We start from the raw sequence: 57,671 nt of genomic DNA, 5'->3' as shown, positions 1-57,671 counted from the left end.
CAGTCGGACGTGCGGATGGTGTCCTCGTCGTGCTCGACGACGATGAGCGTGTTTCCGAGGTCGCGGAGACGCGTCAGGGTTTCGATGAGTCGCCGGTTGTCGCGCTGGTGCAGACCGATGGACGGCTCGTCGAGCACGTACAGGACACCGACGAGGCCGGAACCGATCTGCGTCGCCAACCGGATGCGCTGGGCCTCGCCGCCCGACAACGTCCCGGCCGCGCGGGCCAGCGACAGGTACTCGAGTCCGACGTCGAGCAGGAATCCGAGCCGCGCCTGGACCTCCTTGAGGACCTGACCGGCGATGGCCTCCTCGCGGGAACCGAGGGTGAGGCTGTTCAGGAAGGCGGCGCAGTCCGCGATCGACAGCTCGCAGACCTGCGCGATCGACTTCTTGCCGTACGTCGCTGACGCGATCGTGACGGAGAGGATCTCCGGCCGCAGGCGGGCGCCGTTGCACGCGGGACACGGGATGTCGCGCATGTAGCCGTCGTAGCGCTCCTTCATCTGCTCCGACTCGGTCTGTTCGAGCCGACGGTGCAGGAACGGCATGACGCCCTCGAACTCGGCGTAGTACGAGCGGGTGCGGCCGTAGCGGTTCTTGTACTTGACGTGGACCTGCTCGGTGCTCCCCTCGAGGATCGCCTTGCGCGCCTTGGCCGGGAGTTTGTTCCACGGCGTGGTCATGTCGAAGCCCATGATGTCGCCGAGCCCGGACAGCAGGCGCCCGAAGTACTCGGCACTCTGCCCCATCGACCACGGCGCGATGGCGCCGTCCTCGAGCGAGAGCTCGGGATCCGGGACCACCAGGTCGGGGTCGACCTCCTTGCGGATCCCGAGTCCCGTGCACTCCGGGCAAGCGCCGTACGGCGAGTTGAAGGAGAACGAGCGCGGCTCGAGGTCGTCGATCGCCAGCGGGTGGCCGTTGGGGCACGCGAGCTTCTCCGAGAACCGCCGTTCGCGATCGGACGCATTCTCGTCGCGATCGACGAAGTCGAGCACGACGATGCCCTCGGCCAGGCGCAGCGCCGTCTCGACCGAGTCGGTGAGCCGCTGCTTGGAGCTCGCCTTGACGGTCAGGCGGTCGACGACCACCTCGATGTCGTGCTTCTCCTGCTTCTTCAGCTTCGGAGGATCGGTCAGGGGATGAACCACACCATCGACCCGCACCCGCGAGTAGCCCTGCGAGTTGAGCTGCTCGAACAGGTCGACGAACTCGCCCTTACGGGTACGGACCACCGGTGCGAGCACCTGGAAGCGGGTACCCTCCTCCATCTCGAGGACTTGGTCGACGATCTGCTGCGGCGTCTGCCGCGCAATCTGCTCGCCACAGACCGGGCAGTGCGCGGAACCCGCGCGCGCATACAGCAGGCGCAGGTAGTCGTACACCTCCGTGATGGTGCCGACGGTCGACCGCGGGTTGCGGTTGGTCGACTTCTGATCGATCGACACCGCGGGCGACAGGCCCTCGATGAAGTCGACGTCGGGCTTGTCCATCTGGCCGAGGAACTGACGCGCGTACGCGGACAGCGATTCGACGTAGCGTCGCTGCCCCTCGGCGAAGATCGTGTCGAACGCGAGGCTGGACTTGCCGGAGCCCGACAGACCCGTGAAGACGATGAGGCTGTCCCGGGGCAGATCGAGATTGATCCCTCGCAGATTGTGCTCACGCGCACCTTGCACGATCAGGCGATCCGCCACACGTAGTCCCTTCTCGGTTTCGACCTTGGCGCGGACACACTCGTCCGGGCGCAGCCCATGGTAGGCGTGGGCACCGACAAACTCCCCGACCAGCAGATTTCCCGGTGATCGGCGGCGGCGATCCGCAACGCCCCGATTCGACGGTAGCCTCCCGATCATGGAGCAGCAGCGCATCATCATCGACGACGACTACACCGGCGACCTGTCCGCGGCCTCGGGCGCCCAGCGTCGTACCGTGCCCGGCGCGACGATCGTCAAGATGTCGGTGGGCCCGATGGACAACAACACGTACCTCGTCACGTGTTCCGAGACCGGAAAGTCGCTGCTCATCGACGCGGCGAACGACGCCGAGCGGATCGCCGCGCTCATCGCGCAGCAGGCGCCCCAGCTCGAGCTGATCGTCACGACCCACCAGCACCACGACCACTGGTTCGCGCTCGCCGAGGTCGCCGGCAGCACTGGTGTTCCCACCGCGGCGCACCCGCTGGACTCGGAGATCCTCTCCGTCACCCCCTCGCGTGCGCTGAACGACGGCGACCTCGTGACGGTGGGCGATCTCACGCTCGAGGTGATCCATCTGGCCGGGCACACGCCGGGTGGGATCACGCTCGCCCTGACCGAGAAGAACGACGGCGGCCGCGTCCACCTGTTCACCGGAGACTCGCTGTTCCCGGGCGGCGTCGGCAAGACCCCGGACGCCGAGCGGTTCACGTCGCTGATGGACGACGTCGAGACCAAGCTGTTCGCCCGTTTCCCCGACGACACCGTCTTCTACCCCGGCCACGGCAAGGACTCCACCCTCGGCGCCGAGCGCCCGCATCTCGACGAGTGGCGCGAACGCGGCTGGTAGCCAGGAGCAGGTGGGCGCTGCGCCGGTCAGCCCTCTGTACCGTCTTGCGTGCCCGCACGCAGAAACTCGTCCAGGACCCGGAAGAACCGGTCGGGCTCGTCCAGATGCGGGAAGTGACCGGCGTCGGGGAAGATCTCGATCCGGCTGTTCGGCACTTCCTGTCGAACATTCTCCGTGTGGTGCGCTGGAATCATCGTGTCCTTGCCGCCCCAGACGAGCATGGCAGGCAGAGTTTCGAACCGCGGAAAGTGCTGCTTCGCGCTGACGGTTTGGCCGCGCGGACCCACGACCGCACGGACGGACGCCAGAAACGCTTCCCGGGTGGCCTTGTCGGCAACGGTGCCCAGCGAGCGCCATGTCTCGACGGCACTGGGGCTCGGCTGCACGGGCAGACCCAGGCGACCCAAGTGCCGGAGCGCGGACTCGGTGTTTCGGCGCACCCAGCCGGACGCGAGAATCGGCAGTACCAACTCACTGCCCGGCAATGTCGCCGCCTTGAGATACGTGCTCACCTCGGGGCCGAGTCCACCGCTGCTCACCAGGCACAATCGCTCTACCCGCTCGGGAAAGAGGTACGCCATCTGCATGACGATTCCACCGCCGAGCGAGTGGCCCACCAGTGGCGCCGATGCGATCTTCAGGTATTCCATGAGATCACGCACTGTCGCGGCGTGAGAGCTGAGCGAGTAGTCACCGCGCGGCTTGTCCGAGTCGCCATGCCCGAACAGGTCAGGCGCAACGACACGGTACTTCTCGGCGAGCATGTCGATCTGCGGACCCCACGACTTGTGCGAGCCGAGCAGTCCATGTACGAGGATCACAGGCGGGCCCTCGCCGAGGTCGACGTATGCGAGAACGTCCTTGTGGAAAACTACGGACTCGAACTCGTAGTGCGGCATTGTCGCCCTTCCGTAGCTGGGTCAGCCGACGCATCCCAACCTACAAGCGGATCGGACGCGACGACCAGGGCCGCCACGAAACCGGTCGGGCCCCGGGTGCTCGGGGACCGGCTGCCGGTCGATCCGAAGTTCGGCAAGAACACCGTCGGGCGGATGCGAACGGCGTAGGTTTGGTTCATCGACGAGACGCCCTCGACAGTGGGCGCCGGCGATCGGGGAGCAGACGGCCATGGACACGTCACGAGAGCCCAGTCGGCGATGACGCGCTTCGAGATCGACCCGCGTCGTATCGACGCGGTGATCGTCGATTTCGACGGCGTCACACCGCCACGGCGTGAGTCCGCTGTCGGCACGGACCAGACCACAGCGCTCGAATCCACCGTTGCCCTTGTCCGAGGGCTACAAGCCATCGGAGTCGGCACTGCGGTGGTTTCGTCCGGGCCCCGCTGGGCGCAGGTCCTGGATTCCGGCGGGCTCGGCGACCTGGTCTCGGTCGGGACCGACACCGCGACCACCGGCGGGGCCACGCCGCCCGCGCCGGCCGCGGCAGCCCGCCGACTCGGCAGCCCTCCCGCCCGCGCCGCGGTGATCGTCGGCTCCGCGGCGAGTGCCAGCGCCGCACGCAGCGCTGGATTCGCACTGGTGATTGGAGTGGCTCCCGACAGCCGCTCTGCAGAGTTGCACCGTGCCGGCGCGAATGTGGTGGTGGCAGAGACGGACCAGATCGGCATCCGCACCCACGACCGCCGTATGTCGGAGATCCCCAATGCTCTGACCTCACGGCACCAGGCGTCCGCCATCCTGCGGACCCGGCGCCCAGCAGTGTTTCTCGACTTCGACGGCACCCTGGCACCCATCGTGAATGATCCCGCGGCGGCTGTCCCGGTCGCGGGGATGACGACGGAACTCACCAGGTTGGCACGCTATTGCCCGCTTGCAGTGATCAGCGGCCGCGACCTGTCCGACATCCAGGCGCGGGTCGGTGTGCCGGGAATCTGGTACGCGGGCAGCCACGGGTTCGAGCTCACCGGACCAGATGGACAGTACTACCGGAACGAGGCGGCCTCGGCAGCTGTCGCCGACCTCGAGCGGGTCGCCGAAGCTCTGCGGAAACGCATCGGTGCCGTTCCCGGAATTCTTGTGGAACACAAACGTTTCGGTGTGGCGGTGCACCACCGAAACGTCGAGTCCGACCGGGTAGAAGAGGTCGTCGCCGCGGTACACGAGGTCGCGGCCAGCGAAAGCCGCCTCCGAATCTCGAACGGACGCATGGTGACCGAGCTCCAGCCCGATGTCGACTGGGACAAGGGGCAGGCCCTCCTCTGGGTGCTCGAGCACATCGAGGGCGCAACGGAGCTGCTACCGGTGTTCGTCGGCGACGACCTCACCGACGAAGACGCATTCGACGCCGTAGCCGATACCGGGGTCGGGATCGTGGTCCGCCACGGCGAGCACGGGGATCGGCGGTCGGCGGCGCAGTTCTCGGTGGACAGCCCGGAGGAGGTACGCGAACTACTGCAACGACTGGCGGACCTGCTGGGCAGCGATCCATCGACGACGCCGCCACCAGGAGACCCGTGGACGGTGTTCTTCGAGGGTTACGACCCATCCACCGAGAAGCTGCGCGAGGTCATGTGCGCCGTCGGCAACGGATACTTCGCGACCCGAGGGTGTGCACCCGAAACCGCCGCCGGCGTCGTGCACTATCCGGGCACCTACGCTGCGGGAGTCTTCAACCGTCTGCGGGACGACATCGGGGGAAACCTGATCGAGAACGAGAGCATGGTGAACCTGCCGAACTGGCTCCCCGTGACGTTCCGGATCGAGGATGGGCAGTGGTTCGACATCGACACGTCCGACCTGCTCGAGTTTCGCCAGTACCTCGATCTGCGCCGTGCGGTTCTGACCCGGAGGTTCCGATTCCGGGACGAGGCCGGCCGGGTCACGTCCGTCGTCCAGCGGCGATTCGTCGCCATGCACTTCCCGCACGCGTGTGCGCTCGAGACGACGATCGTGCCCGAGAACTGGTCCGGCCGAATCGAATTCCGATCGGCTCTGGACGGAGCAGTCCAGAACACTCTCGTCGAGCGCTATCGGCGTCTCGACGGCAAGCACCTGACACCGATGCACGCCACCGCCGTCTCGGACGACACGGTGCTGTTGGTGGTGCAGACCAATAAATCGCGGATACCGGTGGCGATGGCGGCCAGGAGCACGGTGTGGCGCGATCACGAGCGCGTCGAGTCCGTGTCGCGCCGCCTCGACGTCGACGGTCGAATCGGGCACGACATCGCCGTCGAAACCGCATCGGGTGAGCCGGTGACGCTGGAGAAGATGGTGACGGTCTTCACCGGCCACGATCATGCGACGTCCGAACCGGGGGACGCCGCCATCCGCTGGCTCGACCGTCTCCCCCGATTCGACGCAGTGCTCGACGGCCACGTCATGGCCTGGGCGCACCTGTGGGACAGCGTGGGTATCGAGCTCGAGGGCCACGGTCACGCTCTGCGGATCGTCCGGCTTCACCTTCTCCAGATGCTGCAGACAGTCTCCCCCAACACTGCAGACCTGGACGCCGGCGTGCCTGCGCGCGGGCTCCATGGAGAGGCGTACCGGGGTCACATCTTCTGGGATGAACTTTTCGTTTTTCCGGTGCTCAACCTGCGCCTACCGACTTTGACCCGGTCGCTGCTCCGCTACCGCCACCGGCGTCTGAGGGAGGCAAGGAGGGCGGCGATCGAGGCAGGCCGAACAGGCGCCATGTTCCCGTGGCAGTCGGGCAGCGACGGCCGTGAGGAGAGTCAGCAGCTACACCTCAACCCGATCTCCGGTCGCTGGATCCCAGACCCGAGCCGACGCCAGCACCACGTCGGAATCGCCATTGCCTACAACGTGTGGCAGTACTACCAAGTCACCGGCGACCTGGAGTTCCTCATCGCTTTCGGCGCCGAGATGCTGATGGAGATCGCCCGCTTCTACGCAGGGCTCGCATCGTACGACGGGGCACGCGGCCGGTACACGATCCGCGGCGTCATCGGCCCCGACGAGTTCCACTCCGGCTACCCGGGGGCGCCCTTCGACGGTGTGGACAACAACGCGTACACCAACGTCATGTCGGTCTGGGTACTTCTGCGAGCTATCGAGGCACTCGAGTTGCTCCCGTTGCAGATCCGGTCGGATCTGATGCAAGCCCTTGGACTGCACACACAGGAGATCGCCCGTTGGAAGGAGATCAGTCGCAGAATGTTCGTCCCCTTCCACGACGGAGTCATCAGCCAGTTCGAGGGGTACGGCCAGCTGGCCGAACTGGATTGGGAACGCTACCGCCGGCGCTACCCTGACATCCAGCGCCTCGACCGCATCCTCGAGGCGGAGGGCGACGACGTCAACTGCTATCGCGCTTCCAAGCAGGCCGACGTCCTCATGCTGTTCTACCTGCTGTCCGCCGACGAGCTACGCGAGCTGCTCGAAGGACTCGGATACGAGTTTCCCGGCGAGAACATCCCCCGGACCATCGACTACTACCTGACGCGCACGACGCACGGCTCGACGCTGAGCAGCGTCGTCCACTCGTGGGTGTTGGCTCGAGCGAATCGGAGCCAGGCAATGGAGTTCTTCGACCGAGTACTCAAATCGGATATCGCGGACATCCAGGGTGGTACTACGTCGGAGGGTATCCACCTCGCCGCGATGGCCGGCAGCGTCGATCTGGTCCAACGCTGCTTCTCCGGGCTGGAGACCCGCGGTGATCGACTCGTGTTCTCCCCGCTCTGGCCCGAATCCCTCGGCACACTGGAGTTTCCCGTCTTCTACCGCGGGCACCGTCTGCTGGTGCAAATCAGTGGGCGACGGGTGCAGGTCAGCGCTGGGGCCGGCACCCAGCCTGCGATCGAGATCGAGTGCCGCGGCCGGGTGGCGGAACTTCATCCAGGATCCACTGTCACATTGAGTTGAGCCCGCACGCTGGAGAACCCGGTAAACAGGTGCTCGGCGACAACCGAACCCGCCCGGCGGCCCGCCGACTTTCCATGCCGGATGGGAGCAGTCTGGCTACGGTGGAAGTCGAACCTAGGTTGGGAGGCCGTCCATGATCGTTCGCCGAATTGCCCGCCCGTTGCTGTCCACCGTGTTCATCGCCGGTGGAATCGATTCCCTGCGAAGCCCGGCACCGAAAGCGCAGGCCGCCGGCCCGTTTCTGGAGAAGAGTGTCGAGACGTTGCCGGCCGCGGTGACCCAGCGGGTCCCGTCCGACCCCGAAACCCTCGTGAAGATCAACGCCGCGGTCCAGATCGGTGCCGGCGCGATGCTGGCGCTCGGCAAGGCGCCACGGGCGTCGTCGCTCGTCCTCGCCGGAACACTGGTCCCGACGACGCTCGCCGGACACGACTTCTGGAACGTCGACGATCCGCAGCAGCGCGCGATGCAACGCATGCAGTTCTTCAAGAACATGACGATGCTCGGTGGGCTCCTGATCGCGGCCGTCGACACCGAGGGCAAACCGTCGCTCGGGTGGCGCGGACGTCGGGCGGCCCGAAAGGCGCAGGCCAAGGTCGCTGACGCCGTCTCGACCAACGGCGACGACCACGCCCTGGCCGTCGTGTCGGACCGAGCCCGGACCGCGGCAGAACAGGCCGGCGAACGCAGCGGTGAACTGCTCGACGCCGCCCGTCAGCGCGGCGCGGTGCTTGCACACCTCGCCAAGGAGCGTGGCACCGAACTCACCGAGGTCGCCCGTGAACGGGGGCCCGTGCTCGCCGAGTTGGCCAAGGAGCGCGGCACCGAGCTCGCCCAGCTTGCCCGCGAGCGCGGCACCGAGTGGGCCGCGACGGCCAGCGAGCAGGGTGAGGTTCTGAGCCGGCGGGCACGGAAGCAGGCCGAGCGGGCACTTGCCACCGCGCGGGCGAAGGCCGCCGAACTCCAGGACTGACCCAGCACACCGGCTCGGAAACTCACACCGTCAAGCGAGGTGATGACTATGCCCACGAATCGCGCGAACGATTCGGACCCGCATCTGAAGGACCAGGAGCTGTACGAAAAGCTCAGGGACGAAGGCGAATCCAAGGAGAAGGCAGCGCGGATCTCCAACGCCGCCGCGAACGAGGGCAGGTCCTCGGTGGGCCACAAAGGTGGCAAGGCCGAGAACTACGAGGACCGCACCGTCGACGAGTTGCGGGAGCGTGCCAAGGAACTCGGGATCACCGGATACTCGTCGATGAACAAGCCCGAACTGATCTCCGAGCTCCGCAACCACTGACGCCCGCAAGTAGCGGGAAGCGAACTCACGTCGGATGGGCGGCGAGAAGGTCGTCGCGCAGGTCCTTGTCCAACGTGACACGGACGAGCGCCGACGCCGGCGGCGCCGTCTCACCGCCCGGCGCGAGCTCGCCCAGCCGCGCCACATCCGCGGGTTCGACGGCCTCCCGATCCGAGCCGGTCACCCGCGCGGGCCGTTCTCCGCCGGCGCCGTGCGGATCAGCTTCCGATTTGCGAACTCGAACAATCCGAGGTCGCCCAACTCCCGCCCGAATCCGGAACTCTTGACGCCGCCGAACGGCAGTTCCGGTTCGGTCGAAGTGGGGCGGTTGATCCACACCATGCCGCTGCCGATCCGGTCCGCGACCGCGCGGGCGCGATCAGGATCCGATCCGAAGACGGCGCCACCGAGCCCGTATCGGGTCGAGTTGGCGAGTTCGACGGCCTCGTCCTCGTCGGCCACGCGATAGACCACTGCGACCGGACCGAACAACTCCTCCTCGAAGGCACGCATTCCGCGCGTCACATCTGTGAGCACCGTCGCCTCGACGAAGGCTCCCTGTCCGTCCGGTCCACGGTTCTCGGGGCGGCCGCCACCCGCCGCGACGGTGGCCCCCTTGTCCAGGGCGTCGTCGATCTGCTCGAGCAGTGTCTGTGCCGCGTCCTCCGACGACAGCGGCGCCAGCGTGGTCCCCGGGTCCGACGGATCCCCGACCACGAGGTCATCGAAACGCCGGGCCAGTCCGGCCACGAAATCGTCGCAGATCGCGTCCGGGACGATGAACCGCTTCGCCGAGACACAGCTCTGACCGGCGTTGAGGATCCGGGCGGCCGCCGCGGCGTCCAAGGTGCCGCCGAGGTCGTCGGCGTCGAGGACGACGAACGGGTCGCTGCCACCGAGTTCGAGGACACACTTCTTGAGGTGCCGTCCGGCGATCTCCCCCAGCGACGCCCCCGCAGCCTCGCTGCCAGTGAGCGAAGCACCCTGCACCGCCGGGTGCGCGATCACACGTTCCACGTCCGAGACGTTCAGGTAGAGGTTGGTGTAGACGCCCTCGGGTGCACCGGCGTCGGAGAACAACCGCTCGAGTTCGTGAGCGGTCTGCGCGCACGAACTGGCGTGCTTGAGCAGCACCACGTTGCCGAGGAGCAGATTGGGGGCCGCGAACCGCGCGACCTGGTAGAGCGGAAAGTTCCAGGGCTCGATTCCGAGGAGCACCCCGATCGGCTCGTTCACCACCTCCGCCGTGCCGTCCGCGACGTCGATGCTGCGCGACCGGAGGAAGCCCGGACCACGCTGCGCGTAGTAGTCGACGATGTCCGCCGCGATGTCCACCTCGGCACGGCTTTCTTCGATCAGTTTGCCCATCTCCCGGGTGACGAGTCCGGCCAGTTCGTCCTTTCGTTCGCGCATCAGCTCGGCGGCACGGGTCAGGACCTGCGCTCGTCGTTCGACCGGCAGCGCGCGCCACCCGTCGAAGGCGTCGGCCGCCCGGTCGACGACCGCGTCCACCTGTTCACCGGCCAGATACGGGTACTCGGCAATCGTCCGGCCGGTGTACGGGTCGACGGTGTGGAACGGCCCTGCACCGGGCCCGGATGTGCCGGTGTGCTGCGTGCTCGTCGAGGTCATGGCCTCTCCTTCTGTTCGACAGCTACGACAGCAGTACCCCCGAACGCGGTCCGCTAAGCCTCGAGCACAGACGGGCGCGACACCGGCCCGATCTCACCTGGGATTCTGCGGCGGACGAGCGGGCGCACTAGACTGCTTGGGCGCTTTTCTGCCGTTCCCGAACCTAGGAGACCTCTTGTCGGACGAGGCCCGTGTGCACCCCGAACTCGAACACGAGCAGGGGTACGTGACGATGCTCTACGAACGTCTCGACGGTCTCCGCGAATACGCGTCGAACCGCCTCGGCCGGGTTCTCCTCGAGACCGGCGGGACACCGCAGGCTCGCAGCGAACGCGAATCGTTCACCCAGATGTACACCGAGGACATCGCCCGCTACGACGCCGCCGAGAACGGTCTGTGTTTCGGTCGCATCGACGTCGACGACGAGCCGCGGTATGTGGGTCGCGTCGGCATCCTCGACGAGGCCGACGACTACGAGACCCTGCTGCTCGACTGGCGTGCTCCCCTCGCGCGTCCCTTCTATCTCGCCACTCCGGCGGCGCCCGAGGGGGTGACGCGGCGACGGCACATCCGCAGCCGCAGCCGGACCGTCACCTCCATCAACGACGAGTACCTCGACCTCGCCGCTGCCGAGGCGAACGGTGACGGCGCGGGGGCCGGTGGTGTCGCCGGCGAGAGCGCGCTGTTGTCCGCGCTCAACGCCGCGCGGACCGGCCAGATGCACGACATCGTCGAGACCATCCAGAGCGAGCAGGACGCCATCATCCGGTCGACCCACAAGAGTGTGCTCGTGGTTCAGGGTGGTCCGGGAACCGGCAAGACCGCGGTGGCGCTGCACCGGGCCGCGTACCTGCTCTACACCTATCGGCAGCAACTCGAGAAGGCCGGTGTCCTCATCATCGGTCCCAACGCCACGTTCCTCGACTACATCAGCCAGGTGCTGCCGTCGCTCGGCGAAACCGGCGTACTGCTCTCGACGATCGGCGACCTGTACCCCGGCGTCCGGGCCACCCGAGAGGATTCGCTCGATGCGGGCACGCTCAAGGGCTCGCTCGCGATGATCGACGTGCTGAAGAAGGCGGTCCGCGACCGCCAGGAGGTTCCGACGGCGCCGATCGAACTGCGCTTCGACACCTACCCGATCACGCTGGACCGCAAGATCGTCACCCGCGCCCGCGGACGGGCCCGGTCGTCGAGGCGCCCGCACAACCTGGCGCGTCCGATCTTCGTGTCCGCGGCCATCGAGGCACTCGCCGATCAGCTCGCGGCCACCCTCGGCGCCAACATCGTCGACGGCGGCAACCTGCTCAGTCGCGACGACATCGCCGACATGCGGGACGAGATGCGTGAGGACCCGTCGATCATGTCGGCGCTCGACGGACTGTGGCCCGACCTGACGCCGCAACAGGTGCTGACGGACCTGCTCCGCTCCCCCGAGCGGTTGGCGTCGGCGGCACCCGAGCTCACCGACGACGAGCGGGCGGTCCTCCTCCGCACCGAGGGCATCGGGTTCAGCGACGCAGACGCTCCGCTTCTCGACGAGCTGGCCGAACTGCTCGGTGTCGACGACGCCGCGGAACGCGAACGCGCGCAGCGACGCTGGCGGGCGCAGATCGCCGATGCACAGGGTGCGCTGGACATCCTCACCGGCTCCGCGCCGCAGGACCTCGAGGATGATCTGGACCCCGAGATCCTCATGGCCTACGACCTCATCGACGCCAGCCAGCTCGCGGAACGCCAGGATCGCGGCCATCACCAGACCACGGCCGAGCGCGCCGCCGGCGACCGGACCTGGACGTACGGACACGTCATCATCGACGAGGCGCAGGAATTGTCGGAGATGGCGTGGCGAATGCTCATGCGGCGCATCCCGAATCGGTGGATGACACTCGTCGGAGACACCGCACAGACCGGCGATCCGGCGGGCAGCTCGTCGTGGCAGGACGTCCTGGGCCCCTATGTGGCGCAGCGCTGGAAACTGACCGAACTCACCGTCAACTACCGCACGCCCGCCGAGATCATGGAACTGGCCCACCGGGTACTCGAGGAGATCGACCCGAGCCAGACCGTGCCGCGGTCGGTGCGCGAATCGGGGTTCGCCCCGTGGGCCGAACAGGTTGACGAATCCGATCTCGTCGATGCGGTGCGACGCCGTGTCGCCGAGGAGACCGGACCCGGACTGACGGCGGTCCTCGCCGGACACCGCTTGGTCGAGGAGCTCGCCGACCTGCGGTCGGATTCGGTCAGCGTCCTCACGGTCAAGGACGCGAAGGGGCTCGAGTTCGACGCGGTCCTCATCGTCGAGCCCGAGGATCTGCTGGACGAATCGCCGCGCGGACTGAACGACCTCTACGTCGCACTGACGCGTGCGACGCAACGACTCGGCATCGTGCACGCACGGCCTCTGCCGGCCGTCCTGGGCCCCCTCGACGCGTCGATCGTCATCTCCGGAAGCTGATCGTCGAACCGGCTCTCCCCGACAGAACCGAAGCGGTACGGTGCCTAGGGCGCCGAGCCGCTCGGCGCCGTCGATGCAACGGCGGATCCCATCAGACGGCCCAGTAGACGGGAAGAATCGTGTCCACTCCGACCTCGCTCCGACGCGGTCTGCGCTCGGTGACGGCAGGTGTGATCGGAGCCGTCGGGATCGTATCCTCGGTCACCGCGTGTGGGGCGCCGGCGGCCTCCGACAGCGCAGCGGCGGCAACGGAAACGGTCACGACCACACCGGCGTCGGAACCCGCGACGACCGCTTCCGACGCCCGCACGGCCCGCTATGCGCGAGCGGTCCTCGCCGGCGGGTTTCCGCCGGTGGTCCCGGATCCGACGCTGTTCGCCGTCGGCGAGGGGGTGTGCCGGCAGCTGGCCGCCGGCACACCCGACGCGGTGGTCCTCGAACAGCTCCGCCCGGTGAGCGACTATGCCGCCAGCCTCTCCGGCGGTGCGCTGACCGGCGAGAGCGCCGCGCAACTGCTGCTGAGCGCCGCTCGCACCGACTTCTGCTGAACGCGGCCGATCAGCGCACGGTGTGCACGATCAGGACGTCCGACGTCGACTTGCGTGCGGCGTCGGACGGCACCGATCCGAGCAGGCGACCGGTGATGGTGTTGAGTCCGCGGTTGCCGACCACGAGCAGGTCTGCCTCGACCTCGTCGACGAGCGCGAGCAACGAATCGACCGGCGCACCGACGACCGCGCGTTCGACGATCTTCTTCGCGCCGGCCGCGACGGCCCGCTCGCGCGCGGTTCGCAGAATCTCGTAGGTGGGCGCCGATCCAGTCACCTGGTAGGCGTCCTCACGCAACGTGTCCTGCGCCGCCTCCGTGTCCTTCGGATCAGCCGGGTAGTACGCGCACGCGATCACCAACTCCGCATCGGCAGCGCCCGCGAGAGCCGCAGCCTTGTCGACAGCACGAAACGACGAATCCGATCCATCGGTTCCGACGACGACGGTCCGGTAGGCGGTCATTCATTCCTCCATGTGTGCAGTTGATCGAGGACGGTGGCTGCAGTGCCCTGTTCGACCGAGATCACCGTTCGCTGCGCTGACACTAGCCGTATCGACGCAGAACCAGGTGGAATTGCGGCACAACATGCTTCATCCCCCGGTGGACGATCCACCCCTGGAACTCATTTCACCACGGGCGCCGTCGAGCACGCGCCATCCGGTCAGCGCGGCTCGCCGTAGCGCGGACCGAACAGGGTGTCCGGGAAGAGCCCGGACTCTCGGACGGTTCGTCGCCACGGCGCCGCGAGCTCGGCCAGCCGTGCCGCGCCGTCCTCGCCCAGGTGGGTCCACGGCGCCGAGGCCAGTTCGTCGGTGAGGTCCTCGACCACCTCACGTAGTTCTCGCCCGTCTTCCGTCAATCCGCCACGCTCGTCGAGCAGTTCGCGATCGCGCAGGCTCGACGCGGCGGCGTCCCACTGGCCTTGCGACCATCCGCGCCGGTTCTGGGCGAACTTCTTCTGGAATCCGATGCCGGCGGCGGTGTGCGTGATCAGCGCGTCGAGGCCCCCGAGTCCGGCGGTCTGCAGTGCCGCCACGTGGCCGTCGCCACGGTACTCGCGTAGCAACGTCAGTGCGTGCCACAGGACGAGGTGGGGCGTGTCGGGCCATTCGAGGGCCGCGTAGCCCGCGTACAGGGGCCGCCCGTCGACGCCCGGGATCCCCTGCGCCGCAATGGCCGCCAGCTGGGCCGCCTCCGACATCTCCGGGGATGCGGTGACCGCTTCTCCGAAGATCCTCCGGTAGGCGGCATCGACGCCGCGGTACCGCGCGTCGGTAATCTCCTCCGGGGCGGCGAGAGTCCAGGCCCGGGGGACGGCGTCACCGATGAGTTCGGGGTTGAAGTTGTAGAAGGTCGCGGCCACGACTCCGGCACCCACCGCCCCCATCGGTGCCGCGCGGCCCGCGAAGTAGGTCATTCGGCCGGATTCGAGCCCGACTCCGACGAGTTCCTGCTCCACCTCGGGGGCGAAGTAGGCGAGCGAGTGCAGCAGTTCGAGTGAGCGGGCGGTGCGTCCGGCGGCATGTGCGTCCATGACCGAGAACGTTAGCGGGCGTTATTTCAGGCCGGCCGCGTCCATCCCCCGCAGTTCCTTCTTGAGGTCGGCAATCTCGTCGCGCAGGCGTCCCGCGAGTTCGAACTGCAGGTCCCGCGCCGCATTCATCATCTGGTCCGTCAATTCCTTGACCAGGTCGGCCAGCTCGGCCCGCGGCATCGACTTCACGTCCCGGCCCTCGTACACCCCGGCGCTGACCGCGCGGCCCGCCTCACCCTGAGCGCGTCGGCCACGGCTGACGTTGCGGCCCGAACCACCGATCTCGACCTCGGTGTCCTCGGCCTCCTCGTAGACCTGGTCGAGGATGTCCGCGATCTTCTTGCGGAGCGGCTGCGGGTCGACGCCCTTCTCGAGGTTGTAGGCGACCTGCTTCTCGCGGCGGCGTTCGGTCTCCTCGATGGCCCGCTGCATCGAATCGGTGATCTTGTCCGCGTACATGTGAACCTGGCCGGACACGTTGCGCGCGGCACGGCCGATGGTCTGGATGAGGCTCGTGGTGCTGCGCAGGAACCCTTCCTTGTCGGCGTCGAGGATCGCGACGAGCGAGACCTCGGGCAGATCGAGACCCTCACGTAGGAGGTTGATGCCGACCAGGACGTCGTACTCTCCGAGCCGCAGTTGCCGCAGCAACTCGACCCGCCGCAACGTGTCGATGTCCGAGTGCAGGTACCGCACCCGGATGCCGAGCTCGAGCAGATAGTCGGTCAGGTCCTCGGCCATCTTCTTGGTCAGCGTCGTGACCAGCACCCGCTCGTCCCGCTCGGTGCGTTCCCGGATCTCGTGGACGAGGTCGTCGATCTGTCCCTTCGTCGGCTTCACGACCACCTCGGGATCAACAAGGCCGGTGGGCCGGATCACCTGTTCGACGAATTCGCCGCCCGCTCGACCCAGCTCGTACGGTCCGGGGGTGGCCGACAGGTACACCGTCTGGCCGATCCGATCCGCAAACTCCTCCCAGGTGAGGGGCCGGTTGTCGACGGCGGACGGGAGGCGGAAGCCGAACTCGACCAGGTTGCGCTTGCGGGACATGTCGCCCTCGTACATCGCGCCGATCTGCGGGACCGTCACGTGCGACTCGTCGATGACGAGGAGGAAGTCCTCCGGGAAGTAGTCGATCAGTGTCGCGGGCGCGGAGCCCGCGGGCCGGTTGTCGATGTGCCGCGAGTAGTTCTCGATGCCGGAGCAGAATCCGACCTGCTTGATCATCTCCAGGTCGTACTGGGTCCGCATCCGGAGCCGCTGCGCCTCGAGCAGCTTGCCGCGGTTCTCCAGGTCCGCGAGCCGCTCCTCGAGCTCGGCCTCGATGCTCTGGACGGCATGCTCCATCCGCTCCGGACCGGCCACGTAGTGCGTTGCCGGGAAGATGCGCACGGTGTCGACCTGCCGCACGACGTCACCGGTGAGTGGGTGCAGGTAGTAGAGCGCCTCCACCTCGTCGCCGAAGAACTCGATCCGCACCGCCAGTTCCTCGTAGGACGGGATGATCTCGACGGTGTCGCCCCGCACCCGGAAGGATCCGCGGGTGAACGCCATGTCGTTGCGGTTGTACTGGACATCGACCAACAGGCGCAGCAGGGCGTCGCGGTCGACCTCGACGCCGACCTCGAGCTCGATCGACCGATCGAGGTACGACTGCGGGGTGCCGAGGCCGTAGATGCACGACACCGACGCCACCACCACGACGTCGCGCCGGGACAGCAGGCTGGACGTGGCGGAGTGGCGCAGCCGTTCGACGTCGTCGTTGATGGACGAGTCCTTCTCGATGTAGGTGTCCGTCTGCGCGATGTACGCCTCGGGCTGGTAGTAGTCGTAGTACGAGACGAAGTACTCGACCGCGTTGTTGGGCAGCATTTCCCGCAGTTCGTTGGCGAGCTGCGCCGCTAGCGTCTTGTTGGGCGCCATCAGCAGGGTGGGGCGCTGCAGCTTCTCGATCAACCACGCCGTGGTGGCCGACTTGCCGGTGCCTGTGGCGCCGAGCAGCACCACATCCTTCTCCCCCGCGCGCAGTCTGCGCTCGAGTTCCGCGATGGCCTCCGGCTGGTCACCGGCCGGCTCGTACTCGCTGACTACCTCGAACCGCGCGTCGGATCGTTCTATCTCGCTGACCGGCCGAAACTCGGAATGCGCGACGACGGGGTGCTCGGATGCAAACGCCATGCGTCCAGGGTATGCGCCGCTTCCGACAAGTTCTGATAACGCCTCGGCGCTCCCCCACCGATCGCCGCTGCCGGACCACCCGATTGCCTGTAATTTCTTGCTGTATGGAGAACGTCGAACAGCACGCGGCCCGAGCCACCTCGGCCGCCCCCGCCGCACCGTCAGGTCCCGTGTTCGTACCGGCGCTCGACATGGTTCCCGCACACCGCCCGAAGATCGAGCACTTCAACATCGCCGAGCGCACCAACACCGACCCCAAGGGATACGTCCGCCCCGTCGAGCACTACCGACTCGAGCCCTGGGGGCTCTACATGGCGCGGACGGCGGATCACCCCACCTTCCACTACCTGGAGTCATGGCTGATTCCGGATCTGGGGATCAGGGCGTCGATCTTCCATTTCCACCCATATCACCAGCGTGATCAGGACCGCTACATCGACATCGGCGATTTCACGTCCGGCCCGGACGTGTGGAAGTCGGAGGACCACTATCTGGATCTCGTCGTCCGCACCGGCCGGGAAACCGAACTCCTCGACGTCGACGAACTGATCTCGGCCACCGCGCACGGGCTGATCTCGACCGGCACCGCCGACCGCGCCGTCCAGAAGGCCATGCGCGCGGTCGACGGGATCGCCGCCCACGGGCACGACACGGATGCGTGGCTCGCATCGAAAGGGATGCCGGTCAGCTGGCGGTGAAACGCGGCCGCGTTCAGCCGGCGGGCGACCACCCGGTGCGCTCGGCCCACTCGCAGGCCCGCTGGTAGCCGAGATCGAACCACGGCGCGAGCGCCGCGGCATAGGTCACGGTGGCCTCGCCCGTGTGCGCGTCGGCGGCGGCCCAGCGGACCGCAACCCTCTTGACCTCGAGGAATTCGGCCCGAGCAGCGGCGTCGGCGCGCAGCCAGTCGCGCAGCAGGAGCGCGAAGCGCTGGCCCGGCCAGCCGTCGACGCGCAGGCTGATCTCCACGGGCCTGCCGGGATCGGCGCCGCCGTGGGTGCGCTTGTCCCACAGCGCCGGGTCGGCCTCGCCACCGACGCCGTACGCCGGCTTCGGCTCGTCGCGGTTCGCATCGACGATGGGCGGAAAACCGGCCGCAGCGAGTGGTTCGGCCAGCGCATCCGCGGTGGCGAGATCGGGAACGGTGATCTGCACGTCGATCAGATCGCGCGCATCCAGACCCGGGACCGCGGTGGAGCCCACATGGTCGATGCGCACCGCACGATCGCCGCACACCGCTCGCAGTCGCGCGACCAGGCGCTCGCCCTGCGCCGCCCACTCCGGATCGGCCGGCCGCACGATCGGCGGCACCGCCACCACCGTCCGCGTGCGCACGTTCGCCTCGAACGGCACCAGCCTGTCCGCGTACAGGGCACGGGCCTGTGCCTCGATCAGTTCCGGTGCGCCGCTGTTGTCGAGCCAGACATCGGCGGCCGCACGACGCTGATCGTCCGACGCCTGCGCCGCGATCCGCGCCCGCGCGTCGACCTCGGGCATCCCTCGCAGCTCGACGAGGCGCCGCACCCGCTCCTCCTCGTCGACGTACACGATGACGACCAGGTTGAACGCCGGTCCCATCCGCCCCTCGACGAGCAGCGGGATGTCCTGCACGACGATGCCGTCGGCGGGCGCGCCGTCGACGAGTTCCGCGGTGCGGGTACCGATACGAGGATGCAGGATCGAGTTCAAGAGCAGTCGCGACTCGTCACTGCCGAACGCCCGCTCAGCCAACGCCGGGCGGTTCAGCGAGCCGTCGGGATGCAGGACGCCGTCACCGAAGGCGTCGACGAGGGCCGCGAGCCCCGGGGTTCCCGGTTCGACGACCTCCCGCGCGATCAGGTCCGCGTCGACGATTACCGCACCCAACTCCGCGAGGACCTTCGACACGGTCGATTTACCGGCTCCGATGCCTCCGGTGAGGCCCACTCTCAACACGCCGACCAGTGTCGCACTAAACACGCCGAAGATCATCAAGCGGCCAAATGTCGTGGTTCCACGACCTGGTCGGATAGCCTTCAATAAGCCGTCCGACCAGCCGATTCGCGATCCGAGTAGGAGAAGCTCATGCGCAGCAATCCCACCCGTCCCGGTCGGCACCGTCTCGGCATGGACAACGGCGTCCACGCCATCCTCATCCCCGAGGTGGCCACTGCACTCGCGGAACACCGCCGCAACTGGTTCACCAGTGTGCTCACGCCCGCCCGCCACAGCTTCGCCTCGATCCGGAAGCGCACGGCGACCATGCCGACCCGATGGGTGCCTGCCGCGGCGAACTGACCGCCCGCGTACGACACACCGCGTACGACACACACTGTGGCCCGATCCGACTCGGATCGGGCCACAGTCGTATGCCCGGACGCACCCAGCGCGGGAACACCGCATACACGAAAGACCCCGGCCCTGTGGGGCCGGGGTCTTTCGGTAGATCAAGCCTGAGTGATCAGGCCGCTGTCATCAGGCGTTGCCCGACAGCTTCTCGCGCAGCGCGGCGAGCTGTGCATCGCTGGCCAGCGAGCCACCAGCGGACTCGGTGGACGCAGCAGCACCCTCGTCGGAGCCCGACTCGGAGGAGTAGTTGGTGCCGGAAGCGCCGGCAGCAGCCTCGGCAGCCTCGTCGGCAGCCATCTTCTCCATCTGAGCGGTGTGCATCTTGTGGCGACGCTCAGCCTCGGCGTAGCGGGACTCCCACTCCTCACGCTGCTTGTCGAAGCCCTCGAGCCATTCGTTGGTCTCGGGATCGAAGCCCTCGGGGAAGATGTAGTTGCCCTGCTCGTCGTACGAGTCGGCCATGCCGTACTTGGACGGATCGAACTCGGCGTTGTAATCCTCGTTCGCCTGCTTCAGCGACAGCGAGATGCGGCGACGCTCCAGGTCGATGTCGATGACCTTGACGAGCGCATCGTCGCCGACGCCGACAACCTGGTCCGGAACCTCCACGTGGCGCTCGGCCAGCTCGGAGATGTGCACCAGGCCCTCGATGCCCTCCTCGACGCGAACGAACGCGCCGAACGGAACCAGCTTGGTGACCTTGCCAGGCACGATCTGGCCGATGGCGTGGGTGCGGGCGAACTGACGCCACGGATCTTCCTGGGTCGCCTTCAGCGACAGGGAGACGCGCTCGCGGTCCAGGTCGACGTCGAGAACCTCGACGGTGACCTCGTTGCCGACCTCGACAACCTCGGACGGGTGGTCGATGTGCTTCCAGGACAGCTCGGAGACGTGAACCAGGCCGTCGACGCCACCCAGGTCCACGAAGGCACCGAAGTTGACGATGGAGGACACGACGCCCTTGCGGACCTGGCCCTTCTGGAGCTGGTGCAGGAACTCGCTGCGGACCTCGGACTGGGTCTGCTCGAGCCATGCGCGACGCGACAGGACCACGTTGTTGCGGTTCTTGTCGAGCTCGATGATCTTGGCCTCGATCTCCTTGCCGACGTACGGCTGCAGATCGCGGACACGACGCATCTCGACGAGCGACGCGGGCAGGAAGCCACGGAGACCGATGTCGAGGATGAGGCCACCCTTGACGACCTCGATGACGGTGCCCTTGACGGCCTCGTCCTTCTCCTTGAGCTCCTCGATGGTGCCCCAGGCACGCTCGTACTGAGCGCGCTTCTTCGACAGGATCAGTCGACCTTCCTTGTCCTCCTTGGTGAGGACCAGGGCTTCGACCTCATCGCCCACGGAGACGACCTCATTGGGGTCGACGTCGTGCTTGATGGAGAGCTCGCGGGAAGGGATGACACCTTCGGTCTTGTAACCGATGTCGAGCAGGACCTCGTCGCGGTCGACCTTGACGATGGTGCCTTCGACGATGTCGCCATCGTTGAAGTACTTGATCGTTGCGTCGATGGCGGCGAGGAAGTCCTCGGCGGAGCCGATGTCGTTGACGGCTACCTGCGGCGAGGTCACGGTGTTGGAGGGCATGTGTTGAGTTGCTCCGGACGGGTTGATAGTCGGTTGATGGTGTTCTGTCAGACAGGTGGACCGGCATGCCGTAGATTCCGGCGAGCGCCGAAATCGACCCGACTTCCAGTCCCCCACGAGGCTCCTGCGCCAACCCGTCCCGTCAATCCTGCAACCGGCCGGGCGTGCGCCGAAGACACTCGCGAGCAACAGGGTACGCGACCTCGAGCTAGCTGGGCAAACTCTCAGATCACCCGGCCGATTCACCTGGCGGTTCGGCGCGGAGAGCCGGTCTCTACCCTTGATACCCATGTCCGACGATCGCCATGCCGCCGCAATTTCCACTCTCGGTACCAGCGGAGTGAGCCGCACCCGGATCGGCACCGAGGCCAGTGAACGCGCGAGCCGCGCGTGGTGGGACGCCGACGCCGACGACTACCACCGCACCCACGGCGAGTTCCTCGGTGTCGACTCCGCTGCCGGTGAGTTCATGTGGTGTCCGGAGGGCCTGCACGAAGGCGATGTGCACCTGCTCGGCGACGTGGCCGGCAAGCGGATCCTCGAGGTCGGCTGCGGCTCGGCGCCGTGCTCGCGTTGGCTGGCCGGCCAGGGCGCGGACGTCGTCGGGCTCGACATCTCGATGGGCATGCTCGCGCGCGGCGTCGCCGCGATGGAACAGGGTGGCCCGTCCGTTCCGCTGATCCAGGCGGGCGCCGAGTCCCTGCCGTTCCGTGACGCCACTTTCGACATCGCGTGCTCTGCGTTCGGTGCGGTGCCGTTCGTCGCGGACTCGGCGCGGGTGATGTCCGAGGTGGCGCGGGTGTTGCGTCCGGGCGGTCTGTGGGTGTTCGCGGTGAACCACCCGATCCGCTGGATCTTCCCCGACGATCCGGGTCCGCGCGGGCTCACCGCCGCGCTCCCCTACTTCGATCGCACTCCGTATGTGGAGGTCGACGACGAGGGCGTGCCCACGTACGTCGAGCATCACCGCACGATCGGCGACCGGGTCCGCGAGGCCGTGGCCGCCGGACTCGAGGTGCGCGACATCGTCGAACCCGAGTGGCCCGAGTGGCTCGACCGGGAGTGGGGCCAGTGGAGCCCCCTGCGCGGCCAACTGTTCCCCGGCACGGCGATCTTCGTCACCCGCAAACCGAACTGAGGGCCCCGCTCACAGCAGCTTGGACAGGAACGCCTTGGTCCGTTCCTGTTGCGGGTTCGCCAGCAGCCGCCTCGGATCGCCCGCCTCGACCACCACCCCGCCGTCCATGAACACCAACTGGTCGGCGACCTCGCGGGCGAACCCCATCTCGTGGGTGACGACGACCATCGTCATGCCGTCGTTCGCGAGCTGCTTCATGACCCCGAGCACCTCACCTACGAGTTCGGGATCGAGGGCCGACGTGGGCTCGTCGAACAGCATGAGCTTGGGGTCCATCGCGAGCGCCCGCGCGATGGCGACGCGCTGCTGCTGCCCGCCCGACAGCTGCGCCGGGTACGCGTCCGCCTTCTCCGCGAGCCCCACCTGGTCGAGCAGGTCGCGAGCGCGTTGGATCGCCTTGGCCCGAGGCACCCTCTTCACCTGCATGGGCGCCTCGATGATGTTCTCGAGGGCGGTGCGGTGCGGAAACAGGTTGAAGTGCTGGAACACCATCCCGATGTCACGGCGCTGGCGGGAGGCCGCACGGGCGCTCAGTTCGTACAGTTTGTCGCCGCGTTCGGAGTACCCGACCAGCTCGCCGTCGACGTACAGCCGGCCGGCGTTGACCCGTTCGAGGTGGTTGATACAGCGCAGGAACGTGGACTTGCCGGATCCCGACGGGCCGATCAGACACAGGACCTGACCCCGTTCGATCTCGAGCGAGACACCGCGCAGCACCTGGAGGGCGCCGAAGTTCTTGCAGACACGGTCGGCCCGCACCATCGGAGTGGTCGATGTCATTTGCGCTCGCCTCCCGGGGTGTCCGGCAGCGTGTCCGCGTCCGGCGTGACCGTCACCGGGCGCCCCTGCGCGTCGGCGAGAGCCTGCAACTGCCCAGCGGTGAGGGTTCGCGAGGCGCCCTTCGAGTAGTACCGCTCGAGATAGAACTGCCCGACCATGAGGATGCTCGTGATCGCCAGGTACCACGTGGACGCGACCAGCAAGAGTGGCACCGGGTAGAAGTTAGCGCCGGAGATGTCCCGGGCACGGCCGTACAGTTCACCGCTGTAGGGCACGGCCACGACGAGCGACGTGGTCTTGAGCATGCTGATCAGCTCGTTCCCCGTCGGCGGGATGATGACGCGCATCGCCTGCGGCAGCACGGTGCGGCGCATGGTCTGCGCCCACGACATGCCGAGCGCAGTCGATGCCTCGGTCTGGCCTTCACTCACCGACCCGACACCCGCCCGGACGATCTCGGCCATGTACGCGGCCTCGTTGAGGGCCAGGCCGATCACCGCGAACGTGAAGGCCGCTTCGAGCGTCTTGATGTCGATGTGCACGAACTGGGGCCCGAACGGGACGCCGAGATCGATCGTCTGGTAGATGACCGGGAACAACCCCCACAGCACCAACTGGACATAGACGGGCGTTCCGCGGAACACCCACAGATACACCCAGGCCGCGGATCGTAGGACGGGGTTGGGCGACAGCCGCATCACGGCGAGGAGGACGCCGAGCACGATCGCGATCGCCATCGCCAGCACCGTGAGCTGAATCGTCTTCCATGCGGCTGCGGTGATCCTCTTGTCGAAGAGGTACTGGCCGTAGACGTCCCAGTGGAATGCTTCGTTGGTGGCGGCGCCGTAGACGAACAGCCCGAGCAGCCCCAGCACCACGATCGCCCCGACCCAGCGCCAGGGATGCCGCAGCGGGACCGCCTTGATCGGCTCCGGTTCGGAGGCCGCCACGTCCGGTGGCCGGCTCTCGTTGGCTGGCATGGCTGTTCCCTCTCCCGTGCTCACTGCGTTGCGCCGTTGATGACCGACGTTTCGATGATTCCCGCTTCGACTCCCCACGCTTCGGCGATCGCGCGGTACTGGCCACCATCGATGAGGTACTGCACTGCCTGCTGCAGCACGGGCCCGAGGGGCGACCCCTTCGCGATCACCCACCCGTAGGGGCTCGCGTCGTATATGCCACCGGCAGTCACGAGGCGCCCGTTGCTGCGCTTGATCGCGTACGCGGTCACCGGCGAGTCGGCCGACAGGGCATCGACGCGGCCGAGGATCAACGCATTCGCGGCATCGTCCTGGCTGTCGTACTTGATCTTCCGGATCGGCGGTTTGCCGGCGGCGACACACGCCTCGCTCTTGGCCGGAACTTCCTCGATGTCCTCGATGGTGGTCGTCTGCACGCCCACACGCAGCCCGCAGGCATTGTCGGGGTCGACGTCGTCGCCCGCCCGTCGCACCCACTGCACGCCGGCGCTGTAGTAGGTGACGAAGTCCACGGACTTCTCGCGTTCGAGGGTGTCGGTGAACGACGACATGCCGACGTCCAGAGTTCCGGCCTGCACGGCGGGGATGATCTTGTCGAAGTCGGTCTCCTTGACGTCGAGGGTCAGTCCGAGAACCGCTCCGACAGCCTCGAGGAGATCAACGTCGAATCCGACGATCGTCCCGTTCTCGTCCTTGAACTCGTTGGGCGCGTACGGCGGATTGCTACCGACCCGGAGGCGCCCGGACGCGGCGATCGCGGGAGGCAACTGATCGGCGATCGCGTCGACACGCTGGACCTCGATCGGCGGCAGCACCGGAACGAGCCCCTCGTTGTTCGTCACGCAGCCCGTGGCCGTCATCGCGATCGACACCAGCAACGCCCCGACGACAATCCGGAACGACCGTGTTCGCCGACCGCCGGTCGCGGCGGCCACTCGTCCGAACATCGGTCATTCCTCCCATCTCCGGCCGTTGGACCCCGAAACCCTACTGGCTCGATACCCCCGGGCGGAAGTTGATCATGGTCATCGCCGAATCACCCGAGCGATCACCGATTCCGTGAACTCACTCGTCGACGCCAGCCCACCCATATCCGCCGTGGCCACGCCCGCTTCCACGGTGCGTTCGACGGCGTTGCGGATCCTCGCCGACGCGGCGGACAAGCCCTTGTCGTGTCCGGTGGATGCCAGCCAGTCGAGGAGCATCGCCGCGGACAGGAACAAGGCGGTCGGGTTCGCACGGTTGCGGCCGGCGATGTCCGGGGCGGCTCCGTGTGCGGCCTGCGCCATGGCCTTCGATCCGGACGCGTTGATCGACGCCGCTGTACCGAGCGATCCCGCCAACTCCGCGGCCAGGTCCGACAGGATGTCCCCGAACATGTTCTCGGTGACGATGACGTCGTACTCCTCGCCGCAGCGCACCAGATACGCGGCCATCGCGTCGACGTGCTCGTCGTCTACCCGGACGTCCGGATAGTGCTCGCCCACCTCCCGGCAGACGTCCCGGAACAGGCCGGTGGTGGTCGAGAGCACGTTGGCCTTGTGTACCACCGTGACTCGCTTGCGTCGGCGGCGCGCGAGATCGAAGGCGGCGTGCGCGATCCGTTCGCACGCCTGCCGGGTGACCACCGCGACCGCCATCGCGACGTCCGGGGTGGGCATGAACTCGCCGCTGCCGGCGAACATGTTCCGGTCGGCGTAGAAGCCTTCGGTGTTCTCCCGGACGATGACGAGATCCATGTGTGGCGACACCGCTCGCACACCTGGCAGTGCGCGCGACGGTCGGATGTTCGCGTAGAGGTCGAACCGTTTGCGGATCATCCCGCCGGGGGTCAACTGCATCTGGAACGGATCGGGATACGACGCGCTGTCGTGCGGGCCGAGGATCCACGAATCGAGGTCGGCGAGCGCGACGAGGGTGCTCTCGGGTGTCGGCGACCCGTGGGTGGCGATCGCGTCGTGGCCGATCGGGAGCGGCACCCACTCCACCTCGGCAAGCCCCACCGCAGCCACTGCAGCGTCGACGACGTCCCGGGTGGCCGGCACGATTTCGCGTCCGATTCCGTCGCCCTGCAACAGACCGATCCGCGGTTTCGGCAAATCTCCTGTACTCGCGCTCCCCATCAGGCAATCATTACTCACGATGGTCCAGTCCGTGGAGTTGCTTCTCGACCGGGATATCGACGCGACCGTACGAGCCGAATGGCGTCGACTGTCGTCGGCACGTCTGCCGAGCCAGGACCGCATCACCGCCGAATCCAATCGGCCGCACGTCACGCTCGGCGTCGCGCACCATGTTCCCCCCGACGTCGAGGTCGCACTGGTTCGCGAGCTGCCGTCGGCCCCGCTGTCCCTGCGCCTGGGCGGTGTCGTGGTGTTCGGTGGGCGCCGGCTCACCCTCGCCCGACTGGTGGTGCCCACCACCGAGCTACTGACCCTTCAGCGGATCGTCTACGAACTGATGGTCGACTGCGAGGGCGTGCCGTCGCACATCGTTCCGGGCGAGTGGACCCCGCACGTGACGCTGTCGCGCCGGATCCAGGCCACGGATCTCGGCACTGCGATCGTGGTGACGAGGGCCGGAGCCCGTGACGTCGTCGGCCGGTCGGACGGCATCAGGCGGTGGGATTCGGATGCCAAACGTGAGTGGCTGATCACACGGCGCCCCTGATGCGACGCCGCATCCGATCTCGCGCTTTCCGCATACGGAAGAATTCGCGGGACGGGAGCGTTGAACGGGCCAACGGACCGATCATCCTGACGACTCCCCGACGACTTCCCCGAAAGGACCCCTGTGGCTACCCAGACTCTGACTCAGCAGAACTTCAAGCAGATCGTCGACGACAACGACATCGTCCTCGTCGACTTCTGGGCTTCGTGGTGCGGACCGTGCCGCTCCTTCGCCCCCACCTTCGAGGCCTCCTCGGAGCAGCACGCGGACGTCGTCCACGGCAAGGTCGACACCGAGGCGGAGCAGGAATTCGCTGCTGGTGCGGGGATCCGTTCGATCCCGACCATCATGGCGTTCCGCGAGGGTGTGCTGGTGTTCAACCAGGCAGGCGCGCTGCCCCCGGCCGCGCTCGAAGACCTGATCACCCAGGTCAAGGCCCTCGATATGGACGAGGTCCGCAAGCAGATCGCCGCTCAGGCGCCGTCCGGTAACTGACCGACGCCTGACGCAGCAACCTCTGGGACGCCGACCGGCTCACGTCAGTGCGCCGCGGCGTCCCAGCTTCGTCCGGTGCCGACCGACACCTCGAGCGGCACAGACAGTTCGATGGCCGAGGCCATCTTCTCCCGCACCAACTGCTCCACGCGCTCGCGCTCGCCCGTGGCGACCTCGAGGACGAGTTCGTCGTGCACCTGCAGCAGCATCCGCGACGCGAGCCCGGCGTCCTGCAGCGAACGCTGGACGTCGATCATCGCGACCTTGATGATGTCGGCGGCCGTGCCCTGGATTGGCGCGTTGAGTGCGGCCCGCTCGGCCACCTCACGGCGCTGACGGTTGTCGCTGTTGAGATCGGGCAGGTAACGCCGACGCCCGAACAGGGTCTCGGTGTAGCCGACCTTGCGGGCCTGCTCGACCACCTCGTGCAGGTAGTCGCGCACGCCACCGAACCGCGCGAAGTACGCGTCCATCTGCTGCTTGGCCTCGTCGGTGGAGATCTTGAGCTGCGCGGCGAGGCCGAAGGCGCTCAAACCGTACGCCAGCCCGTACGACATCGCCTTGACCCGTCGACGCAGTTCCGGCGTGACCTCCTCGATGGGCACACCGAACGCCCGGGAGCCGACGAAACTGTGCAGGTCCTCCCCCGTGTTGAATGCCTCGATCAGGCCCTCGTCGCGCGACAGGTGCGCCATGATGCGCATCTCGATCTGGCTGTAGTCGGCGGTGAGCAGTGTCTCGAAGCCGTCGCCGACGACGAAGCCGTCGCGGATCTGCCGTCCCGCGTCGGTCCGGACGGGGATGTTCTGCAGGTTGGGTTCCGTCGACGACAGTCGCCCGGTCGCGGCCACGGTCTGGTTGAACGTGGTGTGGATCCGACCGTCGTCCGCGACCGTCTTGAGCAGTCCGTCGACGGTGACCTTGAGTCGCGTCGCGTCCCGGTGCGCGAGCAGGTGCTCGAGGAACGGGTGCTGGGTCTTCTCGAACAGCGACTGCAGCGCGTCGGCGTCGGTGGTGTAACCGGTCTTGGTCTTCTTGGTCTTCGGCATCTCGAGCTCGTCGAAGAGCACCACCTGAAGCTGCTTGGGCGAGCCCAGGTTGATCTGCTTGCCGATCACCTCGTACGCCGCGTCGGCTGCCTCCGCGACCCGGGCCGCGAACGTGCTCTGCAGGTCGTGCAGGTGACCGGAGTCGACGGCGATGCCCGTCGCCTCCAGCTGCGCCAGCACCGCGAGCAGCGGCAGCTCCATGTCGGCCAGCAGTCCCGTGCCCTCGATGTCCGCGAGTTCGGTGTCCAACGCCGCGGCCAGGTCGACCACCGCGCGAGCACGGAGAATCTCGCCTTCGGCCTGTTCGGCATCCGCTGCCTCTTCGTCGTCGAGCAGCGAAAGCTGTTGCTGCCCCGACTCTTCCACGCGAAGCTCCCGCTTGAGGTAGCGCAGGGACAGGTCGTCGAGGTTGAAGCTGCGCTGCCCGGGACGAACCAGGTAGGCGGCGAGCGCGGTGTCACTGGTCAGTCCGGCAAGGGTCCAGCCGCGCCCCCACAGGGCGTGCATCGCCCGCTTCGCCTCGTGCAGCGCCTTGGGCTGCGCCGGGTCCGCCAGCCATGCCACGAGCGCCGCCTCGTCCTCGGGCGTCACCGTGGCGGCCGGGATGTAGGCGCCCTCACCGTCGGACGCCGCGATCGCGATCGCGGTGACGTCTCCGCCGTAGGGGGTTCCCGCGCCGACGACGGACAGCCCGTGCCGCTCGCCGGTCGACGCGTGGTCCGCGATCCAGCCGGCCACCTCACCGGGTGTCAGGGCACGCCCGCGCACCTCGAAGCCCTCCTCGGCCTCCGGTTCCGCGGACGACAGGGTCGCGAACAGTCGGTCGCGCAACACCTTGAACTCGAGGTCGTCGAACAGCGCATGGATGCGTTCGCGGTCCCACGGCGCCAGCGCCAACTGGTCCGGCGTGTACGGCAGCGCCACGTCGCGCACCATCTCGGTGAGCTGGCGGTTGAGGACGACGCTGGGCAGGTTCGCCCGCAGCGACTCGCCCACCTTGCCCTTCACCTGGTCCACCTGGTTGACGAGGTTCTCGAACGATCCGTACTCGCGGATCCACTTGGCGGCGGTCTTCTCGCCTACCCCGGGGATACCGGGGAGGTTGTCACTCGGGTCGCCGCGCAGCGCCGCGTAGTCCGGGTACTGCTGCGGTGTGAGCCCGTACTTGTCCTCGACCGCCTCGGGGGTGAAGCGGGTGAGGTCCGAGACGCCCTTGCGCGGGTAGAGGACGGTGACGTCGTCGGTCACCAACTGCAGCGCATCCCGGTCGCCGGTCACGACCAGCACCCGGTAGCCGAGCGCGGTGGCCTGCGTCGTGAGCGTCGCGATGATGTCGTCGGCCTCGTAGCCCTCGATCGCCATCACGGGAATGCCCATCGCGCCGAGGACGTCCTTGGTGACCTCGACCTGGCCCTTGAACTCGTCCGGGGTCTTGCTGCGGTTCGCCTTGTACTCGGGGAACGCCTCCGCGCGGAAGGTCTGCCGGGAGACGTCGAATGCGGTCGCAACGTGCGTCGGCTGCTCGTCGCGCAGCAGATTGATCAGCATCGACGTGAACCCGTAGACCGCGTTGGTGGTCTGGCCGCTCTGCGTCTTGAAGTTCTCGGCGGGTAGCGCGAAGAAGGCGCGGTAGGCGAGCGAGTGCCCGTCGAGCAACAGCAGCGTCGGCCGCTCCGAGCCGGACGCGTCAGGAGTAGCGGAGACGGTGGACGAGGACGTGGATGCGGGGCTCACGGTTGACCAGTCTAGGGAGCCGGACCGACAGCCACGCCCTTCCTCCCCGCGCGTCGCCCGATGCGCGGGGTCACAGCGGGCTCAATCGCCCGCGGCGTCGGCTCCCAGCGTGTCGACGACCACCTCGGCCACGGCCTTCATCGTCGTCCGACGATCCATGGCCGCGCGCTGGATCCATTTGAATGCCTCGGGCTCGGAGAGCCCCTGTGACTGCATCAGCATGCCCTTGGCGCGCTCGATGACCTTGCGGGTCTCGAGCCGGTCCGAGAGGTTGGCAACCTCGCGTTCGAGCAACGAGATCTCCGTGAATCGGCTCGCCGCCAACTCGACCGCCGGCACCAGGTCCGCCTTCGAGAACGGCTTGACGAGGTACGCCATCGCGCCCGCATCGCGCGCCCGCTCGACCAACTCCCGCTGACTGAATGCGGTCAGGATCACAACGGGGGCAATTCGTTTGGCGGCGATCTCCGATGCCGCATCGATCCCGTCGCGGCGCGGCATCTTCACGTCCATGATCACCAGATCCGGCCGCAACTCCTCTGCCAACTCGACTGCACGCTGACCGTCGCCGGCCTCACCGACGACGTCGTAGCCCTCTTCGCGAAGCATCTCGACCAGGTCGAGCCTGATCAACGCCTCGTCTTCCGCCACCACCACACGCCGCGGCTGTCGTTCGGTGGCCTGCGTGGCGGGAGCGTTCATAGTCACCAATCTCCTCCAGTCGGCGCCCACGGATCGGGGCGCGAACGATTCGAGGGTACCGGTGGTTTGACTGGGGCCCGTGATCTTCTAGAGTAGGAACCCGCAAGACGCCCTCGTATCCCAATTGGCAGAGGAAACGGATTCAAAACCCGTGCAGTGTGAGTTCGAGTCTCACCGAGGGCACCAAGATCGAGCGCTGCGAGTGCTGCGCACCAGCTTCACATCCCGGACCCGGTCATCGACCGGCCCGGGGCCAACCAGACCGGTATGTCGTTCGGTCATCGTCGCGGAATGCCGAGGGGCGCAAGGACCGACGTGATGTCCGTGCAGAGGGTGCTCGACGGCGACTCAGAACAGTGAACCGGGGCGAGAGAACTCGGCGTTCGTACGCAGGCCTTCGGCATGCTGCCCGGGCGAGGCACCGAACAGTCGGCGGTACTCACGATTGAACTGCGAGGGGCTGTCGTAGCCGACGACATGCCCGACTCCTGCGACGTCACCGGGGTGCGCGACAAGCATCGAGCGGGCCTGCTGCAGCCGAATCCGTTTCTGGAACTGCAAGGGGCTCATGGACGTGACAGCCCGGAAGTGTCGGTGAAACGTCGATGCACTCATATTCGACAGCCGCGCGAGGTCCTCGATCCGCATCGGCTCGGCGTAGTTGTCACGGATCCAGCGGATTGCGCGGCTGATGTGCGACACATCGCTGTCGGCCAGCCCGATCTGGCGGAGCGTGTCCCCGTACGGACCGGCGAGGAGCCGCCACAGGATCTCTCGCTCGATCAGCGGGGCGAGCACGGGCACGTCCGCGGGATGATCGAGTAGTCGCAGCATCCGGGCAACCGCGTCGAGCAGATCGGCATCCGCCTCGCCGGTTGTGATCGCCGGCTGGCCGCCCGCGCCGCGGGACCACCGTTCGGTGGGGGCCTGTAGTACCAGTGCGGCGACGGCTTCCGGGCGCAGCACCAACCCCACGGCCAACGACGGCGCGCCTTCGTCGATGTCGATGTAGTGGCCGGTGACGGGCAAGGCGGCGGTGACGACCAGGCATTCCCCCGCCCGGTATTCGTAGACGTGGCCGCCGAGCAGGAGTCGCTTTCCGCCCTGGGCCATGACCACCAGCAGCGGCTCGGTCAGCGAATATTCCGGCGTGGCCGAGTCGAGGGTCACCGTCGACAGCAACAGCCCGTCGATCGGCGTCCGCATATCCGGCCTCGCGTGGGCCGCGATGCGGCCACGGATCTCGTCCAGTAGGTCGGCTGTCGTGCGCACAGTTCACGTAAGCATCCGCGCCGCGGTCCGGCAATCCGATCGGGGCGTTGTCGAGAGGATCGTGCAACGCCGCGCGTGAATCGGTCTACCCCCTCCCAGCGCTTCGCGTTTCGATGGGAATGCACGTTCCGACACGGACAAGGAGCAGATCATGGGGCTCGATCAGTACGTCACTCTCGGCCGATCGGGGCTGCGGGTCAGCCCGTTCGCCCTCGGTGCGATGACCTTCGGCGAGGACGCCGGCGGAGCCGGCTGCAGCGTCGAGGAATCCGAGAAGATCCTCGCCACCTACCTGGACCTCGGCGGGAACTTCATCGACACCGCCAACTTCTACACCAACGGCCACTCGGAGAAGATTCTCGGGGACTTCTTCGCCCACCAGCGCGGTCGCCGCGAGCGCGTGGTGCTGGCATCGAAGTTCTTCGCGAACCTCTTCCCCGGCGACCCGAACGGCGGCGGCGCGGGGCGCGCGTCGATCATTGCCCAGCTCGACGAGACCCTTCGCCGTCTCCGCACCGACTATCTCGACCTGTACTGGTTGCACAATTGGGACCGCCACACACCGATCGAGGAAACCCTGCGCACCCTCGACGACCTGGTCCGCGCCGGCAAGATCCGCTACATCGGGTTCTCCAACAACCCGGCCTGGGTGACCGCTCGGGCCCAGACCACGGCACTGTTGCGGGGGTGGACCCCGTTGATCGCGCTGCAGGTCGAGTACTCGCTGCTGGCTCGCACGGTCGAGGGCGAAGTCGCACCCCTCGCTCTCGATCAGGGCATGGCACTGGTGCCGTGGAGCCCGCTGCGGAACGGGTTCCTGTCCGGCAAGTATCGACGCGGCACCGAGGTCACCGACTCCGCCCGCGCCGCGTTCGTCGGCGGGCCAAGCGACGCCGAGTTCGTGGTGATCGACGCCGTCGCCGCGATCGCCGACGACCTCGGCACCACCTCGGCGGCCGTGGCACTGGCCTGGTTGCGGGCCCGGTCCGGGACCGTCGTCCCGATCCTCGGCGCCCGGCGAGTGGAACACCTCACGAACAACGTCGCCGGCCTGCAGGTGACCCTCGGCCCCGACCACCTCCGCATGCTCGACGAAGTGTCGGCCCCGACCCTGAACTACCCGGCGCCGATGAACGGTGACACGCGGGCGATGCTCCAGTTCGCGGGCACCACCGTGGACGGCGAATCGTCCACCGTGTACCCACCGCTGCTGCAGAGCGATGTCCGGTACTGACCGGGCTGACGGAGGGCCGACCGATACCGACCCTGGGCCCCGCACGACCGGGTCACGCCGACTCGGCCAGGGAGTCGAGAATGGCCCGGTAGTGCAGGTGCGCCATGAAATGGCCGCCGGTCCCGATGTTCAGGGTGGACTTGGGGATTCGGGTGGCCAGTTCCGTCGGCCATTCCTTGGGGATGAGCCGGTCCGCGTCGCCCCACCACACGTCGACCGGCACCTGGAGTTCCTCCGGCGAGAACCCCCACGGGCGCGCCCACGCCCGGTAGTCCTCGACCACGCCGGCAGGGATGCGCAGCCCTTCACCGGCCATTGCGGCGAACGCCTGCAGTTCGCCGTGTACGACCTCGGCGTCGGCGGGCGCGAGGGTCCGGGCGGAGATCCGCGCGAACTGTTTGGGCATGGACCATGCCAGCACCGACAGGGAGCGGAACCACGCGGCGGCCAGTGACGGACATCGTTGGGACATCCGGGTGCACCATCGATCCATCGGCGTCAAGCGCGCGAAGGTGCCGTCCTCGGTCAGCGGCAGTGCGCCCGCGACTATCGCCACCCGGTTGATTCGCGACGCCAACGCGTATCCGAGTGCCGCTGCGTACTGACCACCCATCGACCAGCCGAGCACCGCCATCCGTTCGATCCCGAGGTGGTCGGCCAACTCCTCCACGTCCGCGGCCCAGTCGAGGACTGTGCGTCCGGGGCTGGGATCCGAGAGGCCGATCCCGGGCCGATCCGGTGAGATGAGCCGGATCCCGGCGGCCTCGGCGACGGGCGCGGCCCCTCGTATGTCGAGGCGACACGACAATCCACCGTGGGCACTGACCACGACGAAGCCGTCTGCGGGTCCGTAGTCGGCGAATCCCATCGACCGACCATCTCGCAGACTGATCACCCGATCCTCAGGCCTGACAGTCACTCTGGGCACAGCGCACCTCCGACGAGTCGGAATCACGATAACGGTCGGTTGCCCAACAGTGACGGACTTCGACACTGCGAGTTCGCGGCCGTGTCGGCCCAGGCCAGGCGGCTGCCGAGCCGGCTTGCTCCGACACGCCCGGAGCTGGTGTCGCTTTTGGTCGTTTGTTCGGATTCGATCGGTCGATCCGCGCTTCCCGAGTCCCACTGGACGGACGCGCCCCCCGGGATCCGACCGTCCCACGCACCGCCGATCCGGGCCGCCGTCCGGTGGATGGGACGGCACATCGGGAATCAGTTAACTCATGCCATACTGCAACCCGTTCCAACGCCGGTCGCCGACCAGACCGGCCGATCAGGCTCGACAAGCAGATGAGGTTTGCATGAGCGACACCGCCACACCGGCCGTAGAGGGCTGGTTCACCACCGGGCCGGAGCCGGCCCTGATCGGCACCAAGTGCCGGTCCTGCGGCACGATCTCCTTCCCGCGGGAGACCACGTTCTGCAAGAACCCGGCCTGCTCCGGCGAGGAGTTCGACGATGTCGAGCTGTCGCGCCGCGGCACGGTGTGGTCGTACACCGATGCGCAGTACAAGCCGCCGGCCCCGTACATCGCGAACACCGATCCGTACGTCCCGTTCGCGCTCGCAGCGGTCGAGCTGCCCGAGGGCCTCGTCGTGCTCGGCCAGGTGGCCGACGGCTACGGCGTCGCGGACCTCAAGGTGGGCAACCCCGTCGAACTGGTCATCGAGACCCTCTACACCGACGAGACGGGCGACCGTAGCATCTGGCGCTGGAAGCCGGTCGCTGCAGCAGAGAACGGGGCACAGGCATGAGCACCAACAATGATGTGGCCGTCCTCGGCGTCGGTATGCACGCGTGGGGCAAGTGGGGCCACTCGTTCGTCAAGTACGGTGTCGCCGCCGCCCGCGCGGCCCTCGCCGACTCGGGCGTGGACTGGCAGGACGTCGACCTCATCGTCGGCGGCGAGACGGTCCGCAACGGCTACGGCGGCTATGTCGCCGGCGCCACCTTCGCGCAGGCCCTCGGATGGAACGGCGCCCGCGTCGCGACGTCGTACGCCGCATGCGCCACCGGCGCTCAGGCACTCGACACCGCCCGCGCCCGGATCCTGGCCGGACTCTCCGACGTCGCACTGGTCGTCGGCGCCGACACGACGCCCAAGGGCTTCCTGGCTCCGGTCGCCGGCGAGCGCTGGGACGATCCGGACTGGCTCCGCTTCCGCCTGATGGGCATGACCAACCCGGCGTACTTCGCGCTCAATGCGCGTCGGCGCATCGACCTGTACGGCGCCACCCCCGAGGACTTCGCCGCCGTCAAGGTCAAGAACGCCAAGCACGGCCTGAACAACCCGAACGCGCGCTACCGCAAGGAAGTTTCGGCGGCCGACGTGCTGGCCTCGCCGGTGGTCGCGGACCCGTTGCACCTGCTCGACATCTGCGCCACGTCCGACGGCGGCGCCGCCATCATCCTGACGTCCATGGAGTACGCCCGCAAGAAGGGCATCGTGGATCCCGTTCGGATCAAGGCAATTTCGACCGTCACGCCGACGTTCCCGCAGACGATCATGGACATGCCGAACTTCTCCACCGAGTCGGCGTCCGCGGTGCCCGCGCCCGAGCGCACGTTCAAGGAGTCGATCGGCGACGCGGCCTACGAGGAGGCCGGCATCTCTCCCGAGGACGTCGACGTCGCCGAGGTCTACGACCTCGCCACGTCGGTCGAGCTCGACTGGATCGAGGACCTGGGACTGTGCAAGCGCGGCGAGGCCGAGCACCTGTTGCGTGCCGGTGACACCACGATCGGTGGCCGCATCCCGGTCAACCCGTCCGGTGGTCTCGCCTGCTTCGGCGAAGCCGTTCCGGCACAGGCACTCGCGCAGGTCTGCGAGCTCACCTGGCAGCTCCGCGGCCAGGCCGAGGGCCGCCAGGTGGAGGGTGCTCGCGTGGGTATCACCGCCAATCAGGGCCTGTTCGGGCACGGCTCGTCGGTGATCGTTTCCGTCTGACGGACATTCAGCGACATCGAGCGCCCCTCTCCCACCGGGAGAGGGGCGCTTTCGCTATGTTCGACGGCATGACGGATGCGGCAGGCTCGCTCGACGATCATGTTCGCCCACATCTCGATTCGTCCGCTCTCGTGGTGATCGACATGCAGAACGACTTCATGGACGAGGGGCCGCTTCCGGTTCCCGGAACCGCAGCCTTACTCCCTGTGCTCACCCGGATCGTCGACGCGTACCGCCGCGCCGGGCGCCCGATCGTGCATGTCGTCCGGATCTATGACGGCGATGACGTCGACCTCGTGCGCCGGACGGCCATCACCCGTGACGACGCGCCGCTCGTGCGGCCGGGCACGGCAGGCTCGCAGGTGGGTCGACGGTCTCCTGCCCGTCGGCGCGCCGCCACTCGATCCGAAACTCCTTGTCGAGGGTGGGTTCCAGTCGGTAGGCCCGTCCGAGACCGTGATGTGGAAGCCGCGCTGGAGCGCATTCCATCGGACCCGGCTGGACGAGTACCTGGCCGGACTCGGCGTCGACACCGTCGTCGTCGCCGGCTGCAATTTCCCGAACTGCCCGCGGGCCACGCTGTTCGACGCGAGCGCCCGCGACTACCGGACCGTTCTCGCCTCCGGCGCGACGTCACAGGTCACACCGGATCGCCTCGCCGATGCCCGGTCCATCGGAGTCGTCGTAATGCCCGCCGCAGCCATCGCCGCCGCGTTCCATGCGACGTGAACAGGTCTTTTTCGCCGAAACTGCACGGTTGCGCAATTCGTAGCCGGCGCACTGTTTCTGGTCGCGTGAGCATTTCGCACCACCCTGGATGTGACTGACGTCACGGCCTAGCAGTGACCCTCATCACTGTTTGGACTCGAGTCCAACCCCGGAAACCGGGCTGTTTCGCCCGCCGACCTCCCGATACGACCGACCACACAGCGCCATCATGGACGGCCGTACCGAAAAACCGATGGGTGACGCCGAAACCGATCCGTCCTAGCGTCGTCAACGGCTCGACACGAACGAGCAACCGCCGTCCCGCTTCTCGTCATCTCTGCCCCCGCGGGACCGGATTCGAAGACCTTCCAGGGCAGAAGCGAGGGAATCGCTTCCGGCGCCCACCGACGGGCCCCCGGAACCCTCGCCATCCACCACGGAGAGGACATCAACTATGGCTGGCATCACCGTCAAACGCGCACTCGGCACCGTCGCCGCCACCACGGCACTTATCGCCGCACCACTCGCAATGAGCACCGGCACGGCCAACGCCGCCTCCGGCGACTGGGATTCCGTCGCCCAGTGCGAGAGCGGCGGCGACTGGGGCGCGGACACCGGTAACGGCTACTACGGCGGCCTGCAGTTCAGCGCCGGGACCTGGAACGCCAACGGCGGCTCCGGCCTGCCCCACCACAATTCGCGTGAGGAGCAGATCCGGGTTGCCGAGAGCGTTCTGGCGAACCAGGGCAGTGGTGCGTGGCCGTCGTGCGGCCAATTCCTCTGAGCCTGAATACGCTCGCCGAGGAGGCGCTCTTCGTGCCGGATTTCCGGCACGAAGAGCGCCTCCTGCGTTCACCAGAGTCGATTCCGTTCGGCCATCGGATTCACGAGTCGCTCGGACCCGCCGGCGAGGCGATGACGAGTTCACGGAAAGAGCCGCTGCGGTCGAGTTCGAGCACCCTGTCGAGTTCCAGACGCTCGAGGAACGCGGTGTCGTGACTGACCACCAGAACGGCACCCCGATAGTCGCGCAGCGCATCGACCAGTTGGTCGACGCTGCGGATGTCGAGGTTGTTGGTCGGCTCGTCGAGGACCAGAATCTGCGCCGGCGGATCCGCCAGGAGAAGCTTCGCGAGCGACACACGGAAGCGCTCTCCACCCGAAAGGGTGGATACCAGGCGGTCCACGCTGTCACCTCGAAGAAGCAAGCGGGCCAGTTGATTACGGATAGCACCCGACGACATGGTCGGCGCCGCCGCACGGACGTTGTCGAGGGCGCCGGCCTCGTCGTCGAGCCCGTCGAGACGTTGTGGGAGGTACCCCACTCGGTCAGTGAACAAGGTCCCGCTCGGACGACCCGGTGCCGCTGGCCGTCCGTAGACCAGCCCCTCGATCAGGGTCGTCTTGCCGACACCGTTGGGTCCAGTGACCGCGAGCCGTTCCGGGCCCTGCACCTGGACAGTACGATTCGTTCCGCGAAGTTCGGCGATCCGCCGGCTGCGCGGAACGTCGGGATCCGGCAGTCCCAGATGAATATGTTCGTCGGCCCGAACGCGTGCGGCGGCCGCATCGACTGCCGCTTTGGCGGCCTGCACTTTCGCGTCGAGCCCGGTGCGCATGGCACCGGCCGATGCTTGTGCCTTGCTCGCACGATTTCCCGCCAGGATCTTCGGGATGCCCCCGCTCTGCTGGGTTGTCCGAGCGGTCCGCTCCCGGCGCGCCAGCTTCGTCTCGGCCTCGACGCGTTGCCGCTTCTCGACTTTGAGTGCTTGTTCCGCCGATCGGGCTGCCTGAACCGCCGCTGCCTGCTCGCGGCCGAGATGCTCGCGCCACGCGCTGTAGGGCCCGCCGAAGACGCCTACCCGACCGGCGTGTAGCTCGGCGGTGTCGTCCATGCGTTCCAACAGGTTCACGTCGTGGCTGACGACGACGAGCGCTCCCGGCCAGGTGCCGACCAGCTCTGCGAGTTTTGCGCGAGTCGACATGTCGAGGTTGTTGGTGGGCTCATCGAGCAACGTGATCGGTGTGTGCTGAAGGCGCAGCCCGGTGATTGCGACGAGCATGGCCTCGCCACCGGATATCTGTCCGACTCGTCGGTCGAGATCAGCGGCGGAGAAGCCGATCTCACCGAGCGCCTCAGCGGCGCGGGTCTCGATGTCCCAGTCGTCGCCGATCGCCTCGAAGTGAACATCGTCGACCTCCCCGGCCTCGATCGCACGGAGCGCCGCCAGCTTGTCGGCGATTCCGAGGAGCGCGGCCAGTCGCGTCTGCCGGTCGAGCGTCAGGGTTTGCGGCAGATAGCCGACATCGCCCGACGTCGTGATCTGTCCCGACGTGGGTGTGAGCACTCCGGCGATCAGCTTCAGCAGTGTCGACTTCCCTGCTCCGTTGTCGCCGACCAGTCCGGTGCGACCGGAACCGATGGTGCCGAAGAGTCCTGCGAGCGCGACTGTTCCGTCAGGCCACTCGAACGTGAGGTCCCGAAAGGTGATCGCGGGTTTGATGGACGTTGACATGTTCTGTCTCCCTGTGTGCAAGGCAATCCGATCGGCGCGGCGGCCCGCCGGATCTGCGTCTACTCCACAGACCCGAGGCGGACGAACACGACCGAGCAGGGATCACCGCGCGGCTGACTGACTCTGGTGGTGAGCGCCGCGGAACCCGTCGGCTCGGTGCGCGTCTTGGGCACACCGAACGGGCGGAGCGGGCGATCGCGGATCCGAACCACAGGCCGAAGACCGACACCAGACGGTCCGGCACGAAGAATGGCCGTCTCGTGCGCGTAGATGCGCAGCGCACACAAAGATGGCCGCCGATGGTTCGGCGGCTAGAGTCTGTCGACCTCGATAAGCACGATCGGACGGTATCACCCGCCGAGAGTCGCCACCGCACTGCCCTCGGCCGTTCACCGCCGCAACAGCCAGGTCAGCGATCGACCGATCGGGTCAGTTCACCGTCACCGCCGACAAGCGCCAGGGACCGTCGCCGAGCAGTTCCAGCTGGCGGGTGTGGAGCTGGTCGACGGTGCTGCGGTGGCTGACGCTGACGAGCATGCAGTCCGGCACCCGCTCCCGGATCAGGTGGTACAGCGCGAACTCGAGGCCCTCGTCGACCGCCGACGTCGCCTCGTCGAGGAACGCGGCCTGCGGGCAGATCAACACGATTCGGGCGAAGGCGATGCGCTGTTGCTCGCCGGGTGACAGGATCTTCGCCCAGTCCGCCTCCTCGTCCAGACGGCCGACGAGGTTGCCGAGTTGGACGGACTGCAGGGCCTCGACGATCCGCGCGTCGCCCAGGTCGTCCGGAGTCGCCGGATAGGCGACGGCACTGCGCAGGTCCCCGAGCGGGAGATACGGCAACTGGGACAGGAACAGCGCTCCCTGTCCGATCGGGCGGCGCACCCGGCCGTCGACGAACGGCCACATCTCGGCGAGGGCACGCAGCAGCGTCGTCTTGCCGCTGCCCGACGGCCCCTTCACGAGCAACGCCTCGCCCGGTTCGAGGTGCACGTCCAGGTCGTCGATCAACAGTCGTCCGTCGGGTGTGCGGACCGACACCTGGTCCAGTTCCACCGAACCGTCGTGTCCCTCCGTGCGAATGGCCGGGAGTTGCCGGGACTTCTCGTCGGCGTCGAGCAGTCCGTTGAGCCGGATCAGGCTCGCCCGATAGCCGGCGAACACGTCGTACGACTGACGGAAGAACGACAGGGCGTCCGACACCTGGCCGAACGCCTGTGTGCTCTGGGTGATATCGCCGAGGGTGATGGTGCCGGCGAAGAACCGCGGCGCCTGGATGACGATCGGGAACACGACCGAGACCTGGCTGACGCCCAGGTTGAACCCGTTGAATTTCAGTGTCCGGAAAACGATCTGCCACGCGTTGACGATCACCCCGGCAAACCTGCCGAGCAGTCCGCGCTTCTCTACGCCCTCTCCGCGGTAGAAGGCGACGTTCTCGGCGCTGTCGCGCAGACGCACCAGGGCGTAACGGAAGTTCGCCGTCAACCGCTCCTTCAGGAAGCTCAGCGCGATCAACGGCCGGCCGATCCAGAAGGCGATCACGGTGGCGGTCAGGATGTATACGTAGACGAGAACGACCATGGCCCGGGGAATCTCGACCCCGAGGATCTCCATCGGACCGGACAGGTCCCACAGGATCCCGGTGAAGGACACCACCGTCACCACCGAACTGACCAGCCCCATCGACAGGGTCTGCGTGGTGTTCGCCACCTCGGTGATGTCGGCCTCGATCCGCTGGTCCGGATTGTCGATGGATTTGTCGATGAACCTGCCGCGGTAGTAGGCGCGGCCGCCCAGCCAGTCGGTGGTGACCCGATCGGTGAGCCAGGTGCGCCACAGGATCTCGAGTGCCTGCCCCACGTACTGGGCCAGCAGCGTCCGCACGACGTGCACGGTTGCGAGCACCGTGAACACCACGATCGATCGCCAGAACATCGATTTCGCGCCGTCGAGCATGGCCGCATCACCGGCCTCGAGACCCTGCGCAATCAACTGCAGCGAGGTGTACATCTCGTTGCTCTGGTACGAGAGCAACACCATCACCCGGACTCCCAGGATCGTCAGGAACAGCAACGCCACGATCAGCGACCACGGTCGCCAGCTGTCCCGAGTCGAGAAGTAGCCTCCGGTGATTCGCCAGAATTGCCGACCCCACCTGGTGTGCCGCGCGATCAAGGCGCCGATCACCACGAAGCAGACCAGGCCGATAGCGAACGCCTTCGACGTCCACAGCAAACTGGCCACGACTTCGTTGTTCCAGTCGATCGATTCGTTTCGCATGAGGCTCCCCCATCAGGGATGGCGTGCCGTGAATCGAGAACCAGAATTCTATCCGCCCCCGTGATGACCGAGGAGGCTCATGACCGAACCGGCTCAGCGCCGGGCCGGAAAGTGCCGAATGACGCCTTCCTGCACGACAGTTGCAATCAACTGACCGTCGCTCGCGAAGAACCGACCGGTCGCCAGACCTCGCGAACCGGCCGCAACCGGCGATTCGGTCGCATACAGCGCCCACTGGTCGAAGCGGAACGGGCGATGGAACCAGATCGAATGGTTGACCGTCGCGGCGACGATGCGGTCCAGACCCCACGACAGTCCGTGGGTGGTGAGAATCGAGTCCAGCACCGTGGTGTCCGATGAGTACGCCAGCGCCGCGGTGTGCGCCCACGACTCGTCAGGCAACTCCCCGTCGGCCCGCATCCACACCCGGTTGTGGTTGAGTCGCTCGCCGGTGCCCTTGAGCACCCACGTCGGGTCGTTGGCGTAGCGCATCTCCATCGGCTTGAGCGCATCGACGAACATCCGCAGCCGGTCCTCGTACCCGACGAGGTGTTCCCCGATCGACGGCAGGGACTCCGGACCGGCGACGTCGGGGATGTCGACGCTGTGCTCGAGGCCCTTGCCCCAGTCCTGGAACGCGGCGAACATCGAGAACAGCACGTTGCCGTCCTGGTACGCGGTGACCTGACGGTTCGCGAACGCCCTCCCGTCGCGATGTCGGTCGACGCGGTACTCGATCGGCGCCTTGACGTCACCACCGCGGATGAAGTGGGCGTTGATCGCGTGGATCGGACGGTCTCCCTCGACCGTCCGCCCAGCCGCGACCAACGCCTGCGACACCAACTGGCCACCGAATGTGCGACTGCCGACCTGCGCGGGATGCCGACCGAGGTAGGTGTCCTCGCGGATCTGCTCGAGATCCAGCAACGCCAACAGCGTCTCCAGATCGGCCGATCTCGTCGGACGTACCCCTGCCCCCGCGTCGGTCACCCGCATTGCCCCCTTCTAGTGGTCTTCCTCCCCGATCCGGTGCACGTGGATCAGGTTGGTCGAGCCTACTGTGCCGGGCGGCGAGCCGGCGACGATGACCACGAGGTCACCCTTGTTGTAGCGACCGAGTGAGAGCAGCGCGTGGTCGACCTGCGTGAACATCTGATCGGTCGAGGCGACCGCCTCGACGATGAACGTCTCGGTGCCCCACGACAGCGCCAACTGGCGGCGCACCGCCTCGAGCGGTGTGAACGCCAGCAGCGGAAGCGGCGAGTGCAGGCGCGCCAACCGGCGGACCGTGTCACCGGACTGCGTGAACGCCACCAGCGCCTTCGCATCGAGACGCTCACCGATGTCACGGGCACCGTAGGAGATGACACCGCGCTTGGTGCGGGGCACATGCGTGAGCGGCGGGACGCGCGCCGGATCGGTCTCGACGGCCTCGAGGATCCGGGCCATCGTCTGCACCGTCTCCATCACGTACTTGCCGACCGACGTCTCGCCCGAGAGCATCACCGCGTCCGCGCCGTCGAGCACCGCATTCGCGACATCCGACGCCTCGGCGCGAGTGGGCCGCGAGTTCTCGATCATGGATTCGAGCATCTGTGTGGCGACGATCACCGGCTTCGCGTTCTCACGCGCGATCTGGATGGCGCGCTTCTGCACCAGCGGAACCTGCTCGAGCGGCAGTTCGACGCCCAGGTCGCCGCGGGCAACCATGACCGCATCGAACGCCAGCACGACGGCCTCGAGGTTCTCGATCGCCTCGGGCTTCTCGAGCTTCGCGATGACCGGGACGCGGCGGCCGACCCGATCCATCACGGCGTGTACCAGCTCGACATCGGCCGGCGAGCGCACGAACGACAGCGCGATGAAGTCGACGCCCAGCGACAGCGCGAACTCGAGATCCTCGATGTCCTTCTCGGACATCGCCGGCACCGACACGTTCATGCCGGGCAGCGACACGCCCTTGTTGTTGCTGACCGGGCCGCCCTCGGTGACACGGCAGACGACGTCGTCGCCCTCGACGGCCTCGACCACCAGGCCGACCTTGCCGTCGTCGACGAGTAACCGGTCTCCGGGCTGCGCGTCCTGCGCGAGCTGCTTGTACGTCGTCGAGACACGGTCGTGCGTGCCCTCGCAGTCCTCGACCGTGATCCGGATCTGTTCCCCGGTCGCCCAGTACGTCTTGCTCTCGACGAACCGGCCGAGGCGGATCTTCGGTCCCTGCAGGTCGGCGAGGATGCCGACCGCGCGTCCCGTTGCTTCGGACGCCTCACGCACCCGTCGGTAGTTGTCCTCATGATCGGAATGTTCGCCGTGGCTGAAGTTCAGTCGCGCTACGTCCATCCCGCTCTCGACGAGTTCACGTACGCGGTCGCCGGTAGCAGTCGCAGGGCCAAGTGTGCAGACAATCTTCGTGCGTCGGGTCACGAGCAAAGCCTAGTCAATGCGAGGAACGAACTCTATTCGGCAGGAGAACGCCCCGTGACGTCCAGATGAGCGTCAGACGACGGTCAGCGGGAGCGCAGTCGGATGCACGGGGGCGGGCAGCTCCGAACTCCCGGTCAGATAGGCGTCGACGCCCCGTGCCGCGGACCGCCCCTCCGCGATGGCCCACACCACCAGCGAGGCCCCCCGGTGCGCATCGCCGCACACGAACACACCGGGCGTCGCGGTCTGCCAATCGGATCCACACGAGAGCGAACCCCGCCGGTTGGTACCGAGGTCGAGATCGTCGAGTAGCGGGCCGTGTTCGGCGCCCTCGAAGCCGATCGCGAAAAGCGCTAGGTCGCAAGGAAGTTCGATCTCCTCACCGACCGGCCGAATCACCCTCTGCCCCGATTCGTCGCGCCCCAGCCGTACCTCCGCCAGGATCATCGACCGCACGCGCCCGTCGGCGTCACCGAGGAATCGCTGAACCGCAACCTCGTACCGGCGCACACCGCCTTCCGCGTGCGCCGGGGACGTGCGCAGCACCATCGGCCAGGCCGGCCACGGCGTGGAGGATTCGTCCCGTTCGGTCGGTAGGGCCGGGTGATAGTCGAGCTGGGTGACCGACAGCGCGCCCTGCCGGTGCGCGGTCCCGAGGCAGTCGGCTCCGGTGTCACCACCACCGATGATCACCACGTGCTTGCCACGCGCGCTGATCGGCGTCGGCCCGTCACCCTCGCACTCATGGTTGGAGGCGACGAGATACTCCATCGCCAGGTGCACGCCGTCCAGCTCCCGGCCCACGACGTCGCGGTTGTCGCGCGCCTGCAGTGCGCCCGTCGCGAGCACGACCGCCTCGTACCGTTCCCGCAGCGCGGACACCGGCAAGTCGATACCCACCTCGACCTCGGTGACGAAATGCGTTCCCTCCACTCTCATCTGAGTCAGCCTCTGGTCCACCACCGCCTTCTCGAGCTTGAACTCGGGTATCCCGTACCGCAGCAGCCCGCCGAGTCGGTCGTCGCGCTCGTACACGGTCACCTCGTGCCCGACACGAGTTAGTTGTTGCGCAGCAGCAAGTCCCGCGGGGCCCGAACCGACGACGGCGATATGTCGGCCGGTACCGATGGCCGACAGGACCGGCCCCACCGCACCCTTCTCCCAGGCGGCGTCGGCAATGGCTTGCTCGATCCGCTTGATCGTGACGCTGCCGGTGGTGTGGGTGTCGGCGAGCGAGAGGACGCACGCGGCCTCGCAGGGTGCCGGGCACACCCGTCCGGTGAACTCCGGGAAGTTGTTGGTCGCGTGCAACCGGTCTGCCGCCGCACCCCAGCGACCTCGGCGAACCAGGTCGTTCCACTCGGGAATCAAGTTCCCCAGGGGGCACCCGGCACTCCCGGAGTGACAGAACGGGATCCCGCAGTCCATGCACCGACTGGCTTGCTCGGACACCTCCCGGGCACGCTCCTCGGCCGACTGCGACTCGTACACCTCGCGCCAGTCGTGGACACGTTCTTCCACCGGACGCTTGCGCGCCTCCTGCTTGGTGACGTGTAGGAAACCCTGTGGATCAGCCACGTGCCGCCTCCATGATCGCGGTATCGACGTCCAGCCCCTCGGCCCGCGCCATCCGGGTCGCCTCGAGCACCCGCTGGTAGTCGACGGGCATCACCTTGGTGAACAGCGCCGACCGCCGTGGCCAGTCCGCCAGCACCGACGCCGCCACCGCGGAGCCCGTCCACCGCAGATGCTGCTCCACCACCACCCGCAGCCATTGGAGATCGTCACCGTTCGGCGCCTGCAACGTCACCATCGCCGGGTTGATCTTCGACAGATCAGCGTCCAGGACGAAGGCGATCCCGCCCGACATGCCCGCGGCGAGGTTCCGGCCGATCGGCCCGAGCACCACGACCCGGCCCCCGGTCATGTACTCGCACGCGTGATCGCCGACACCCTCGGCGACCGCCACCGCACCCGAGTTCCGCACACAGAACCGCTCGCCCACCCGCCCCCGCAGGTACGCCTCACCCGCCGTCGCCCCGTAGAGGAGCGTGTTGCCCGCGATCACCTGGGTCTCCGGCAGGAACAGCACGTCGTCCGCGGGCCGAATCACGACGCGACCACCCGAGAGCCCCTTGCCGACATAGTCGTTGGCGTCGCCGACGAGGTCGATCGTGATTCCCGGCGGCAGGAACGCACCCAACGATTGACCGGCGGATCCCTCCAACTGGACCCGGATGGTGTCGTCGGGCAGACCGGCGGCACCGTAGCGTCGGGTGACCTCCGACCCCAGAAGCGTCCCGACCGTCCGGTTGACGTTGCGAACCGGCAGCTCCAACCGCACCGGTAGCGCATCCTCGAGGGCACCCTCGGCCAACTGGATGAGCGTGCGGTCCAGCGCGAGGTCGAGTCCGTGGTCCTGCGCACGCACGCACCGCCGTTGGGGAATGCCGACACCGGGCAGCGACTCGGTCGTGGCGAAGATCGGGCTCAGGTCCAGTCCCCGGCTCTTCCAGTGCGCCACCCCGACCGCGGTCTCGAGGATCTCCGGATGCCCCACCGCCTCGTCGACACTGCGGAAGCCCAACTCGGCGAGGTACCGGCGCACGCCCTCGGCCACGAATCGGAAGAAGTCCTCGACGAATTCGGGTTTGCCGGTGAACCGCTTGCGCAACTCGGGATTCTGCGTCGCCACCCCCACCGGGCAGGTGTCGAGGTGGCACACCCGCATCATGATGCAGCCCGCCGCGATCAGCGGCGCCGTGGAGAATCCGTACTCCTCCGCGCCGAGCAGCATCGCCACGACGACGTCCCGCGCGGTGCGCAGGCCGCCGTCGCACTGCATCGTGATCCGGTCACGTAATCCGTTGAGCACCAGCGTCTGCTGCGCATCGGCGAGCCCGATCTCCCACGGCAGCCCGGCGTGTTCGAGCGACGTCAGCGGGGACGCACCGGTACCGCCGTCGTGACCGGAGATCAGTACGACGTCGGCGTGCGCCTTGCTGACACCGGCGGCAACCGTGCCGACCCCGACGGAGCTGACCAGCTTGACGTGCACACGAGCCTGCTCGTTCGCGTTCTTCAGATCGTGGATAAGCTGGGCCAGGTCCTCGATCGAGTAGATGTCGTGGTGTGGCGGCGGCGAGATCAGCCCCACGCCGGGCGTCGAGTGCCGGGTCCGCGCGATCCACGGATACACCTTGTACGCGGGCAACTGCCCGCCCTCTCCCGGCTTGGCGCCCTGCGCCATCTTGATCTGGACGTCGGTCGCGTTGACGAGGTAGTCGCTGGTCACGCCGAATCGCCCGCTCGCGACCTGTTTGACGGCGCTCCGCCGCCGCGGGTCGTGCAGCCTGTCGACGTCCTCGCCGCCCTCCCCGGAATTCGACCGCCCGCCGATCCGGTTCATCGCGACGGCGATGGTCTCGTGCGCCTCCGCCGAGATCGAGCCGTAGCTCATGGCGCCGGTGTTGAAGCGGGTGAAGATGGCCTCGGCCGGTTCGACGTCGTCGAGCGGGACGGGCGGTCGCAGTCCACGACGGAACTCGAACAGTCCGCGCAGGGTGCCGCCCTCCGCCGAGAGGCGGTCCACCTCCGCGCTGTACCGCTCGAACACGTCGGCCCGGCCCGTTCGGGTCGCGTGCTGCAGCAGGAACACCGTCTCCGGTGTGAACAGGTGCAGTTCGCCGTCGCGCCGGTACTGGTAGATGCCGCCCACGTCGAGCCGACGGTGAACCTGCGCCGAGGGGCTCTCCGGGTACGCCTGCCGGTGCCGCAGCTCCACCTCCCGCGCAAGCACGTCCAGACCGACCCCGCCGAGGCGGCTGACCGTGGCGGTGAAGTACTCGTCGACAACGTCGTGGGACAGACCGATCGCCTCGAAAACCTGTGCGGCGGTGTACGACCCGACGGTAGAGATCCCCATCTTCGACATCACCTTCAGGACGCCCTTGCCGAGTGCCGTGAGGTAGTTGCGCACTGCGACGGACGATTCCACGCCGGTCAGCTCCCCCTCCGCCACGAGGTCCTCGATCGTCTCCATCGCGAGATAGGGGTTGACCGCCGCCGCGCCGAACCCGATCAGCAACGCGATGTGGTGTACCTCCCGGGCGTCGCCGGTCTCGACCACGAGCGCGACCTTGGTGCGTTCCTTGGTTCGCACCAGGTGGTGGTGGACCGCGGACACGGCAAGCAGCGACGGGATCGGTGCCCGCAGGTGATCGGAGTCGCGATCGGAGATCACCAGTGTCCGATAACCGTTCGCGATGGCGGCACTGGCCGCCGCCCGCAGGTCCTCGATCGCCTCGGCCATGCCCGCTCCGCCACTGTCGGCGCTGTACAGCGCCCGCAGGACGGTCGCCGCGAACCCCGGGCAGTCGCCGTCGGCGTTGATGTCGATGATCTTGCCGAGTTCGTCGTTGTCGAGGACGGGCCACGACAGTACGAGCTGGCGACACGACGCCGCCGCCGGCTCGAGGAGGTTCTGCTCCGGGCCCATCACTCGCCGCAGCGACGTGACGATCTCCTCGCGGATCGCGTCCAGCGGCGGGTTGGTGACCTGCGCGAACATCTCGACGAAGTAGTCGTACAGCAGCCGCGGACGCTGCGAGAGCACCGCTACCGGAGTGTCGGTACCCATCGATCCGAGAGGTTCGCCCCCCGACGTCGCCATCGGCGCGAGCAGAACACGTTCCTCTTCCTCTGTGTACCCGAACGCCTGCTGTCGCCGCACGACCGACTCGTGGTCGTGCGGGATACGCCCCCGGCTCGGGAGCGAGCGCAACTCGAGCAGGCCGGCGTGGAGCCACTCCCGGTAGGGCCGCTGGCCCGCGAGCTGTGACTTGATCTCGTCGTCGGGCACGATGCGGCCGCCGGCGGTGTCGACCAGGAACATCACCCCCGGCTCGAGTCGTCCCTTCGCGATCACATCCGACTGGGGTATCGGCAGCACCCCGCTCTCGCTGGCGAGCACGACGCGCCCGTCGGTGGTGTGCCACCACCGTCCCGGACGGAGGCCGTTGCGGTCGAGCAGGGCGCCGACGACGGTGCCGTCGGTGAACGTAATGCAGGCGGGCCCGTCCCACGGCTCCATCAACGACGCGTGGAACTGGTAGAAGGCGCGACGGTCGTCACCCATCGCGGTGTGGTTCTCCCACGCCTCCGGGATCATCATCGACACCGCGTGCGGCAGCGACCGGCCACCCAGGTGCAGCAGCTCCAGAACCTCGTCGAACGACGCCGAATCGGACGCCTCGGGCGTGCAGATCGGGTACAGGCGTTCGAGATCACCCGGGATGCGATTGCTGCGCAGCATCGCCTCCCGCGCACGCATCCGGTTCCGGTTCCCGCGCACGGTGTTGATCTCCCCATTGTGCGCGACATACCGGAACGGGTGTGCCAGAGGCCAGGACGGAAACGTGTTGGTCGAGAACCGACTGTGCACGATGGCGATCGCGCTCGCAATGCGGCGGTCCCGCAGATCGGAAAAGTACAACCCGAGCTGCTCCGTGGTCAGCATGCCCTTGAACGTCATCGTCCGACTCGACAGCGATGGGAAGTACACACCGGTCCCGGCCTGTTCGACCTCCGGCGTCACCAACTCGGCACGCTTACGCAGCCCGTACACCCGCCGATCCAGCTCGAGCCCGGCGGGTCGGACGCCGTTCACCGGCGGCGCGGACACGAAGAGATACGTCATGTACGGCATGCAGGACCGGGCCGTCGCGCCGATGTCGGCCCCGATCGGCTCCACCCGGACGTCGTGCCAACCGAGGATCTCGACATCCTCGCGCTCGGCGATCGCCTGCACCCGACGTCGCGCTGCCGCGCGCAGGTCGGCCTCCATGGGGAGGAAGCAGATTCCGGCGGCGAACGTCGAGGATCCGTCCGGCGCCGGCGCAGGCAGCTCGAAATCGGCCAGCTCACGCAGAAAGTCGCCGGGCAGCTGGATGAGAATCCCCGCTCCGTCGCCGCTGTTGACCTCTGCGCCCGCGGCACCACGATGCTCGAGGTTCTCGAGGGCGAGCAGCGCGTCGGCGATGATCGCGTGCGAACGGCGGCCCTCGACATCGGCGACCATCGCGACGCCGCACGAATCCGATTCGCGATCGGAAACGTAGAGGCCACCGGAATCTGGTTGCCGAGAAAACAGCACCGAACACCTCCACACCGGCCGCGTACGTCCCGACCGCGACCACCTGTTCGCGCATCACGCACTTCTCGGGCGACTCCCTCGTGGGGGTCGCCGACTACGGGTGCTGACTGCGTTGATCGGGGTCCACCGGCATTGCTGTCGACCCGTGAAGGTTGCCGAGTTCCACACCCGGCCGGGCCAGTTTACCGCGCCATCGCCACCCGAAGCGATGCCGAAAAAGCCACACCGCCCGTGCCGATATCGGCACGGGCGGTGTGGTTCGAGTACGTCAGGTCCGGTCGGACTCGGTCGGCTCGGGATCGCCGGGCGGGGGCGGATAGCTCGGCCCGGCTCCCCACCCCGGGCCGTTACCGACCCCGGAGAAGGTGTCCCAGCCCGGTCCGGCCGCCCCGCTTCCGGACGGCGGCACCGCCGAGGTGCCCGACGTCGACTCCGTCATGGAGGCGTCGGCTGTCGCGTCGTAATCGAAAGGCGCGCCGAACTCCGGCGACGAAGTGGGTTCGACCAACTCGTCGTCGAACTCGGTGGATTCAGTCATTTCTTCTCCCTTCCGCTGTCGCTGCCGTCGCGGTCGGTGTGATCGGGACTCGTGACGGAGTCCCCATCGACTGCGGGCGCCGCGGCTCCGACCGTTCGGTCGGTGCGACTGCTGCGCGGTTGCAGATCCTCCGGATTCTCACGCCCCTTCTTCGCCAGAACGAAGTAGGCGACGGCGCCGGCGAACACGAGGGCCGACGTGAACGAGTTCACCCGGATGCCCAGGATCTCGGACGCGTGATCCGACCGCATCAGCTCGATCCAGAAACGGCCCGCGCAGTATCCCGCCACGTAGAGCGCGAACAGCCGGCCGTGACCGATCTTGAACCTGCGGTCCACCACGACTAGCAGCACGACGATCAGCAGGTTCCAGACCAGTTCGTAGAGGAACGTCGGGTGAACCACCTGCATCACGACGCCGTTGGATGCACCGTTGAGCGTGTCGACCCGTCCCGCGGCGTCCGTGCGCTCGTAGATCTCGAGACCCCACGGGACCGTCGTCTCGCGGCCGTACAGCTCCTGGTTGAACCAGTTGCCGAGTCGGCCGATGGCCTGCGCCAGGATTATGCCGGGCGCGATCGCGTCACCCAGCGCCGGCAGCGGGATGCCCCGGCGTCGGCAACCGATCCACGCACCGACGGCGCCGAGCGCCACGGCACCCCAGATGCCGAGGCCGCCCTGCCAGATCTTCAGCGCGTCGACGGGGTTCCCGCCGGCACCGAAGTACGTCGGCCAGTCCGTCATGACGTGGTAGAGCCGGCCACCGATCAAACCGAACGGCACCGCCCAGACGGCGATGTCGAGGACCGTGCCCTTCTCACCGCCGCGCGCCACCCATCGCCGGTCGCCCCACACGATCGCCACGACGATGCCGACGATGATGCAGAGTGCGTAGGCACGCAGGGCCAGCGGTCCGACGTACCACACCCCCTGCGGTGGGCTGGGGATGTACGCGAGAAATTGCGTCGAAGTCGCCATCGAAGTCACTGGGCCACGGTAGCCGAGCGCACGCCCTCCGCGAGTTCCGTGGTGAGGGCGCGGACCGCACCCAGGCCCTGCTCCACCGCGGAGACGATGGCGGATCCGACGATGACCGCGTCCGCGTACGCCGCGATCTCGGCGGCCTGCGCGCCCGACCGGACGCCGAGGCCGACACCGACCGGGATGTCCGAGTGCGCACGGATCCGGGCGGTGAGTTCCGGCGCCATCGACGACACCGCGTCACGCGCACCGGTCACGCCCATCGTCGACGCCGCGTAGATGAACCCGCTGCTCGCCTCGAGGGTCATCGCCAGCCGCTCCTCGGTGGAGGACGGCGCAACGAGGAAGATCCGGTCCAGGTGATGCTCCTCGGAAGCCTCCATCCACTCACCGGCCTCCTCGGGGATCAGGTTCGGGGTGATCAACCCGAGGCCACCCGCGTTCGCGAGGTCGCGCGAGAACCGGTCGACGCCGTACTGGAGTACCGGATTCCAGTACGTCATGACGACCGCGTTGCCGCCCACCGACGCAATCTGCTCGACCACGGTGAACACGTCACGCACGCGCACTCCGTTGCGCAGCGCGGTCTCGGCAGCCGACTGGATGGTCGGTCCGTCCATCACCGGATCGGAGTACGCGATGCCGACCTCGATGATGTCGCAGCCGGCGTCCACCATCGTCTTGTAGACGTCGATCGACGCGGCGACGTCCGGGTAACCGGCCGGCAGGTAGCCGACGAGCGCGGCGCGGTTCTCCTCGCGACATTTCGCGAACGTGGGCGCCAGGCGTGAATCTCGCTGGTTCACTTGGCCGTACCTTCCTTGCTCGAATCGGCGGCGTCGGCAGCGGTGTCCTTGTCGAACAGGCCGAACCACTGCGCCGCGGTGTCCATGTCCTTGTCGCCGCGGCCGGACAGGCTCACGACGATGATCGCGCCGTCGCCCAGTTCACGACCCAGCTTCAGCGCGCCCGCCACCGCGTGAGCCGACTCGATCGCCGGGATGATGCCCTCGCGTCGCGAGAGCAGCAGCAGCGCGTCCATTGCCTCGGCGTCGGTGATCGGCTCGTACGACGCCCGACCGGTGTCCTTGAGGTAGGCGTGCTCGGGTCCGACACCCGGGTAGTCGAGGCCGGCCGAGATCGAGTGCGACTCGATGGTCTGGCCGTCCTCGTCCTGCAGCAGGTACGAGTACGCACCCTGGAAGGCGCCCGGGGTGCCGCCTGCGAAGGTGGCTGCATGCCGACCGGTCTCGACGCCGTCGCCGGCGGCCTCGTAGCCGACCAGCTTGACCGCCGGATCGTCGATGAACGCATGGAAGATGCCGATCGCGTTCGAGCCACCGCCGACGCACGCCACGACGGCGTCCGGCAGCCTGCCCGTCAGCGTCTGCACCTGTGCCCGCGCCTCGAGACCGACGATGCGCTGGAAGTCGCGCACGATCATCGGGAAGGGGTGCGGACCGGCCGCGGTGCCGAAGCAGTAGTAGGTCCGATCAGCGTTGGTGACCCAGTCGCGCAACGCCTCGTTGATCGCGTCCTTCAGCGTCGCCGATCCGGTCTCGACCGACACGACCTCGGCGCCGAGCAGACGCATCCGGGCCACGTTGAGCGCCTGCCGGGCGGTGTCGACGGCACCCATGTAGACGATGCACTCGAGACCGAGCAGCGCACACGCGGTCGCCGTCGCCACACCGTGCTGGCCGGCACCGGTCTCCGCGATGATCCGGGTCTTGCCCATGCGCTTGGCGAGCAGTACCTGCCCGAGCACATTGTTGATCTTGTGAGATCCGGTGTGGTTCAGATCTTCCCGCTTGAGCACGATGCGGGCCCCACCGGCGAACTCGCGCAGCCGGGTCGCCTCGAACACCGGGGACGGGCGACCGGTGTAGTCGCGCTGCAGCCGATCCAGCTCGTCCAGGAACGAGTCGTCCCCGCGGGCCTTGTCGTACTCGGCGGTGACCTCCTCGATCACCGCCATCAGCGCCTCGGGGACATGACGTCCGCCGTACACACCCCAGTGGCCGCCGGGATCGGGCTCGTGGGTGGAGCGCTCGGTCAGACCGGCGCTGGCGGGGGGCAGATTCCCGCCCTTGGAGACGAGGGCCTCATTGCGTGAACTCACGTCCCCAGTCTGCCCCAACCCCGACGAGAACGAGTGGTCGGGTCCGCCGGCGGGCGACGACTCAGCGAGCCGGCTTGGGGCACGACGGATGGGCGCCCGCCGTGACCAGATCGGAAACAGCGGTCCGCGGGTCGCCGCTGGTCACCAGACCTTCGCCGACGAGGACCGCGTCCGCGCCGGCACCCGCGTACGCCAGCAGGTCGGCGGTGCCGCGGACGCCGGACTCGGCGATCTTGACGATATTCGTGGGCAGGCCCGGAGCGATCCGCCCGAACGTGTCCATGTCGACCTCGAGGGTCTTGAGATTGCGCGCGTTGACGCCGATGACGCTGGCTCCGGCCTCGAGTGCGCGGTCCGCCTCGGCCTCGGTGTGGACCTCGACCAGAGCGGTCATCCCGAGCGACTCGGTACGGTCGAGCAGCGACGCGAGCACATGCTGCTCGAGGGCCGCGACGATCAGCAGGATGACGTCCGCGCCGTGCGCACGCGCCTCGTGGATCTGGTACGGGCCGACAATGAAGTCCTTCCGCAGGATCGGGATGTTCACGGCCCGGCGGACAGCGTCGAGGTCCGCGAGCGAACCATGGAAGCGACGCTCCTCGGTGAGCACGCTGATCATCCGCGCCCCACCGGCCTCGTACGCAGACGCGAGCACGGCAGGATCCGGGATGTCGGCGAGTGCGCCCTTCGACGGGCTCGCGCGCTTCACCTCCGCGATGACGCCGATGCCCGGGGCGCGCAGGGCCGCGGCGGCATCCAGTGCGGGAGGCGCTGCGGCAGCGGCGGCCTTGACGGCGGCCAGGTCGAGAACGGCTTCGCGGGCGGCGACATCGGCGCGCACCCCGTCGAGAATCGAGTCGAGAACGGTCATCGTGGCTCGAGTCCTTTCCGGCATGTCAACCGATGTGTGAGGTACCTCATCGGATCTTGACTCAGCCTAGAGGTCGGGGTTATTCGGTCTCCCGGCGGGTACCCGACTGGCCGGTGTCCTTGCTCACATCCGTCGCCGAAGGGCTTGACTCACCAGCACCGGGAGCCCTGTCACCGTCGTCGACGGTGGGGTCCTCGCCGGCATCGAGCGCATCCCAGAGCATGCGCTGCGTCTGCGGCTCGTCCTTCTTGTCGACGGCGCCGCGCTTGGCGGCAGCGTCGCGGCGGGCCGCCGGACTGTCGTACTTGGACGAGAGTCCGCCCGTCGCAGCCGGTTTCCGGATGAGCACGAAGGCCGCCGCCAGTGCGACCACCGAGCCCACCAGCACCAGCACCGCGGGCAGGACGGAGACCTCGGTCGCCGTCACCTGCGTGGCGACCCGCTCGAATCCGGCAATGTCCGCAGCCTTCTCGTCGGAAGCACCACCGGTCAGCAGGCCGATCGCGGGAATCGCGGCGACCACCGCGACGACCGCGACCAGCAGGCCCAGCACCCGCACGAGCCACCCGCGCACCGCGAACGCGGCCGCGATCGCCGCGACCAGCGCGAGCGCCAGCGGTGTGGTCGCGGCGGCCCACGTGCCGCCGTCGAGGTTCGTCACGCGATCCTCGCCCAGCCCGTCGGACGACGTCACCGTCACCCACGTCATCCGCGACGAGCCCCACAGGCACGCCGCTGCCACCGCGAGCAGCAGCGCCGCCACCCCGGTCGCGCGGCGGCCGGAGTTCCGGCCGCCGGACTCGTTCTCACTCACCGGTGTTCACCTCCGAACGGTCCCCGAAGGACCGCAACGTCTGTGCCGCGGCGATCGCGCTCAGGACCGCCATCGCCTTGTTCCTTGCCTCGGTGTCCTCGTAGACGGGGTCCGAGTCGGCCACCACGCCGGCGCCCGCCTGGACGTATGCGGTGCCGTCCTTGATCAGCGCGGTGCGGATCGCGATCGCGGTGTCCGCATCGCCCGCGAAGTCCAGGTATCCGACGATGCCACCGTAGATTCCGCGGCGGGTCGGCTCGAGCTCGTCGATCAGTTCCATCGCCCGAACCTTGGGCGCACCCGACAGCGTGCCGGCCGGGAAGCAGGCGGTCACCGCGTCCAGCGCGTGCTTGCCCTCCGCCAGACGTCCGGTCACGGTCGACACCAGGTGCATCACGTGGCTGTAGCGCTCGATGTGGCGGTAGTCGTGAACCTTCACCGTGCCCGGCTCGCACACCCGGCCCAGGTCGTTACGGCCGAGGTCCACGAGCATCAGATGCTCGGAGTTCTCCTTCTCGTCCGCGAGCAGGTCCTTCTCGAGCAGGATGTCGTCCTCCTCGGTGGCGCCGCGCCACCGCGTGCCCGCGATCGGGTGGGTGGTCGCCACGCCCTCACTCACGGTGACGAGCGCCTCGGGGCTCGACCCGACGATCGAGAACGCGGTGTTCCCGTCCGCGCCGGGTACCTGCAGCAGATACATGTACGGGCTCGGGTTCGAGGCCCGCAGCATCCGGTAGACGTCGATCGGCTCTGCAGCGCAATCCATCTCGAAGCGCTGCGAGAGAACCACCTGAAAGGCCTCGCCGGCCTCGATCTCACCGATCAGCCGGCGGACGTCGATACCGAAGCTCTCGGTAGTGCGCTGGCGACGGTAATCGGGCTGCGGGCGGGCGAACGTCGAGACCGTCGAGTGAGCCGGCGCGGCGAGCGCAGCGGTCATCCGGTCCAGTCGCGCGACGGCGTCGTCGTACGCGGCGTCCACGCGCTCGTCGGAACCGTCCCAGTTGACAGCATTGGCGATGAGGGTGATCGCGCCCTCGTGGTGGTCGACCGCGGCCAGGTCGGTGGCGAGCAGCATCACCATCTCGGGGATCTGCAGGTCGTCGACGGCATGACTGGGCAGGCGCTCGAGCCGGCGGACGGCGTCGTAGCCGAGGAATCCGACCATTCCGCCGGTCAGTGGCGGCAGATCGGGCAGACGCTCGGTGCGCAGCAGTTCGAGGGTCCGTCCCAGCGCCTCCAGTGGGTCACCGCCCGACGGAGCGCCCACCGGGACGTTGCCGAACCAGGCGGCCTCGCCGTCCTGCACGGTCAACGCCGCGGGACTGCCCGCGCCGATGAACGACCAGCGCGACCACGACCGGCCGTTCTCCGCCGACTCGAGCAGGAAGGTGCCCGGCCGGCTGCCGGCCAACTTGGTGTAGGCCGACAGCGGAGTCTCGGCATCCGCCAACACCTTTCGGATGACGGGAACCACACGATGCTCCGCCGCGAGAGCCCGGAACTGCTCACGAGTGGTGGTCGAATCGTGCCGGGGCGCCTCGCCGAGAACTGCCGAGGTAGCTGCTGGGATGGTGGTGGACTCGCCGCGCATGCACCCATCATCCCAGGAACGTCGATTCCGCCCGCGCCCGCGGGTAGCGTCAGCGCCCATGAAGCCCGGTGAGCTCGCGCCCGAATTCGACCTGCCCGACCAGGACGGGACACGTCGGACGCTGACGTCGCTGCTCGCCGGCGGACCGCTCGTGCTGTTCTTCTACCCGGCCGCATCGACACCCGTGTGCACCGCCGAGGCCTGCCACTTCCGGGATCTGTCCGCCGACTTCGCCGCCGCGGGGGCCGTCATGGCCGGCATCAGCCGGGACACCGTCGACAAGCAAGCAAGCTTCTCCCGCGCGCAGTCGTTCGGTTACCCGCTGCTCGCCGACGTCGACGGCACCGTCGCCGAGCGGTTCGGCGTCAAGCGCGGACTGCTCGGCAAGATCACGCCGGTCAAGCGGACCACGTTCGTCATCGACACCGACCGCACCGTACTCGAGGTGATCGCGAGCGAGGTGCGGCCGAACCTGCACGCCGACCGGGCGCTCGAGCTCGTCCGCAGCCGGGCCTGACGCCCGTCAGGCCACCTGGATCGACCGCTTCGCCAGGCCCATCCAGAAGCCGTCGATGATCTGTTGCGGCGTCTGCTCCGGGTCGTTCGATGCACCCAGGGTGACGAACAGCGGAGCGAAGTGCTCGATAGTCGGGTGCGCATACGGCATTCCGGGCGCCTGCGCGC

46 protein-coding genes, 1 tRNA gene and 2 pseudogenes (2 of these 49 cut by a window edge) are annotated in these 57,671 nt (G+C 67.7%); 18 read left to right on the top strand and 31 right to left on the bottom strand.

The genetic code is table 11. From position 1 onward, the window contains the following. Nucleotides 1-1,700, bottom strand: the 5' portion of a protein-coding gene (gene uvrA / locus DEU38_RS18470) for an excinuclease ABC subunit UvrA (RefSeq protein WP_114722885.1). Its footprint begins 1,258 nt before the window's first position; the window shows 1,700 of its 2,958 coding nt (coding positions 1-1,700); its start codon is at nucleotides 1,698-1,700; the stop codon falls past the left edge of the window. A 157-nt stretch (nucleotides 1,701-1,857) separates the two neighbouring features. On the opposite strand from uvrA, the gene DEU38_RS18465 reads away from it, so the two are divergent. After that, nucleotides 1,858-2,550: an MBL fold metallo-hydrolase gene (locus DEU38_RS18465; protein WP_114722848.1), complete on the top strand. Its 693-nt coding sequence runs from the start codon at nucleotides 1,858-1,860 to the stop codon at nucleotides 2,548-2,550. A gap of 26 nt (nucleotides 2,551-2,576) precedes the next feature. Here DEU38_RS18465 and DEU38_RS18460 read toward each other — a convergent pair whose 3' ends face one another. Continuing rightward, nucleotides 2,577-3,449 carry an alpha/beta fold hydrolase gene (locus DEU38_RS18460; RefSeq protein ID WP_114722847.1) on the bottom strand — a complete coding sequence of 291 codons (873 nt, stop codon included), beginning with the start codon at nucleotides 3,447-3,449 and terminating at the stop codon, nucleotides 2,577-2,579. A 258-nt stretch (nucleotides 3,450-3,707) separates the two neighbouring features. On the opposite strand from DEU38_RS18460, the gene otsB reads away from it, so the two are divergent. From otsB to DEU38_RS18445, 3 genes are all read left to right on the top strand, one after another. Next, nucleotides 3,708-7,403, top strand: a complete 3,696-nt coding sequence (gene otsB, locus DEU38_RS18455) for a trehalose-phosphatase (protein ID WP_114722846.1) — start codon at nucleotides 3,708-3,710, stop codon at nucleotides 7,401-7,403. Between the two features lie 133 nt (nucleotides 7,404-7,536). Then, the gene (locus DEU38_RS18450; RefSeq protein ID WP_114722845.1) at nucleotides 7,537-8,376 is read left to right on the top strand and encodes a DoxX family protein; all 840 of its coding nucleotides are present in this window, start codon (nucleotides 7,537-7,539) and stop codon (nucleotides 8,374-8,376) included. 48 nt (nucleotides 8,377-8,424) lie between these two features. Further along, the gene (locus DEU38_RS18445; RefSeq protein WP_114722844.1) at nucleotides 8,425-8,703 is read left to right on the top strand and encodes a Rho termination factor N-terminal domain-containing protein; all 279 of its coding nucleotides are present in this window, start codon (nucleotides 8,425-8,427) and stop codon (nucleotides 8,701-8,703) included. Between the two features lie 25 nt (nucleotides 8,704-8,728). Here the strand turns inward: DEU38_RS18445 and DEU38_RS28555 are convergent, their stop codons facing one another. After that, nucleotides 8,729-8,887, bottom strand: coding sequence for a hypothetical protein (locus tag DEU38_RS28555; protein ID WP_181818837.1), 159 nt, complete (start codon nucleotides 8,885-8,887; stop codon nucleotides 8,729-8,731). Then, entirely contained in the window at nucleotides 8,884-10,335 is a 1,452-nt protein-coding gene (locus tag DEU38_RS18440; protein WP_114722843.1) for an NAD-dependent succinate-semialdehyde dehydrogenase, read from the bottom strand. Before DEU38_RS18440 ends, DEU38_RS28555 begins: the two co-directional genes overlap by 4 nt. Nucleotides 10,336-10,567: 232 nt before the next feature. Here DEU38_RS18440 and DEU38_RS18435 point away from each other — a divergent pair, with 232 nt between their 5' ends. Together DEU38_RS18435 and DEU38_RS28115 are read left to right on the top strand one after the other, a co-directional pair. After that, entirely contained in the window at nucleotides 10,568-12,793 is a 2,226-nt protein-coding gene (locus tag DEU38_RS18435) for an ATP-binding domain-containing protein (protein ID WP_114722884.1), read from the top strand. Nucleotides 12,794-12,912: 119 nt separating this feature from the next. After that, on the top strand, nucleotides 12,913-13,341 hold the full coding sequence (locus tag DEU38_RS28115; RefSeq protein WP_147283541.1) for a DUF732 domain-containing protein: 429 nt from the start codon (nucleotides 12,913-12,915) through the stop codon (nucleotides 13,339-13,341). A gap of 10 nt (nucleotides 13,342-13,351) precedes the next feature. On the opposite strand, the gene DEU38_RS18420 is transcribed toward DEU38_RS28115, so the two are convergent. From DEU38_RS18420 to uvrB, 3 genes are all read right to left on the bottom strand, one after another. Next, the gene (locus DEU38_RS18420) at nucleotides 13,352-13,804 is read right to left on the bottom strand and encodes a universal stress protein (protein WP_114722840.1); all 453 of its coding nucleotides are present in this window, start codon (nucleotides 13,802-13,804) and stop codon (nucleotides 13,352-13,354) included. Between the two features lie 200 nt (nucleotides 13,805-14,004). Further along, nucleotides 14,005-14,877, bottom strand: coding sequence for an SCO6745 family protein (locus DEU38_RS18415; protein WP_114722839.1), 873 nt, complete (start codon nucleotides 14,875-14,877; stop codon nucleotides 14,005-14,007). A 21-nt stretch (nucleotides 14,878-14,898) separates the two neighbouring features. Beyond that, nucleotides 14,899-17,055 (bottom strand): excinuclease ABC subunit UvrB, encoded by a 2,157-nt coding sequence (gene uvrB / locus DEU38_RS18410; protein WP_114722838.1) that lies wholly within the window; start codon nucleotides 17,053-17,055, stop codon nucleotides 14,899-14,901. Nucleotides 17,056-17,246: 191 nt separating this feature from the next. Here uvrB and DEU38_RS18405 point away from each other — a divergent pair, with 191 nt between their 5' ends. Beyond that, entirely contained in the window at nucleotides 17,247-17,753 is a 507-nt protein-coding gene (locus DEU38_RS18405) for a DUF402 domain-containing protein (protein WP_258557995.1), read from the top strand. 13 nt (nucleotides 17,754-17,766) lie between these two features. Here DEU38_RS18405 and coaE read toward each other — a convergent pair whose 3' ends face one another. Further along, nucleotides 17,767-18,990: a dephospho-CoA kinase gene (gene coaE / locus DEU38_RS18400; protein ID WP_181818841.1), complete on the bottom strand. Its 1,224-nt coding sequence runs from the start codon at nucleotides 18,988-18,990 to the stop codon at nucleotides 17,767-17,769. Between the two features lie 129 nt (nucleotides 18,991-19,119). Between coaE and DEU38_RS18395 the strand changes: the two genes are divergently transcribed. After that, nucleotides 19,120-19,332 (top strand): hypothetical protein, encoded by a 213-nt coding sequence (locus DEU38_RS18395; RefSeq protein WP_114722835.1) that lies wholly within the window; start codon nucleotides 19,120-19,122, stop codon nucleotides 19,330-19,332. 177 nt (nucleotides 19,333-19,509) lie between these two features. Here the strand turns inward: DEU38_RS18395 and rpsA are convergent, their stop codons facing one another. Next, nucleotides 19,510-20,982, bottom strand: coding sequence for a 30S ribosomal protein S1 (gene rpsA, locus DEU38_RS18390; RefSeq protein WP_013416161.1), 1,473 nt, complete (start codon nucleotides 20,980-20,982; stop codon nucleotides 19,510-19,512). A 289-nt stretch (nucleotides 20,983-21,271) separates the two neighbouring features. Between rpsA and DEU38_RS18385 the strand changes: the two genes are divergently transcribed. Further along, the gene (locus DEU38_RS18385) at nucleotides 21,272-22,120 is read left to right on the top strand and encodes a class I SAM-dependent methyltransferase (RefSeq protein ID WP_114722834.1); all 849 of its coding nucleotides are present in this window, start codon (nucleotides 21,272-21,274) and stop codon (nucleotides 22,118-22,120) included. Between the two features lie 9 nt (nucleotides 22,121-22,129). On the opposite strand, the gene DEU38_RS18380 is transcribed toward DEU38_RS18385, so the two are convergent. The 4 genes from DEU38_RS18380 to DEU38_RS18365 form a co-directional block, all read right to left on the bottom strand. Next, entirely contained in the window at nucleotides 22,130-22,882 is a 753-nt protein-coding gene (locus DEU38_RS18380; protein WP_114722833.1) for an amino acid ABC transporter ATP-binding protein, read from the bottom strand. Between the two features lie 14 nt (nucleotides 22,883-22,896). Continuing rightward, entirely contained in the window at nucleotides 22,897-23,880 is a 984-nt protein-coding gene (locus tag DEU38_RS18375) for an amino acid ABC transporter permease (RefSeq protein ID WP_114722883.1), read from the bottom strand. Nucleotides 23,881-23,900: 20 nt separating this feature from the next. Continuing rightward, nucleotides 23,901-24,740, bottom strand: a complete 840-nt coding sequence (locus tag DEU38_RS18370) for an ABC transporter substrate-binding protein (RefSeq protein WP_114722882.1) — start codon at nucleotides 24,738-24,740, stop codon at nucleotides 23,901-23,903. A gap of 165 nt (nucleotides 24,741-24,905) precedes the next feature. Then, on the bottom strand, nucleotides 24,906-26,003 hold the full coding sequence (locus tag DEU38_RS18365; protein WP_114722832.1) for an isocitrate/isopropylmalate dehydrogenase family protein: 1,098 nt from the start codon (nucleotides 26,001-26,003) through the stop codon (nucleotides 24,906-24,908). A gap of 19 nt (nucleotides 26,004-26,022) precedes the next feature. Here DEU38_RS18365 and DEU38_RS18360 point away from each other — a divergent pair, with 19 nt between their 5' ends. Together DEU38_RS18360 and trxA are read left to right on the top strand one after the other, a co-directional pair. Further along, nucleotides 26,023-26,550, top strand: a complete 528-nt coding sequence (locus tag DEU38_RS18360; RefSeq protein WP_114722831.1) for a 2'-5' RNA ligase family protein — start codon at nucleotides 26,023-26,025, stop codon at nucleotides 26,548-26,550. Nucleotides 26,551-26,673: 123 nt separating this feature from the next. Beyond that, the gene (trxA, locus tag DEU38_RS18355) at nucleotides 26,674-27,045 is read left to right on the top strand and encodes a thioredoxin (protein WP_114722830.1); all 372 of its coding nucleotides are present in this window, start codon (nucleotides 26,674-26,676) and stop codon (nucleotides 27,043-27,045) included. A gap of 44 nt (nucleotides 27,046-27,089) precedes the next feature. Here the strand turns inward: trxA and polA are convergent, their stop codons facing one another. Continuing rightward, on the bottom strand, nucleotides 27,090-29,828 hold the full coding sequence (polA, locus tag DEU38_RS18350) for a DNA polymerase I (protein WP_114722829.1): 2,739 nt from the start codon (nucleotides 29,826-29,828) through the stop codon (nucleotides 27,090-27,092). 81 nt (nucleotides 29,829-29,909) lie between these two features. Then, complete coding sequence (locus DEU38_RS18345) at nucleotides 29,910-30,530, bottom strand: ANTAR domain-containing response regulator (protein ID WP_114722828.1); 621 nt, start codon at nucleotides 30,528-30,530, stop codon at nucleotides 29,910-29,912. 109 nt (nucleotides 30,531-30,639) lie between these two features. On the opposite strand from DEU38_RS18345, the gene DEU38_RS18340 reads away from it, so the two are divergent. Beyond that, a tRNA-Leu gene (locus DEU38_RS18340) sits at nucleotides 30,640-30,716 on the top strand. 162 nt (nucleotides 30,717-30,878) lie between these two features. Here the strand turns inward: DEU38_RS18340 and DEU38_RS18335 are convergent. Then, nucleotides 30,879-31,802, bottom strand: a complete 924-nt coding sequence (locus tag DEU38_RS18335) for an AraC family transcriptional regulator (protein ID WP_114722827.1) — start codon at nucleotides 31,800-31,802, stop codon at nucleotides 30,879-30,881. Between the two features lie 151 nt (nucleotides 31,803-31,953). On the opposite strand from DEU38_RS18335, the gene DEU38_RS18330 reads away from it, so the two are divergent. Beyond that, nucleotides 31,954-33,036: an aldo/keto reductase gene (locus DEU38_RS18330; protein ID WP_114722826.1), complete on the top strand. Its 1,083-nt coding sequence runs from the start codon at nucleotides 31,954-31,956 to the stop codon at nucleotides 33,034-33,036. 52 nt (nucleotides 33,037-33,088) lie between these two features. On the opposite strand, the gene DEU38_RS18325 is transcribed toward DEU38_RS18330, so the two are convergent. After that, nucleotides 33,089-33,904 (bottom strand): alpha/beta fold hydrolase, encoded by an 816-nt coding sequence (locus DEU38_RS18325; protein ID WP_254622518.1) that lies wholly within the window; start codon nucleotides 33,902-33,904, stop codon nucleotides 33,089-33,091. A gap of 433 nt (nucleotides 33,905-34,337) precedes the next feature. Here DEU38_RS18325 and DEU38_RS18320 point away from each other — a divergent pair, with 433 nt between their 5' ends. The 4 genes and pseudogenes from DEU38_RS18320 to DEU38_RS18305 all read left to right on the top strand — a co-directional run. Beyond that, a complete protein-coding gene (locus DEU38_RS18320; RefSeq protein WP_114722824.1) occupies nucleotides 34,338-34,790 on the top strand; it encodes a Zn-ribbon domain-containing OB-fold protein in 453 nt (150 codons plus the stop codon). Beyond that, complete coding sequence (locus DEU38_RS18315; protein WP_114722823.1) at nucleotides 34,787-35,983, top strand: lipid-transfer protein; 1,197 nt, start codon at nucleotides 34,787-34,789, stop codon at nucleotides 35,981-35,983. Before DEU38_RS18320 ends, DEU38_RS18315 begins: the two co-directional genes overlap by 4 nt. Before the next feature lie 68 nt (nucleotides 35,984-36,051). After that, nucleotides 36,052-36,712 (top strand): annotated as a pseudogene (locus DEU38_RS18310) (cysteine hydrolase family protein). 433 nt (nucleotides 36,713-37,145) lie between these two features. Continuing rightward, nucleotides 37,146-37,472: pseudogene (locus DEU38_RS18305) on the top strand (transglycosylase family protein); the annotation flags it as partial. A 103-nt stretch (nucleotides 37,473-37,575) separates the two neighbouring features. Here DEU38_RS18305 and DEU38_RS18300 read toward each other — a convergent pair. The 13 genes from DEU38_RS18300 to DEU38_RS18240 all read right to left on the bottom strand — a co-directional run bounded on the left by DEU38_RS18300 (nucleotide 37,576) and on the right by DEU38_RS18240 (nucleotide 56,987). Next, nucleotides 37,576-39,207 carry an ABC-F family ATP-binding cassette domain-containing protein gene (locus tag DEU38_RS18300; RefSeq protein ID WP_114722821.1) on the bottom strand — a complete coding sequence of 544 codons (1,632 nt, stop codon included), beginning with the start codon at nucleotides 39,205-39,207 and terminating at the stop codon, nucleotides 37,576-37,578. 429 nt (nucleotides 39,208-39,636) lie between these two features. Further along, nucleotides 39,637-41,490, bottom strand: a complete 1,854-nt coding sequence (locus tag DEU38_RS18295; RefSeq protein ID WP_114722820.1) for an ABC transporter ATP-binding protein/permease — start codon at nucleotides 41,488-41,490, stop codon at nucleotides 39,637-39,639. A gap of 93 nt (nucleotides 41,491-41,583) precedes the next feature. Next, a complete protein-coding gene (locus DEU38_RS18290; protein ID WP_114722819.1) occupies nucleotides 41,584-42,486 on the bottom strand; it encodes an acyl-CoA thioesterase II in 903 nt (300 codons plus the stop codon). 9 nt (nucleotides 42,487-42,495) lie between these two features. After that, the gene (gene pyk / locus DEU38_RS18285; RefSeq protein WP_114722818.1) at nucleotides 42,496-43,914 is read right to left on the bottom strand and encodes a pyruvate kinase; all 1,419 of its coding nucleotides are present in this window, start codon (nucleotides 43,912-43,914) and stop codon (nucleotides 42,496-42,498) included. Nucleotides 43,915-43,986: 72 nt separating this feature from the next. After that, entirely contained in the window at nucleotides 43,987-45,492 is a 1,506-nt protein-coding gene (locus DEU38_RS18280; protein WP_114722817.1) for a glutamate synthase subunit beta, read from the bottom strand. Continuing rightward, nucleotides 45,485-50,068 carry a glutamate synthase large subunit gene (gene gltB / locus DEU38_RS18275; RefSeq protein ID WP_114722816.1) on the bottom strand — a complete coding sequence of 1,528 codons (4,584 nt, stop codon included), beginning with the start codon at nucleotides 50,066-50,068 and terminating at the stop codon, nucleotides 45,485-45,487. The genes DEU38_RS18280 and gltB overlap by 8 nt, the downstream gene beginning before the upstream one ends. 268 nt (nucleotides 50,069-50,336) lie before the next feature. Continuing rightward, on the bottom strand, nucleotides 50,337-50,606 hold the full coding sequence (locus tag DEU38_RS18270; protein WP_258557990.1) for a hypothetical protein: 270 nt from the start codon (nucleotides 50,604-50,606) through the stop codon (nucleotides 50,337-50,339). Then, a complete protein-coding gene (gene lgt / locus DEU38_RS18265) occupies nucleotides 50,603-51,583 on the bottom strand; it encodes a prolipoprotein diacylglyceryl transferase (protein ID WP_258557989.1) in 981 nt (326 codons plus the stop codon). Before lgt ends, DEU38_RS18270 begins: the two co-directional genes overlap by 4 nt. 5 nt (nucleotides 51,584-51,588) lie before the next feature. Continuing rightward, the gene (trpA, locus tag DEU38_RS18260; protein WP_114722815.1) at nucleotides 51,589-52,392 is read right to left on the bottom strand and encodes a tryptophan synthase subunit alpha; all 804 of its coding nucleotides are present in this window, start codon (nucleotides 52,390-52,392) and stop codon (nucleotides 51,589-51,591) included. Further along, nucleotides 52,389-53,708 carry a tryptophan synthase subunit beta gene (gene trpB, locus DEU38_RS18255; RefSeq protein ID WP_114722814.1) on the bottom strand — a complete coding sequence of 440 codons (1,320 nt, stop codon included), beginning with the start codon at nucleotides 53,706-53,708 and terminating at the stop codon, nucleotides 52,389-52,391. Before trpB ends, trpA begins: the two co-directional genes overlap by 4 nt. Nucleotides 53,709-53,769: 61 nt before the next feature. After that, nucleotides 53,770-54,579: an indole-3-glycerol phosphate synthase TrpC gene (gene trpC, locus DEU38_RS18250; RefSeq protein WP_114722813.1), complete on the bottom strand. Its 810-nt coding sequence runs from the start codon at nucleotides 54,577-54,579 to the stop codon at nucleotides 53,770-53,772. 79 nt (nucleotides 54,580-54,658) lie between these two features. Then, nucleotides 54,659-55,393 (bottom strand): TIGR02234 family membrane protein, encoded by a 735-nt coding sequence (locus tag DEU38_RS18245; protein ID WP_114722812.1) that lies wholly within the window; start codon nucleotides 55,391-55,393, stop codon nucleotides 54,659-54,661. Then, a complete protein-coding gene (locus tag DEU38_RS18240; protein WP_114722811.1) occupies nucleotides 55,386-56,987 on the bottom strand; it encodes an anthranilate synthase component I in 1,602 nt (533 codons plus the stop codon). The genes DEU38_RS18245 and DEU38_RS18240 overlap by 8 nt, the downstream gene beginning before the upstream one ends. 58 nt (nucleotides 56,988-57,045) lie before the next feature. Between DEU38_RS18240 and DEU38_RS18235 the strand changes: the two genes are divergently transcribed. Beyond that, nucleotides 57,046-57,504: a peroxiredoxin gene (locus tag DEU38_RS18235; protein ID WP_114722810.1), complete on the top strand. Its 459-nt coding sequence runs from the start codon at nucleotides 57,046-57,048 to the stop codon at nucleotides 57,502-57,504. 6 nt (nucleotides 57,505-57,510) lie between these two features. On the opposite strand, the gene DEU38_RS18230 is transcribed toward DEU38_RS18235, so the two are convergent. After that, nucleotides 57,511-57,671, bottom strand: partial view of a dioxygenase gene (locus DEU38_RS18230; RefSeq protein ID WP_114722881.1) — the 3' end only. It continues 607 nt past the right edge of the window; the window shows 161 of its 768 coding nt (coding positions 608-768); its start codon lies off the right edge, out of view; the stop codon is at nucleotides 57,511-57,513.

The sequence above is a fragment of the Rhodococcus sp. AG1013 genome, from assembly GCF_003350365.1.
Taxonomy (GTDB): Bacteria; Actinomycetota; Actinomycetes; order Mycobacteriales; family Mycobacteriaceae; genus Prescottella.
This window is presented reverse-complemented; position numbering and strand designations above follow the sequence as displayed.

What these genes read in the sequence shown, in the direction of transcription:
- DEU38_RS18465 (WP_114722848.1), top strand. Translation starts at nt 1,858, where the DNA reads ATGGAGCAGCAGCGCATCATCATCGACGACGACTACACCGGCGACCTG.
- DEU38_RS18460 (WP_114722847.1), bottom strand. Translation starts at nt 3,449, where the DNA reads ATGCCGCACTACGAGTTCGAGTCCGTAGTTTTCCACAAGGACGTTCTC.
- otsB (WP_114722846.1), top strand. Translation starts at nt 3,708, where the DNA reads ATGACGCGCTTCGAGATCGACCCGCGTCGTATCGACGCGGTGATCGTC.
- DEU38_RS18450 (WP_114722845.1), top strand. Translation starts at nt 7,537, where the DNA reads ATGATCGTTCGCCGAATTGCCCGCCCGTTGCTGTCCACCGTGTTCATC.
- DEU38_RS18445 (WP_114722844.1), top strand. Translation starts at nt 8,425, where the DNA reads ATGCCCACGAATCGCGCGAACGATTCGGACCCGCATCTGAAGGACCAG.
- DEU38_RS18440 (WP_114722843.1), bottom strand. Translation starts at nt 10,335, where the DNA reads ATGACCTCGACGAGCACGCAGCACACCGGCACATCCGGGCCCGGTGCA.
- DEU38_RS18435 (WP_114722884.1), top strand. Translation starts at nt 10,568, where the DNA reads ATGCTCTACGAACGTCTCGACGGTCTCCGCGAATACGCGTCGAACCGC.
- DEU38_RS18420 (WP_114722840.1), bottom strand. Translation starts at nt 13,804, where the DNA reads ATGACCGCCTACCGGACCGTCGTCGTCGGAACCGATGGATCGGATTCG.
- DEU38_RS18415 (WP_114722839.1), bottom strand. Translation starts at nt 14,877, where the DNA reads ATGGACGCACATGCCGCCGGACGCACCGCCCGCTCACTCGAACTGCTG.
- uvrB (WP_114722838.1), bottom strand. Translation starts at nt 17,055, where the DNA reads ATGGCGTTTGCATCCGAGCACCCCGTCGTCGCGCATTCCGAGTTTCGG.
- DEU38_RS18405 (WP_258557995.1), top strand. Translation starts at nt 17,247, where the DNA reads ATGGTTCCCGCACACCGCCCGAAGATCGAGCACTTCAACATCGCCGAG.
- DEU38_RS18395 (WP_114722835.1), top strand. Translation starts at nt 19,120, where the DNA reads ATGCGCAGCAATCCCACCCGTCCCGGTCGGCACCGTCTCGGCATGGAC.
- rpsA (WP_013416161.1), bottom strand. Translation starts at nt 20,982, where the DNA reads ATGCCCTCCAACACCGTGACCTCGCCGCAGGTAGCCGTCAACGACATC.
- DEU38_RS18385 (WP_114722834.1), top strand. Translation starts at nt 21,272, where the DNA reads ATGTCCGACGATCGCCATGCCGCCGCAATTTCCACTCTCGGTACCAGC.
- DEU38_RS18380 (WP_114722833.1), bottom strand. Translation starts at nt 22,882, where the DNA reads ATGGTGCGGGCCGACCGTGTCTGCAAGAACTTCGGCGCCCTCCAGGTG.
- DEU38_RS18375 (WP_114722883.1), bottom strand. Translation starts at nt 23,880, where the DNA reads ATGCCAGCCAACGAGAGCCGGCCACCGGACGTGGCGGCCTCCGAACCG.
- DEU38_RS18370 (WP_114722882.1), bottom strand. Translation starts at nt 24,740, where the DNA reads ATGACGGCCACGGGCTGCGTGACGAACAACGAGGGGCTCGTTCCGGTG.
- DEU38_RS18365 (WP_114722832.1), bottom strand. Translation starts at nt 26,003, where the DNA reads ATGGGGAGCGCGAGTACAGGAGATTTGCCGAAACCGCGGATCGGTCTG.
- DEU38_RS18360 (WP_114722831.1), top strand. Translation starts at nt 26,023, where the DNA reads ATGGTCCAGTCCGTGGAGTTGCTTCTCGACCGGGATATCGACGCGACC.
- DEU38_RS18345 (WP_114722828.1), bottom strand. Translation starts at nt 30,530, where the DNA reads ATGAACGCTCCCGCCACGCAGGCCACCGAACGACAGCCGCGGCGTGTG.
- DEU38_RS18330 (WP_114722826.1), top strand. Translation starts at nt 31,954, where the DNA reads ATGGGGCTCGATCAGTACGTCACTCTCGGCCGATCGGGGCTGCGGGTC.
- DEU38_RS18325 (WP_254622518.1), bottom strand. Translation starts at nt 33,904, where the DNA reads ATGGGATTCGCCGACTACGGACCCGCAGACGGCTTCGTCGTGGTCAGT.
- DEU38_RS18320 (WP_114722824.1), top strand. Translation starts at nt 34,338, where the DNA reads ATGAGCGACACCGCCACACCGGCCGTAGAGGGCTGGTTCACCACCGGG.
- DEU38_RS18315 (WP_114722823.1), top strand. Translation starts at nt 34,787, where the DNA reads ATGAGCACCAACAATGATGTGGCCGTCCTCGGCGTCGGTATGCACGCG.
- DEU38_RS18300 (WP_114722821.1), bottom strand. Translation starts at nt 39,207, where the DNA reads ATGTCAACGTCCATCAAACCCGCGATCACCTTTCGGGACCTCACGTTC.
- DEU38_RS18295 (WP_114722820.1), bottom strand. Translation starts at nt 41,490, where the DNA reads ATGCGAAACGAATCGATCGACTGGAACAACGAAGTCGTGGCCAGTTTG.
- DEU38_RS18290 (WP_114722819.1), bottom strand. Translation starts at nt 42,486, where the DNA reads ATGCGGGTGACCGACGCGGGGGCAGGGGTACGTCCGACGAGATCGGCC.
- DEU38_RS18270 (WP_258557990.1), bottom strand. Translation starts at nt 50,606, where the DNA reads ATGACTGAATCCACCGAGTTCGACGACGAGTTGGTCGAACCCACTTCG.
- lgt (WP_258557989.1), bottom strand. Translation starts at nt 51,583, where the DNA reads ATGGCGACTTCGACGCAATTTCTCGCGTACATCCCCAGCCCACCGCAG.
- trpC (WP_114722813.1), bottom strand. Translation starts at nt 54,579, where the DNA reads ATGACCGTTCTCGACTCGATTCTCGACGGGGTGCGCGCCGATGTCGCC.
- DEU38_RS18240 (WP_114722811.1), bottom strand. Translation starts at nt 56,987, where the DNA reads ATGCGCGGCGAGTCCACCACCATCCCAGCAGCTACCTCGGCAGTTCTC.
- DEU38_RS18235 (WP_114722810.1), top strand. Translation starts at nt 57,046, where the DNA reads ATGAAGCCCGGTGAGCTCGCGCCCGAATTCGACCTGCCCGACCAGGAC.